Origin of the sequence: Lactobacillus gallinarum DSM 10532 = JCM 2011 (genome assembly GCF_001434975.1) — a bacterium.
In the GTDB taxonomy this organism is placed as follows: Bacteria; Bacillota; Bacilli; order Lactobacillales; family Lactobacillaceae; genus Lactobacillus; species Lactobacillus gallinarum.
The window spans coordinates 65,910-110,553 of record NZ_AZEL01000056.1 but is presented as its reverse complement, the minus strand read 5'-3'; the positions used below and the strand labels follow the sequence as shown (position 1 = coordinate 110,553).

General features: G+C 38.0%; 40 protein-coding genes, 3 pseudogenes and 1 riboswitch (1 of these 44 running past the window's edge). Of the genes and pseudogenes, 13 read left to right on the top strand and 30 right to left on the bottom strand.

Annotated elements, in window-relative coordinates; all coding sequences use genetic code 11:
- On the bottom strand, window positions 1–1,514 hold a 1,514-nt coding region (locus FC37_RS08195; protein ID WP_056945599.1), incomplete at its 3' end, for an alpha-amylase family glycosyl hydrolase.
- A gap of 353 nt (window positions 1,515–1,867) precedes the next feature.
- Between FC37_RS08195 and FC37_RS10870 the strand changes: the two are divergent.
- Window positions 1,868–2,378, top strand: a pseudogene (locus FC37_RS10870) (IS5 family transposase); the annotation flags it as partial.
- Window positions 2,379–2,462: 84 nt separating this feature from the next.
- Here FC37_RS10870 and FC37_RS08185 read toward each other — a convergent pair.
- From FC37_RS08185 to dnaA, 20 genes and pseudogenes are all read right to left on the bottom strand, one after another.
- Window positions 2,463–2,648, bottom strand: coding sequence for a hypothetical protein (locus FC37_RS08185; protein ID WP_010620892.1), 186 nt, complete (start codon window positions 2,646–2,648; stop codon window positions 2,463–2,465).
- Window positions 2,649–2,694: 46 nt separating this feature from the next.
- Window positions 2,695–2,976, bottom strand: coding sequence for a type II toxin-antitoxin system RelB/DinJ family antitoxin (locus tag FC37_RS08180; protein WP_025006355.1), 282 nt, complete (start codon window positions 2,974–2,976; stop codon window positions 2,695–2,697).
- Between the two features lie 227 nt (window positions 2,977–3,203).
- Window positions 3,204–3,746 (bottom strand): annotated as a pseudogene (locus tag FC37_RS08175) (replication initiator protein A); the annotation flags it as partial.
- A pseudogene (locus FC37_RS10595) lies at window positions 3,741–3,970 on the bottom strand (GlsB/YeaQ/YmgE family stress response membrane protein); the annotation flags it as partial. The pseudogenes FC37_RS08175 and FC37_RS10595, both read right to left, overlap by 6 nt.
- A 48-nt stretch (window positions 3,971–4,018) precedes the next feature.
- Window positions 4,019–4,210, bottom strand: coding sequence for a CsbD family protein (locus tag FC37_RS08170; protein ID WP_025006353.1), 192 nt, complete (start codon window positions 4,208–4,210; stop codon window positions 4,019–4,021).
- A gap of 145 nt (window positions 4,211–4,355) precedes the next feature.
- The gene (locus tag FC37_RS08165) at window positions 4,356–5,234 is read right to left on the bottom strand and encodes an ROK family protein (protein WP_025006352.1); all 879 of its coding nucleotides are present in this window, start codon (window positions 5,232–5,234) and stop codon (window positions 4,356–4,358) included.
- Between the two features lie 118 nt (window positions 5,235–5,352).
- Window positions 5,353–6,282 (bottom strand): DegV family protein, encoded by a 930-nt coding sequence (locus tag FC37_RS08160; RefSeq protein ID WP_025006351.1) that lies wholly within the window; start codon window positions 6,280–6,282, stop codon window positions 5,353–5,355.
- Window positions 6,283–6,386: 104 nt separating this feature from the next.
- Window positions 6,387–7,334, bottom strand: a complete 948-nt coding sequence (locus tag FC37_RS08155; RefSeq protein WP_025006350.1) for a phosphate/phosphite/phosphonate ABC transporter substrate-binding protein — start codon at window positions 7,332–7,334, stop codon at window positions 6,387–6,389.
- Between the two features lie 225 nt (window positions 7,335–7,559).
- On the bottom strand, window positions 7,560–8,954 hold the full coding sequence (gene dnaB / locus FC37_RS08150; protein ID WP_025006349.1) for a replicative DNA helicase: 1,395 nt from the start codon (window positions 8,952–8,954) through the stop codon (window positions 7,560–7,562).
- A gap of 31 nt (window positions 8,955–8,985) precedes the next feature.
- Window positions 8,986–9,441 carry a 50S ribosomal protein L9 gene (gene rplI, locus FC37_RS08145; protein ID WP_025006348.1) on the bottom strand — a complete coding sequence of 152 codons (456 nt, stop codon included), beginning with the start codon at window positions 9,439–9,441 and terminating at the stop codon, window positions 8,986–8,988.
- An 11-nt stretch (window positions 9,442–9,452) separates the two neighbouring features.
- Window positions 9,453–11,474, bottom strand: a complete 2,022-nt coding sequence (locus FC37_RS08140) for a DHH family phosphoesterase (RefSeq protein WP_025006347.1) — start codon at window positions 11,472–11,474, stop codon at window positions 9,453–9,455.
- A gap of 135 nt (window positions 11,475–11,609) precedes the next feature.
- The gene (rpsR, locus tag FC37_RS08135; RefSeq protein WP_003549366.1) at window positions 11,610–11,846 is read right to left on the bottom strand and encodes a 30S ribosomal protein S18; all 237 of its coding nucleotides are present in this window, start codon (window positions 11,844–11,846) and stop codon (window positions 11,610–11,612) included.
- A gap of 27 nt (window positions 11,847–11,873) precedes the next feature.
- Entirely contained in the window at window positions 11,874–12,395 is a 522-nt protein-coding gene (ssb, locus tag FC37_RS08130) for a single-stranded DNA-binding protein (RefSeq protein WP_025006346.1), read from the bottom strand.
- Between the two features lie 45 nt (window positions 12,396–12,440).
- The gene (gene rpsF / locus FC37_RS08125) at window positions 12,441–12,737 is read right to left on the bottom strand and encodes a 30S ribosomal protein S6 (protein WP_025006345.1); all 297 of its coding nucleotides are present in this window, start codon (window positions 12,735–12,737) and stop codon (window positions 12,441–12,443) included.
- Between the two features lie 218 nt (window positions 12,738–12,955).
- Window positions 12,956–15,439: a DNA gyrase subunit A gene (gene gyrA / locus FC37_RS08120; RefSeq protein ID WP_056945598.1), complete on the bottom strand. Its 2,484-nt coding sequence runs from the start codon at window positions 15,437–15,439 to the stop codon at window positions 12,956–12,958.
- A 10-nt stretch (window positions 15,440–15,449) separates the two neighbouring features.
- The gene (gene gyrB / locus FC37_RS08115; RefSeq protein ID WP_056945597.1) at window positions 15,450–17,414 is read right to left on the bottom strand and encodes a DNA topoisomerase (ATP-hydrolyzing) subunit B; all 1,965 of its coding nucleotides are present in this window, start codon (window positions 17,412–17,414) and stop codon (window positions 15,450–15,452) included.
- Window positions 17,415–18,542 (bottom strand): DNA replication/repair protein RecF, encoded by a 1,128-nt coding sequence (gene recF, locus FC37_RS08110; RefSeq protein WP_025006344.1) that lies wholly within the window; start codon window positions 18,540–18,542, stop codon window positions 17,415–17,417.
- Window positions 18,542–18,766 carry a S4 domain-containing protein YaaA gene (yaaA, locus tag FC37_RS08105; RefSeq protein WP_025006343.1) on the bottom strand — a complete coding sequence of 75 codons (225 nt, stop codon included), beginning with the start codon at window positions 18,764–18,766 and terminating at the stop codon, window positions 18,542–18,544. Before yaaA ends, recF begins: the two co-directional genes overlap by 1 nt.
- A 222-nt stretch (window positions 18,767–18,988) precedes the next feature.
- The gene (dnaN, locus tag FC37_RS08100; RefSeq protein WP_025006342.1) at window positions 18,989–20,119 is read right to left on the bottom strand and encodes a DNA polymerase III subunit beta; all 1,131 of its coding nucleotides are present in this window, start codon (window positions 20,117–20,119) and stop codon (window positions 18,989–18,991) included.
- Window positions 20,120–20,275: 156 nt separating this feature from the next.
- On the bottom strand, window positions 20,276–21,643 hold the full coding sequence (gene dnaA, locus FC37_RS08095; RefSeq protein WP_056945596.1) for a chromosomal replication initiator protein DnaA: 1,368 nt from the start codon (window positions 21,641–21,643) through the stop codon (window positions 20,276–20,278).
- A 474-nt stretch (window positions 21,644–22,117) separates the two neighbouring features.
- On the opposite strand from dnaA, the gene rpmH reads away from it, so the two are divergent.
- The 10 genes from rpmH (at window position 22,118) to FC37_RS10505 (ending at window position 33,797) form a co-directional block, all read left to right on the top strand.
- Window positions 22,118–22,258, top strand: coding sequence for a 50S ribosomal protein L34 (gene rpmH, locus FC37_RS08090; RefSeq protein ID WP_003549412.1), 141 nt, complete (start codon window positions 22,118–22,120; stop codon window positions 22,256–22,258).
- Between the two features lie 52 nt (window positions 22,259–22,310).
- Window positions 22,311–22,679 (top strand): ribonuclease P protein component, encoded by a 369-nt coding sequence (rnpA, locus tag FC37_RS08085; RefSeq protein ID WP_025006194.1) that lies wholly within the window; start codon window positions 22,311–22,313, stop codon window positions 22,677–22,679.
- Between the two features lies 1 nt (window position 22,680).
- The gene (locus FC37_RS08080) at window positions 22,681–23,556 is read left to right on the top strand and encodes a YidC/Oxa1 family membrane protein insertase (RefSeq protein ID WP_025006195.1); all 876 of its coding nucleotides are present in this window, start codon (window positions 22,681–22,683) and stop codon (window positions 23,554–23,556) included.
- Window positions 23,557–23,669: 113 nt separating this feature from the next.
- Window positions 23,670–25,055, top strand: coding sequence for a tRNA uridine-5-carboxymethylaminomethyl(34) synthesis GTPase MnmE (gene mnmE / locus FC37_RS08075; protein ID WP_025006196.1), 1,386 nt, complete (start codon window positions 23,670–23,672; stop codon window positions 25,053–25,055).
- A gap of 9 nt (window positions 25,056–25,064) precedes the next feature.
- The gene (mnmG, locus tag FC37_RS08070; RefSeq protein WP_025006197.1) at window positions 25,065–26,963 is read left to right on the top strand and encodes a tRNA uridine-5-carboxymethylaminomethyl(34) synthesis enzyme MnmG; all 1,899 of its coding nucleotides are present in this window, start codon (window positions 25,065–25,067) and stop codon (window positions 26,961–26,963) included.
- Window positions 26,964–27,335: 372 nt separating this feature from the next.
- Complete coding sequence (gene spxB, locus FC37_RS08065) at window positions 27,336–29,144, top strand: pyruvate oxidase (RefSeq protein ID WP_025006198.1); 1,809 nt, start codon at window positions 27,336–27,338, stop codon at window positions 29,142–29,144.
- A 173-nt stretch (window positions 29,145–29,317) separates the two neighbouring features.
- Complete coding sequence (gndA, locus tag FC37_RS08060; protein WP_025006199.1) at window positions 29,318–30,721, top strand: NADP-dependent phosphogluconate dehydrogenase; 1,404 nt, start codon at window positions 29,318–29,320, stop codon at window positions 30,719–30,721.
- A gap of 100 nt (window positions 30,722–30,821) precedes the next feature.
- Complete coding sequence (locus tag FC37_RS08055; protein ID WP_025006200.1) at window positions 30,822–32,381, top strand: ClC family H(+)/Cl(-) exchange transporter; 1,560 nt, start codon at window positions 30,822–30,824, stop codon at window positions 32,379–32,381.
- A 95-nt stretch (window positions 32,382–32,476) separates the two neighbouring features.
- Window positions 32,477–33,580, top strand: coding sequence for a hypothetical protein (locus FC37_RS08050; protein WP_056945595.1), 1,104 nt, complete (start codon window positions 32,477–32,479; stop codon window positions 33,578–33,580).
- 64 nt (window positions 33,581–33,644) lie between these two features.
- A complete protein-coding gene (locus tag FC37_RS10505; RefSeq protein ID WP_013642612.1) occupies window positions 33,645–33,797 on the top strand; it encodes an SPJ_0845 family protein in 153 nt (50 codons plus the stop codon).
- Between the two features lie 40 nt (window positions 33,798–33,837).
- On the opposite strand, the gene FC37_RS08045 is transcribed toward FC37_RS10505, so the two are convergent.
- The 6 genes from FC37_RS08045 to FC37_RS08020 all read right to left on the bottom strand — a co-directional run bounded on the left by FC37_RS08045 (window position 33,838) and on the right by FC37_RS08020 (window position 38,721).
- Window positions 33,838–35,196: an MFS transporter gene (locus FC37_RS08045; RefSeq protein ID WP_025006201.1), complete on the bottom strand. Its 1,359-nt coding sequence runs from the start codon at window positions 35,194–35,196 to the stop codon at window positions 33,838–33,840.
- 127 nt (window positions 35,197–35,323) lie between these two features.
- Window positions 35,324–37,246 carry a copper-translocating P-type ATPase gene (locus FC37_RS08040; RefSeq protein WP_025006202.1) on the bottom strand — a complete coding sequence of 641 codons (1,923 nt, stop codon included), beginning with the start codon at window positions 37,244–37,246 and terminating at the stop codon, window positions 35,324–35,326.
- Window positions 37,246–37,533, bottom strand: coding sequence for a cupredoxin domain-containing protein (locus tag FC37_RS08035; RefSeq protein WP_025006203.1), 288 nt, complete (start codon window positions 37,531–37,533; stop codon window positions 37,246–37,248). The genes FC37_RS08040 and FC37_RS08035 overlap by 1 nt, the downstream gene beginning before the upstream one ends.
- Window positions 37,533–37,910: a cupredoxin domain-containing protein gene (locus tag FC37_RS08030; RefSeq protein ID WP_056945594.1), complete on the bottom strand. Its 378-nt coding sequence runs from the start codon at window positions 37,908–37,910 to the stop codon at window positions 37,533–37,535. The genes FC37_RS08035 and FC37_RS08030 overlap by 1 nt, the downstream gene beginning before the upstream one ends.
- 15 nt (window positions 37,911–37,925) lie before the next feature.
- On the bottom strand, window positions 37,926–38,366 hold the full coding sequence (locus tag FC37_RS08025) for a CopY/TcrY family copper transport repressor (RefSeq protein ID WP_025006204.1): 441 nt from the start codon (window positions 38,364–38,366) through the stop codon (window positions 37,926–37,928).
- Between the two features lie 100 nt (window positions 38,367–38,466).
- Window positions 38,467–38,721, bottom strand: a complete 255-nt coding sequence (locus FC37_RS08020) for a hypothetical protein (RefSeq protein ID WP_025006205.1) — start codon at window positions 38,719–38,721, stop codon at window positions 38,467–38,469.
- A gap of 457 nt (window positions 38,722–39,178) precedes the next feature.
- Here FC37_RS08020 and FC37_RS08015 point away from each other — a divergent pair, with 457 nt between their 5' ends.
- The gene (locus FC37_RS08015) at window positions 39,179–39,469 is read left to right on the top strand and encodes a PBECR4 domain-containing protein (RefSeq protein WP_338107507.1); all 291 of its coding nucleotides are present in this window, start codon (window positions 39,179–39,181) and stop codon (window positions 39,467–39,469) included.
- 113 nt (window positions 39,470–39,582) lie between these two features.
- On the opposite strand, the gene FC37_RS08010 is transcribed toward FC37_RS08015, so the two are convergent.
- Together FC37_RS08010 and FC37_RS08005 are read right to left on the bottom strand one after the other, a co-directional pair.
- Window positions 39,583–40,887: an NCS2 family permease gene (locus FC37_RS08010; protein WP_420889357.1), complete on the bottom strand. Its 1,305-nt coding sequence runs from the start codon at window positions 40,885–40,887 to the stop codon at window positions 39,583–39,585.
- An 88-nt stretch (window positions 40,888–40,975) separates the two neighbouring features.
- Window positions 40,976–41,073: riboswitch (purine riboswitch) on the bottom strand.
- A 135-nt stretch (window positions 41,074–41,208) separates the two neighbouring features.
- Window positions 41,209–42,519, bottom strand: a complete 1,311-nt coding sequence (locus tag FC37_RS08005; protein ID WP_025006208.1) for an NCS2 family permease — start codon at window positions 42,517–42,519, stop codon at window positions 41,209–41,211.
- Between the two features lie 178 nt (window positions 42,520–42,697).
- On the opposite strand from FC37_RS08005, the gene FC37_RS08000 reads away from it, so the two are divergent.
- Window positions 42,698–43,432, top strand: a complete 735-nt coding sequence (locus FC37_RS08000; RefSeq protein ID WP_025006209.1) for a MerR family transcriptional regulator — start codon at window positions 42,698–42,700, stop codon at window positions 43,430–43,432.
- Between the two features lie 207 nt (window positions 43,433–43,639).
- On the opposite strand, the gene FC37_RS07995 is transcribed toward FC37_RS08000, so the two are convergent.
- Window positions 43,640–44,644: the 3' portion of an NCS2 family permease gene (locus tag FC37_RS07995; RefSeq protein ID WP_025006210.1), read on the bottom strand. It continues 303 nt past the right edge of the window; 1,005 of the gene's 1,308 nt are visible here — the last part of the coding sequence; the start codon falls outside the window, past its right edge — the gene reads right to left on this strand; the stop codon is at window positions 43,640–43,642.

Genomic DNA, 44,644 nt, shown 5'->3' with positions numbered 1-44,644 from the left:
ACATAGGCATAAACTCTACTACCCCAACTTGAAGGCTTTTCAAAATGAACCTTTTTAGTTTCTGTTGTTGTACTGCTGCTGCTTGTTGGATCCCCGTAAAGAACAACAACTTCACGTCCTTGAATTGTACCGGTTAAATAACCATTTTTAACGGTAAATTCATCTGAACCAGCCTTGTTTTCATAAGTCCCATCAGCTAAACTAGTTTTAACATTCAAACTATATGAACTGCCGGAAACGTTTGCAAAAACAACCCCTTTGCTGCCACGTTCATTTTCAAAAATCTTGGTATTGCCATTTGGATTAGAAATATATTCAGATTGACCAGCCATTGCATTATGGAATTTATTAACAGCTACAACTGCTTTATCATAATACAAACTGCTGCCAGCATCACCAATTTCTGAACTGCCAGGGAACCGAGTACCATTACCACCATCAACTGGACGGTCAAAGAACAGCGGAACACTACCAGAACGCGAAGCAACAACAGCCCAGCCTAATTTAATATCACTATTATTCATCCAAGTTGAAACTTGATCATCGTTAGCATAATTATCATGCGATTCGACCCAAGTTACTAATTTAGAAGCTGGAACACTGATGTTGAAATTCTGCAAAGTACTTGCGGTAAAATCACGATTCTTTAACGCATTGCGAATCGTATTGCCGTAATTTGAAGCTGTAACACTCATGTAATTAGCATAATCTGATTCTTTTGAAATCGAGTCCTGCAAAACTTCACCATACTGAAATTCAGACCCATTATCAGTAATATTTGGCCAGAAATTGCTGCCATAGCTGCCATCATATTGACTTGGAAGTTCAATATGCTTAGCTGCATCATAACGAAAGCCTGAAGCTCCGTCAGAAATCAAGCGTTTCAAATAATTCTTCAAATACGTCTGAACTTGAGAATTTTGAGTATTCCAATCATATAAAACTAACAACGCATTTTGAGTAACATCTTCACGATCTCTCCAATTCGAAATTTTTTTGTTACCATGTGTCCAATTTGGAATACTTTTAATTTCATCCGAAATTGCACTATAATCACTTGTTGTATCATTCAGAGTTGCATCGACAATGATCCTGATATTATATTCTTTAGCAGCAGCGCACATTGACTTAAATTCAGCTTCCGTTCCTAAATAATAGTTACCAATACTATATTTAGTTGGCTGATACAGCCAATACCAGTTATTTACTGACTTAGACCCGCTATTTCCAACTTTAACTTCATTAACAGGTGAAGTTTGAACCGCTGTGTAGCCGGCGTCATGAATCTGTTTCAAGTTGTTTTTAATCGTGTTGAACGACCAGCACCATGCATGAAAAATAGCACCGTCGCTAACAGAATCAGCTGTATCATTGCTTGAGTCATCAGTTGATGTCGTATCACTAGCCGCTTGAGCAACTTGTTTAGAATGATTGCCCAATCCAAAAGATATAAAGAAAACACTAGCTACTATAACTAAAAAAGAAACAAGCCAGAAACTTTTCTTTTTTTTCACTTTTTACTGCCCCCTTTATTAAAATATTGAAACTGCAGCTTGGCCAAGTGAACAATTTCAAAAGAAATTATATATTTTTGCTAACTTCTTTGCAACCGTTTTCATAAAAATCGAAAATTTTTTTTGCTTCTGTTTTATAGTCAGTATTAGTTTTAGTAACTGAAACTTGAAAGCTGATAATCACGCCAAAGGCGTGTGGTTATTGGCTTTTTTAGAAGCTGTTTAGTATCTTTGATTTTGACCAAGTAATTTGATAAACTACTGTCAAAAAAGTTGGTGATCATATGCAACATTTTAGTCATCATTACCAAAGCGATATTTCTCGGCAACAATTCGATTTGATCCGCCAGGATCTGGAAGCTTCAAGAAAACGAACTCATCCAAAACACATTGATCCTTATGATATCTTCTGTGCCATGCTCTATGTCCTTAAAAATGGTTGTACTTGGCGTGATTTGCCGGCTGATTTTCCAAAGTGGTCCACTGTTTACTACTATTGGATGAATTGGTCGAAAGCCCCCACCCCTGATAAACCAGCTTTATTAACTCAGGTTTTAAAAAATTGTCGCTGATCGAAGATTAAGGCAAGGGCGATCAGCACGAACTTCGTTCGTCATTTTAGATGCCCAAAGTATCAAGAACACCGCTACCGCTGAAAATAAGGGTTACGATGGTGGTAAGAAGATCTCGGGAATTAAACGGCATTTAGCCGTCGACATCAATGGCTTCCCGCAAGCAATCCATATTACCCGGGCTAACATCACTGATCGTGACGGGGCGATTGCACTCGTTACCCTTAATTTAGAGCAGTTTAAATTGGTTCGAACCATGATGGTTGATAGTGGTTATACCGGCCAAAATTTTGTGACTGCTTTTGCACCTTTTCTGGATAAGTAATATTTTGGTTTATCCAAGGAAAATTCCTCAATATATATTGGGGTTTATCTATCAACGGACAAAGTCCTTTCGCTTAATAACCTCATCTTGCCTTTTATCTAAAAAGTAGGTATATAAAGCGTCATATACTTTGCGCTTTTCTGGGTCTGGCTCATGTAATGACTTATCAAGTAAATCTTTTAAATCAGTTTCTTTGGCAATTTCAAAAAAGTCATTAATTGTGATTGTATCTTTCATGTTCATCACACTTCCAAGTTATTAATTTATTTAATCTGATAAGTCATTAGTCCTCATCTGGATCATTGAGCCAATCAGCGACCTCTTTAGCGTCTTTAAACTCGGTGACTGGTGTCTCTTTGGTAGCCTTTAAAAAGCGTAAATTAGCTCGTTCTTCTTCGCTTAAAGACACATTAAAAGGTAAGGCACCATTAGCAACAATCCGCTTATAAAACATATTGATCGCGGTAGTTGGTTTTAGACCTAACTGGCTTAAAACGGCTTCGGTATTATCTGCCAATTCTTTGTCAATCTGGACTTGTACGCGTTTCTTTTCCTTAACTGCCATGATTTTCTCGCCCCCCCTTTATTGCTACTCACATTATACTAATCTTTGAGTACCATCTCAATTATATAAGTCTTTTAAAAGCTGTGAATTTGAGTTTGCTGCCCCTTTAGCAACAGCAATCAATATAAGGCTTCTAAAACGTCCATAGGAACATTTTAAGACCAGCTTAGTATAATATGCTCTATCTGTTTAAAACAGCTTAAATGGCCTTACATAGCTTTTTAGTTTTAAGCACGCTCATCGTTAGGGTGTTTGGCCGCATATTCTCTAGCCGCTTGTTTATTCCACCAAACGCCAAATAGGTTTTGCATGGTGCCATACAAGTAGTTCTCAACGTTCTTGATGTGCTTCTCATTGCTTCTTAGGGCGTTAAAGTAGCGTCTTAGTGCTTTAGTCATCAAAGGTTTAAGTTCTTCATCATCAAGTGGGATTAGAACGCCAATATCTTTGTGATCCTTCTCAACTCGATACTTAGCATTTAAGATAATGCCAATGAAGCGCCGCATTTGTTGTGGGGTACGGCACAAAAAGCTAAGTAGTTGAACAGCTTCGGGTTCTAAGAAAACTGGTAAGCCACTATCTTCATCAGTTAGGAAGTCATTAGCATGGTTCACCAAATCCTTGTTTTGCTTTTCTAGTTCTGCTGGTGAGAATTGGGCTGTGGAAAAGTCCAACTTTTGAGTATCTATATTGTATCTATTAGTATCTATGTTTTTAAAGTCTTTATATAGATCGTGTCTATTTTTTAGACTTCCGCTCGTAGCAAACGAAATTGCTAATACCAAGATAACTGCCCCTAGTACCGACGGCACTATTGCCATCCCAGCCATTTGCGGTCCCCAGGAGCCAAAGATTGCTTGGCCTAGCGTTGAGCCAACAAGTCCTGCTATGATATTAGCAAGAAAGCCCATTGAACCCCACCCCTACCAGTTATAACACCGGCAAGCAGTCCTATTATAGCTCCGACAATTAAAACCCAAATCCAATAAATCATAGGATCACCATGTTTCTAACTAAATTAATTTTTTCAAGGATAATCCTATTAGCAGTCTTCATCGATTTGATGGTCTGGCTCTATATCATCTTTTACCTTTTTGGCCTTAGCTTTTACTTTACCTTTTGTCTTTTGCGCCTTGCCTTCTACTTCACGCGACTTGTCTCCGGTTAATTTACCTTCAACTTCTTTAGCCTTGCCAATTATTTTGTCTTTTAAGCCACTATCCATATTACTCATAAGCGGCTCCTTTCGTTAATAACGTGATACGTTCTATAGTTAATACTACGCTGATTTACCCCTAATTACGTCAAAAAAGACCCAGCTTACGTCTTTCTTAACGTGCTGAGCCTTTTTATTGCTTATTCAAGTAAATCGTGTGTTTTTATTTGAGTAAATTCTTTGCCAATTCAAAGTCGCCAAGAGTTGCGGAACCGTTGTTTGCAACGGCTGGACGAACGATTAACTTGTCCAAATTTGGTGTTGCGACATAGTTGTTGTTAAATTCATTGAAGAACTTTCTAACCTTAACAAGGTCATCTTCATTTAATACAGAACCACCAACAACCATTACATCTGGACGAGCAGTCATGTAAACATTGAAGAGCATTTGTGCGATGTAGTATGCAGAATAAGTGAAGACCTTGTTATCACGTGAAAGCTTTTCACCAGGAATACCGGTTCTGCCTTCAAGACTTGGACCAGCTGCCATACCTTCAACACAAGCGTCGTTGTGGAATGGACAGTGACCCTTGTAGTCATCACCAGGATAACGACGAACGAGCATGTGACCCATTTCTGGGTGGTTGTTCAAACCAAGAAGCTTACCTGCTTGAACAATACCTGCACCAACACCAGTACCAACAGTTGCGTAGAAGTAACTCTTTGAATCATCGCGGCCACGGGCAACGTACTCACCGTAACAAGATGCGTTAACGTCAGTCGTCATTGCAACTGGAATGCCAAGTTCTTTTTCAAAGAAGCCCTTAACTTTAGTGCCCGACCAGCCTGGCTTAGGAGTGTCCAAAATGTAACCATAAGTGCGTGACTTAGGGTTGATGTCGATTGGACCAAAAGTACCGATACCCAATGCATCAACTGGGTGCTTCTTAAAGAAATCAGCTGTCTTTTGTAAAGTTTCTTTATTAGTTGTAGTAGGAATTCTGTCGCGAGCAACTTCCTTGCCTGTTTCAACGTCTTGAACTGCTACGATAAATTTTGTACCACCGGCTTCGATACTGCCGACATATTTCTTTTCTGCCATTTTCTCATCCTTTTCTTGTATATTTTTATCTCCGAATAGTTTTTGTGCTGATAATATTATAAAGAAAAAAGCCTTTATGTGTAAAGGCTTTCATATATATGTAATTAATTCTATTTACTTACGCTTTATCTACAACTTCTTCAGAATTGATTTCTTCAATTGGCTTACCATTTTTATCAAAGTAGTCATCAAGATCACGACACCAAATCATTGCCATTGTTCCCTGTCCTACATGGACACCAACTACCGGCCCAATAATACTTTCATCGAACTTATATCTAGGGAACTTAGCACGATAATCTTCAATCCATTCTTCTTTCTTATCAGGATCAAGTGAATCAAAAATTGTGCATTGAATATTGTATGGCATGTTCTTAGTTAAATTATCGAAGTCAGTCTGCACATGCTTATAAGCTCGCTTAGTTTGTCTTTCCTTGGCAATCGCAGAAATTTTACCTTCATCTTGCACATCCATTGAAAGAATTGGCTTAATTTTGAACAATGTTCCCACAAAGCTGGCAGCGTTAGAAAGTCGACCTGTTCTCTTCAAGTGGCTCAAATTGTCCACCATAAAGCGTACATCCATCGTTTTCTGCAAGTCAGTTAAATCATGCATGATTAGATCTATGTCCGCTCCAGCCTCGACAAGGCGTCCTGCGAGCATCGCATAATCGGCCTCACCAGCACAGGTGATTTTGCTATCGAATGGATGAATCTTGATTCTAGTTTCGCTATTCGCAATACTTTCAACAGTTGAATAATAACCAGAAATACCACTAGACAAGGTAATTACAATCACATCAGTGTAGCCTTGCTCTACATATTCATCTATTCTTCTTTGCAAGTCACCTGGGGAAGGCTGTGAAGTTATAGGCAATTCTTTTTCATTAGCTAATTTTTGATAAAACTCTTCAAAGCCGATATCAACCATATCACGGTAAGTCTTATCACCCCAGATAATTGGAATTGGCAAAACATCGATATGATACTTTTCTTGTTGCTCTTTAGTTAAGTAAGCTGAGCTATCGGTTAAAACAGCAATTTTCATAATCCTTCTCCTTTGATTGTTACTTATATTTTAACCGATTTCAGATGGCTTTTAGCAAAAAAATAACCTGCTTTTAAAAAAGCAGGTCTTTTTAATAATCAACTTTAGTTATTATTACTACTGCCGCCAGTAGCTTTGTTAACAATCTTTTGGTATTGACGCAAGCCATCGAAGTCTGAGTCTTTGGCACTTACATAGCCATAATGGTTGTAAATACTTTCAATGATTTGCTTACCCTTCTTAGACTTTGCAATATTCTTGAATGCCTTAGAAAGTTTAGCTCTAAACTTCTTAGGCATATCTTTTCTAACTGCGATGATGTCGTTAGGAATCCACTTAGTGAAGTAGATTGGCACAACGTCAGTCATGGCCTTCTTATCGTCTTGAGCTGCGATGTTACGTGCATCTGAGAAGACAAATGCGGCATCGACGTCGCCGTTCAATACTGAAAGAACTTCTTGATCATCACCTTTGATGTTAACAAGCTTACATTCCTTAGTAACGTTTAAGCCCTTCTTGTAAAGTTCTGCAACTGGGTAAACGTAAGCGGATGAAGAACTTGGATCACCGATAGCAATCTTTTTACCCTTAAGGTCCTTCCATGACTTGATTTTAGAACCCTTCTTAACCACGATCATACCGCGGTATTTGTGCATCAAAGTGTGGTTCATCTTACCAGATGGTTCATCATAGCCGTAACGTTCAGCTTGTAAAAGTACGTCTGCAATTCCACGTTTATGAGCAAGAATGTAAGAATATGGTGGCATAAAACCAACGTCAACTTTCTTAGATGACATAGCTTCAACCAAACCACTGTAGTCTGTAGAAACTGTTACGTGAACTGGAATATGCAATTGCTTTTGTAAAAGCGTTCCAAGTGGCTTGGCCTTAGCTTCCATCTTGTTAGCTTGAGTACTTGGTACGAATTCGACATTCAATTCTTTTGGTTCATTTGATGAAGATGAACTACTCTTTTTATTGTTCGAACATGCCGCAAGTGAAACAGTAGCTAAAACTGCTAAAGCTCCAACTAATACTTTTTTAAACTTCATAAACTTGAAATTCCTCCAAAAAATTAATTAATAGGTTTCATCACATAAATAGGTATAACAGAATAAATGCTAGATTTCAATATAAAATGCGAATTATATTATTTATATTTATGAATATTGTTCTGATATTTATTCTATATTTACTGTAATATCAACGTTCATCACTTAATATTCGGATTCTGAATACTCTTAATAAATAAAAAAGCACATGCTTTTAACATGTGCTTAATTGCCATCAGGATCATCATGAGCATAATCAAGGTTTGAGAAGCGGTTATATGGCTTCGAGAACATTAATTTAACAGTCCCACGACTACCTGAACGGTTCTTTTCAATAATTACTTCAACTTCACCGTTATCGTCTTCAGATCCTACTTCGTTGCTGCTACCGCTATTTTCACCATCTTCTGGCTCATCGCGGTAATAGTCATCACGATATAAGAAAGATACAATATCGGCATCCTGTTCAATTGATCCAGATTCACGAATATCGGACAATACAGGGCGTTTATCCTGCCTCTGCTCAACCGACCGTGATAACTGGGAAAGGGCAATAACGGGCACGTGAAGCTCCTTAGCCAGCTTTTTCAATTGACGTGAGATTGCGGAAACTTCTTGTTGCCGTGATTCACTACGTGGACCTTCAATCAGCTGCAGGTAGTCGATTACAATTAGCCCCAGATTACCTTTTTCTTTGGCTAATCTTCTGGCTTTTGCACGGATTTCACTCATTTTAATACCCGGAGTATCATCGATAAAAATATCCGTGTTAGCAAGCGAGCCTGACGCAATTACTAACTTGCGCCATTCTTCTTCATCCAGCTGACCTGTTCTTAAATGCTGAGAATCTATTAGTCCTAAGGATGCTAACATTCTTTGAACTAACTGTTCTCCACTCATTTCTAGAGAAAACATCGCCACGGTTTTATCCGTATGCAGCCCCACAAACTGTGCCACATTCAATGCAAATGACGTCTTACCTACACCAGGCCTTGCAGCGATAATGATCAATTCATCATCATGAAAACCAGTCGTCATCTTATCCAGCTCAGCGAATCCTGTTGGCAATCCTGTAACCATGTTGCCGTCATCAGGGATATTATTAATATCCTTAATAGTGGAATTAACGATTTCTTTGATTGTTCTGAAACCACCACTATTATTTTCTGATGAGACATTCATAATTTCGCTTTCCGCGTCATCAAGAATATCAGTTACATCATCTGAACCATCAATTGCGTTAGAAATAATCTTTTGACTAGCAGAAATCAGTCTGCGCAATAACGCCTTTCGGTGCACAATCTGCGCATAGTAAGTAACGTGCGCAGCGGTGGGCGTTGCCAGTGCTAATTCTGAAACATAACTAATCCCACCAATGTCATCTAGCTGATTTCTCTTATTTAGTTCATCTTGAAGAGTCAGCGGATCAATTGCATCCCCGCGATCTGACAAATCCAGCATCGCTTGATAGATGATCTGATTTGCTCTTTCATAAAAATCTTCCGGTTGAACTACCGCACTCGCATCAGCAATTGCTTCTGGATCAATAAAAATCGCACCCAGAACAGCCTTTTCGGCATCTGAGTCGTGTGGAATTTGTTGAGAAACAATATTATCCATCAATCACAACCACTTTTTATCAAAAATAAAATTAGTCTTGTTCAGTAACGTGTACACGAATAGTAGTTTCAACACCCTTGAACAACTTAGCGTGAACATTAGTGTAACCTAAAGTCTTGATTGGTTCTGGCAAGTTCAACTTGCGCTTATCAACCTTGATACCATATTGCTTTTCAAGGCCTTCTACAATCTTCTTGCTTGAAATTGAACCAAACAAACGTGAATCTGTACCAGCCTTTGACTTGAAGTTAACGATTGTATCGTCTTTTTCAAGCTCTGCCTTAATCTTTTCAGCTTCTGCCTTTTCAGCTTCGTAAGCAGCCTTTTCGTTAGCTTCTACACGCTTTAAGGTATTCATGTTACCCTTGGTAGCTGCCTTAGCCAAGCCACGCTTGATTAAATAGTTTTGTGCATATCCATCTGGAACTTCCTTAACTTGTCCACGCTTGCCACGACCTCTAACGTCTTGTGTAAAAATAACCTTCATTTTGTTCTCCTTTATTCATTTTCCTTTTCGTATTCATCAATTGCTTGAAGCAATTTTGCTCTTGCTTCTTCAATAGTAACACCTTTAATCTGAGTAGCCGCATTAGAAAGATGGCCGCCACCGCCCAGCTTTTCCATAATAATCTGCACATTAATCTTACCCATTGAACGTGCAGAAATACCGATAGTGTCTGGAGTGCGCCGAGTAATGGCAAAACTAGCACCCACATTTTCCAAATCAAGTGCCGTATCAGCTGCTTGAGCCGTGATAATTGGATCGATAATCTTATCATCAGGTCCACACAAAACAGCCATATGCGGCTTTACCATCTTCAATGTAGCAACCAAATGTGTTCTCTCAAGGAAACTATCAATATCTTCCTTGAGCAGTGAACTTACCACAGCTGAATCAGCACCGATTGACCGCAAGTAACTTGCGGCATCAAAGGTTCGAGTCCCCGTTCTAAGCGAGAATTCTTTAGAATCGACTACGATACCGGCAAGCATTGCAGTTGCTTCTAGATCTGTTAAAACTTGCTTGCCTTGCGCTGGCTGTTGATACTCGATCATTTCAGTAACCAACTCACAGGCTGAAGAAGCATATGGTTCAACATAGGTAAGCATTGGATTCTCTGGGAACTCTTCACCACGTCTATGGTGATCAATTACGATAATTCTATTCTTCAAACGATCATACAAGGCTTGAGAATAAGTAATTGAATACTTAGAGTGATCAACCATAACCAACATTGATTTATCAGTTGCTTCAGCTAGAGCCTCCTCAGGACTGATAAAAATATGTTTATCCTGATTCTTCTGTTGCATTCTGATCACTAAGCGCCCTACGTCATAATTTGTTTTATTAGTATCTAAAACAAAATTAGCTTTTACGCCATGAAGGCGAGCCAACTTTACGACACCAATACCACTACCAACTGAGTCCATGTCTGGACGCTGATGTCCAACGACGAAAACACGGTCCGCATCTTTGAATAGTTCACTAATTGCTTGAGAGACCATTCTAGCTCTGACTCTAGTTCGCTTCTCCATTGGGTTGGATTTACCACCATAAAAGCGTGCATCCTTGCCCGGTTGACGAAGCACAACTTGATCCCCGCCTCGACCTAAGGCTAAATCAAGATTAGATTGTGCCTGGTTGGCAATTTCAGAGAGTGAATCGGAGCCGAAGGCAATCCCGACTGACAAGGTAAGCGGAGTGTTGTTACGGCTAGTTTCTTGTCGTACTTTATCTAAGACAGAGAACTTATCCTTTTCCATCTCAGCTAAATCTTGCATATGTACTAGCAGTAAAAAGTGATCTTCATCGATCCGCTTTAAATATGCCTTAAACTTCTTAGCATAATTACTTAACGTGTTTTGTACATATGAACTCATGCTGGTCAGTTCCTGATCATGCATTGTTTCGCTTAACTCATCATAATTATCAATAAAGATCTGTCCAATAGCCAGACGCTCAGCTTCATACTTATCTTCGATTTTTGCATAACGCGTAATATCTAGCAGATAAATTACGCCCAAATCATCTTGGACCACCATTTCAAAACGGTGTCCATCCCAATTAACTATATGGTTTTCTGAGGTTTTAGCTTCAATCGCTTCATTCAACAATTTATTCAGATCTGGATCTACAGCTTCAATTGTGTGACCTACTAAATCCGTATCTTTAAGATACAATTGCAAATAAGGATTCACCCATTGAATCTGATGATCAGAATCATAGAGCAAAATACCGAGTGGCATCTTGATCATGGCTTCTTGCTCACTACGTTTTATTCGGTAAGACAGATTAACGGCAAAATTAGTTGCCTTACCTGCCAAAATGTAGGTTCCATAAATGGCAAAAGCAACAGACATAATAAAAATTAGCACCATTGCTAAACCAAATAATGGACTCATAATCATCGCAATAATACTTCCCACTAAAGAAAGTACTAAAATGATTACTACGGAAGCTGTTAATCGCGAATCTTTAATAAATTCAGGCAATTCAAGCTTACGTAAAAAATCTTTCATGAAGATCCTTCCTATTACAAGGTAAAATATATCAGTATCAATTATACATTATTACGCGTTATGAATGAAAAAATGGCACTAAAAAAGGGCAGGAAATAATCCTGTCCTTTTGGTTTGTATTCGATCTAATTTTAATTAGTCTTCAGCAACAAATGGTAACAAGCCCATGATACGAGCTCTCTTAATAGCATTTGCAACTTTACGTTGGTTCTTAGCACTAGTGCCAGTAACACGACGTGGTAAAATCTTACCTCTTTCTGAGATAAAACGTTTCAACAGATCGACATCCTTGTAGTCAACGTAATCGATGTGGTTAGCTGCAATGTAGTCAACCTTACGACGACGACGGCCGCCTCTTCTTTGTTGAGCCATGTTCTAGAATCCTTTCTTTAAATATTTTTAGAATGGAAGATCATCATCAGAAATATCAATCGGATCGCCAGATCCTGCGAATGGATCTTGAGCGTTGTTTGATTGATTATTAGTATTCTGAGTAGTATTTTGTGATCCACCATTATTTTGGAAGTTGTTAGTGCTTGTAGCACCAGCATTTCCAGTATTTGGTGTATAACCACCATTTTGACCGCGGGCTTCACGATCCTTGCGTGATTCGAGCAATGCGAAGTTATCAACAACAACTTCAGTTACATATACTCTTTGCCCATCTTTATTGTCATAACTTCTGGTTTGAATACGGCCATCAATACCAACTAATGAACCCTTTGAAGTAAAGTTACAGAAGTTTTCCGCAGATTTTCTCCAAATTACACAGCTGATAAAGTCCGCGCCCCTCTCACCTTGGCTATTTGTAAATTGACGGTCAACAGCAAGAGTAAACGTAGCAACCGAGATTCCACTCCCAGTAGTACGCAATTCAGGATCACGTGTTAAACGGCCAACAAGTACAACTCTATTAATCATACTTATGTCCTTCCTTTCCTAAATCACGAAAACAATAAATTAAAATTACTTGTCTAACTTAACGGTCATTGAACGTAAGATAGCGTTGTCAATCTTTGACAAACGGCTAAATTCGTTAACTGCGTCAGCGTTGTCAGCAGTGAAAGTCATAATGTGGTAAGTACCTTCACGATACTTATCAATTTCATATGCGAAACGACGCTTGCCCCAGTCTTTGGATTCTACCATAGTACCACCGTTATCAGCGATAACCTTGTCGTAGTTTTCTACGAGGGCCTTCTTTGATTCTTCATCAACATCAGGCTTGATAATGTAAGTTACTTCGTACTTTGTAGTTGCCATGACTAATGCACCTCCTTTTGGACTATATGGTTCTTGCTAAAATCAAGAACAAGGAGTAATTGAAATATTACTCGCAATTTCTAATTCTAGCATATAAATAAAAAATTACCAAACAGTTTTTCACGTGATCCTAAATAGTTTTTTACTGTTCATTATTTATTACGCAAAAAAGTTTGATAATTTTTTTAAAACTTCAAATTTTTTGATTTTTTAATTAATTACTCATTATCGTCATTGTCATCTTCATCATCAACTTGATCTTGATCAGCTTCAGATGGAACAATGGTCAAACTTGCGACTTGACTATCGTCGTTAACTTTAATCAAGCGAACACCCATAGTACTACGTCCAGTTTGAGAAACATCCTTTGTCTTAAAGCGGATCATAATACCATCAGTAGTGATAACCATGATGTCCTTGCCCTTACTAATAACGATTACGCCAGCAAGTAGGCCATTCTTTTCAGTGATATTAGCAGTCTTGATACCTTTACCACCACGGCCCTTAACTGGATATTCTGCAGCTGGAGTACGTTTACCATAGCCTTTTTCAGAAATGACTAATACCTGGTCGTCTGCACCTAATACACCAGAACCAACTACATAATCATGATCACGTAAGTTAATTCCGCGTACACCCGCAGCAGTTCTACCCATAGCACGAACGTCGCTTTCCTTGAAGGTAACGGCATAACCCGAGTGAGTACCGATCAAAATGTTTTGGTTGCCATCAGTGGTCAAAACGTTGCTCAATTCATCCCCATCACGGAGAGTAAGGGCAATCAAACCACTGTTTCTAATGTTAGAAAATTCGCTAACGTGGGTACGCTTAACTGTTCCCATCTTGGTGATAAAGAACAAGTAGTTATCATCCGCATTTTCAGGAATGTTGATAACTGTTTGAACCTTTTCGCCCTTCTCTAATTGGAGCAAGTTAACTACTGGCAATCCCTTGGCCATACGACCATATTCTGGAATTTCATATGCCTTCTTTGAGTAAACTTTACCCGCATTAGTAAAGAACAAAAGCATGTCATGTGTACTTGAGTAAATTAAGTGTTCGATAAAGTCACCATCTTGAACACCCATACCCTTAATACCTTTACCACCACGGTTTTGGGTCTTAAATTCTTGAATTGGCATTCTCTTGATGTAACCATTGTGAGTTACAGTCAAAAGAATATTTTGTTTTTCAATTAAATCTTCATCTTCAATTGAAACAACTTCGCTAGCACCAATTTCGGTTCTACGCTTATCACCAAAGCGCTTTTGGATATCTAATAATTCATCATAAATAATCTTATCGATCCGTTCAGGCTTAGCCAAAATATCTTTGTAATCGGCAATCTTAGCTTGCAACTCTCTATATTCGGCCTCAACCTTATCTCGTTCCAAGCCTGTTAAACGTACAAGACGCATATCCAAAATTGCTTGAGATTGCTTATCATCAAGACCGAAGCGACTAATTAAAGTTGCCTTAGCGATATCACTTGATTGACTGTTACGGATAATATGAACAATTTCATCAATATTATCTAGAGCAATTCGCAACCCTTCAAGAATATGGGCTCTAGCCTCAGCCTTAGCTAATTCGAACTTGGTTCTACGAGTTACAACATCTTCTTGGTGGTCCAAGTAATATTGCAACATTTGCTTCAAAGTTAAGAAGTGTGGTGCACCATCAACAATGGCAACCATGTTCATGCCGAAGTTAGCCTGCATTTGAGTTTGTTTGAACAAATTATTCAAAACAACACTGGCACTGGCATCCCTACGAATATCAATAGTAATTCGCATACCAGTCTGGTCAGATTCATCACGAACACCAGTAATTCCATCGATGATCTTTTCACGTGCTAAGTCAGCAATCTTCTTAACTAATTCAGCCTTATTAACCATGAAAGGAATTTCGCTAACAATAATTCTTTCACGGCCACTCTTTTCTGTTTCGATATTCGTTTTGGCACGTACAACGATGTTGCCCTTACCAGTTTCATAAGCACGATAAATTCCACCGCGACCCATAATAATTCCACCAGTTGGGAAATCAGGGCCTGGAATAACCTTCATCAAATCCTTAGTAGTGGCATCAGGATTTTTCATCAACATGTGCAAACCACTAATTACTTCGCTCAAGTTATGAGGTGGGATATTAGTTGTCATACCAACAGCAATACCGTTAGCACCGTTAACTAACAAGTTAGGAATTCTAGCTGGCAATACTACTGGTTCATTTTCAGTATCATCATAGTTTCTTTGCCAGTCGATTGTGTTTTTATTGATATCACGAAGCATTTCAACAGCGATTTTGCTCATTCTTGCTTCGGTATAACGCATTGCGGCTGGTTCGTCCCCATCAACAGAACCGAAGTTACCGTGACCATCAACTAACATGTAACGGTATGAAAAGTCTTGTGCCATGTGCGCCATAGCTAAATAAATTGATGAGTCACCGTGTGGGTGGAATTTACCCATAACTTCCCCAACAATTCTGGCACTCTTCTTGTATGGCTTATCAGGCGTAACACCTAATTCGCTCATTCCATAAAGAATACGACGCTGTACAGGCTTCAAACCATCGCGAACATCAGGCAAAGCACGAGCTACAATAACTGACATTGCATAGTCCAGGAATGAACTACGCATCATGCTAGTTAAATCGACGTTTCTAATTCTACGATCTTGAGTTTGATTATCGTCCATCTAACCTCTCCTATGCATCCAAATTTTCAACATATTTAGCATTCTTTTGAATAAAGTCACGTCTTGGAGCAACTTCATTACCCATTAAAAGTTCAAAGACTGCATCCGCATCCTTGGCATATTCAGGACTTACTCGATCCAAACGTCTATTTTCTGGATTCATAGTAGTTTCCCATAATTGTTCTGGGTCCATTTCACCTAACCCCTTGTAACGCTGTACAACTGGCTTAGGACTTGGTTGCAAACTACCTAAGTAATCATGCAATTCTTCATCAGTATCAAGATATTTAATTACCTTACCCTGACGAACTTGATACAGAGGTGGACGAGCGATGTATACATATCCCTTTTCAATCATTGGACGCATGTAATTGTAAAACAGCGTCAAAAGCAAAGTTCTAATGTGAGCACCATCGACATCGGCATCAGTCATGATAATTAACTTATGGTAACGAGCCTTAGACACATCAAAATCTGCACCAAAGCCTGTACCCAAAGCTGTAAATAAAGATCTGATTTCTTGGTTAGCTAAAATACGATCCATTGAAGCTTTTTCAACGTTCAAGATCTTACCTCTGATTGGCAAAATTGCTTGGGTCAAACGAGATCTACCTTGTTTTGCTGAACCACCGGCCGAATTACCCTCAACGATAAATAATTCAGAAATACTTGGATCATTACTGGTATTGTCAGCTAATTTACCTGGCAAGTTTGCAATTTCCAAACCGGACTTTTTACGGGTAACTTCACGCGCACGCTTAGCAGCTGTTCTAGCACGTTCAGCAAGTTGTCCCTTTTCCACAATCTTGCGTCCAACAGATGGATTTTCCATTAAGAAACGGCTAAAAGTCTCAGAGAATGACTTATCTACTGCTGTTCTAGCATCTGAGTTACCCAACTTAGTCTTGGTCTGACCTTCAAACTGAGGACTTGGGTGCTTAACTGAAACAACAGCTGTCATTCCTTCACGGATATCTTCACCAGAAAGATTGTCATCCTTATCCTTTAAGATCTTAGCCTTGTGCGCATAGTCGTTGACTACACGAGTTAAAGCAGTCTTAAAACCAGCCTCGTGCATCCCACCTTCATAGGTGTGGATATTATTAGCGAAAGTCATCAAAGTGGTCTTATAGCCATTTGTATATTGCAAAGCAACTTCCACATCAATACCGTTATAAGTACTTTCAACATAGATTGGTTCATCAAATAATACTTCTTGTCCTTTGTTCAAAAAGGCAACGTATTCTTTAATACCACCTTCGTACTTGTATACGTCGGTTTCAGCACTATCTTTACGTTTATCAGTAAAAGTAAGCTTTAATCCCTTGTTTAAAAATGCAAGTTCACGAATTCTATTCTTTAAGATCTTGTCATCAAAAGTAGTAGTTTCAGTAAAAATATCAGGATCTGGATAGAAATGAACAATAGTACCATGTTGATCAAGTGGCACAGTACCAATTTGTTTCATATCATCCTTAACACGGCCGTGATCAAAATCAATGAAATACTTTTTACCATCACGCATGACAGTTACATCAAGCTTAGTGGACAAAGCATTTACAACAGATGCACCAACACCGTGTAAACCACCTGATACCTTGTATCCGCCACCGCCGAATTTGCCACCGGCGTGAAGTACAGTAAATACAGTCTCTAATGCTGGACGACCTGTCTTTTTCTGAATATCTACTGGGATACCACGACCATCATCTTGAACAGTAACACTACCATCCTCATTAACAGTAATTTCAATCTTGGTAGCAAAACCAGCAAGTCGTTCATCAATACTGTTATCAATAATTTCCCACACTAAGTGGTGCAATCCCTGAGAACTAGTCGAACCGATATACATACCTGGTCGCTTACGAACAGCCTCCAGGCCGCCTAAGACTTGAATTTGACTGGCATTATACTTGTCGGCCTCTTTTTCATATTTTTTGACCTTATCAAGATTTTTCTTTGAATTATCAGCCATTTAATTCTCCTTCTCAAAACTAATTTTGCCTGATTGAATGTGGTACACACGTGGCTTCTTAATTATTTCCCAGGAAATTCCTTCCAGATCTGTTGTAGTGATAAAGGTCTGAGTCTTTCCATGAATATAATTAAGGAGTGCACTTTGACGAGTGTGATCTAGCTCACTCATCACATCATCTAATAACAACAATGGATATTCATCAGTTAATTGATGGATCAACTGAATTTCTGCCAACTTTACACTTAAAGCAATGGAACGTTGCTGTCCCTGGGAAGCATATAAATGGGCATTTTTACCATCGAGCTTAAACTCAATATCGTCTCGGTGCGGTCCAGACGTAGTAGTACCCTTCCGCATTTCAATCGCTTTATTGCGTTCAAAGTTTGCTAGTATTTTTTGATAAATCTCTTCAACAGTATCATCCGCTTCAATAGTAGAAACAGATGGGTGGTACGCTATTGCTAGCTTCTCACCACCCAAACTGATATGTGCATATGCATCGCTAGCATAGTGACTTAAATATCGCAAAAACTTAAAACGACGAAAAATCACTTCTGCAGCAATACCTGCAAGCTGATCTGACAATACATCCAAAAAGACCTGATCTTTTGTTTTTCCTTTGGCAAGTTGCTTTAAATAATTATTTTTTTGAAGCAAAACTTGCCGATACTTACTAGCAAAGTATAAATATTCCGCATTTATTTGACCGAATTCTTGGTCCATAAATCTTCTCCGCAAGGCTGGAGCACCCTTTATCAACTCCAAATCCTCCGGAGAAAATAAAATTGCATTTAATTGGCCAACATACTTCGATAACTTAGCTTGCTCAACACGATTAATCCATACTTTTTTACCCTTTTGGGTGATCAAAACACGCAATGTTAAATCAACCTGGCTTTTTTGCACATGACCAAGCAAATTGGTGTATTCGCCACCAAAACCTATTAATTCTTTATCAGAATTGGTTCTATGGGATCTAGTCAACGCTAAAAAATATATTGCTTCCAAAAGATTGGTTTTTCCCTGCGCATTTTTGCCAATAAAAATATTGACGTTAGGATCAAAATCGATATCAAGCTTTTTTAAATTACGAAAATTTTGAACTACAAAATGATCAAGATACATTACTCTTCCCGCCGAAATTCATATTCTTGCCCATTAACTAGCAAATGATCTCCAACGCGAATTTTTTTACCTCTACGATTCTCAAGTGCTCCATTTAAAGTTACTGGATTATCTTGGAGATAAAATTTAGCTTGTCCGCCTGACGAAACAACGCTCTCTTCTTTAAGGAATTGCCCTAAAGTTATACAGTCGCCAACAATTGTAAAATATTTGATGATGTTCACCTTCAATACTCTTTTTACCTATATAATTATATTAGTTTTCATAACAAATAACAAACTTAAACCGCTATTTAAGGCGTTTTCTGCGGTTTTTTTGCAAATAACCTGATCACACTGTCCCGAATAAAAAATACTAGAGCGTCGATTTTTAGCATTTAACAGAAAAACAAATAAAAACTGCCCACGATGGGGCAGTTTTTTAATACCTAAATTTTGTGTACTTAATTAGTAGGTTCTAACTGGTGTAATTAATTGAACAAATTCAATATCATCTTTATCTGGATTAATGACGAATGGACGCAGTGGCTTAGTAAAACTCATTACTACAGAATCGGTAATAGAAGCTCTAAGTGCATCACGCATGTAATCGGGGTTGAATGAAATTTGTAAGTCATTTCCTTCCAAGTTCCTGAAACTTACATCTTCTTCTACATTACCAATTTCTGCGGATTTACCAGATAACTTTGCAGTTTGGTTCGTAGTATCCAAAGTTAAAGTTACTACGTTATTGCGGCCCGCGTGTGTTAACAAACTTGCACGTTCAAGTGCACTAGATAATTCTGAAATATCAAATTCAACACTAGTAGTTTTTTCAGTTGGAATTAAACGATCAGTGTCAGGATAATTGCCATCAAGCAAACGTGAATAGAATGAAAGATTGCCAATTACAAACAATGCTTGGTTATCACCAGGGCAAATTTTTACTTCTGGATCAGTTTCTCCAATAATTCTAGCTAATTCTTGCAAACTTTTACCAGGGATAATCAGATCGGTTTCTGCTTGAGGTCCGTTTTCTAAAGTAATAGTTCTCTGTGATAAACGGTGAGAATCAGTTGCGACTGCCTTAATGTTGGTTGGATTAAAGAAGAAACGAACACCTGTAAGAACAGCTCTCGTTTGATCGTTAGATGTGGCAAATTGCGTTTCATTAATAATTTCACGGAAAGTTTTGCCAGAAATAGTAAATGCGGCATTATCAGGGATTTCAGGTAAACGTGGATAATTATTTGCATCTAAGCCATTAATTGTAAATTCACTATTTTCAGATACGATTTGAGTTTGGAAACTTTCTTTTACTTCAAATGAAAAGTCTTTACCTGGTAATTTCTTAACAATTTCACTGAAGAATCTAGCAGGCAGAACAATTGAACCTGTAGATTCCACATTTAAGTCTTCGTTTACAGGTATCTTTATTTCAATTGAAATGTCTGTATCGCTACCTGTTAAGGTTAATTCTGTTTCGGTCAAGTCTAACTTAATACCACTAAGAATAGGAATAGTTGCTCTTGAGGAAATAGCCCGCATTACATTGTTCAAGTTTTCTATAAACAGATTACGATTAATTGTAAATTTCATTGTTGTCCTCCTAAGTTACTTATATTAATTATATATTTAATTAGTAGTAGTAGGGTCTGTGAATTTTGTTGAAAACTCAATAGAAGCCTTAAAATAACGGAATTGAAACGGTTAAAAACTATGTGTAAAACTCTTAAAGTTATCCACAGTGGATAATTAATGCTCAAGCATTTGTTTCAAATCAAACACAGCACTTTTTATTTCTGTATCTGTTTTTATTTGCTTATCGATTTTATCATATGCATGCATTACCGTGGTATGATCTTTGCCGCCAAATTCTTGTCCAATTTTTGGTAGACTAGCATCAGTTAACTCACGAGATAAGTACATCGCTATTTGTCTTGGTACTACAATCTGCCGTACACGCTTTTTACCCTTTAATTCGGCAGTTGAAGTTTGGAAATAATTTGCGACTACTTCCTGGATTTTAGATATCTGTAACCCGCGATTTTTTTTGACTAATTTTAGATCAACAAGAGCCTCTCGAGCTAAATTTGTATTTATGTCTGCTTTTTCAATAGTTGCATATGCTTGAACTTTAACAAGTGCACCTTCAAGTTCTCTAATATTAGTGTCTACTTGTGAGGCTATGTAATCGAGAGTGTTGTCATCAATGACTAAGCCCTCTGCTTCTGCCTTCCTGCGTAAAATTGCAATTCGTGTTTCAAGATCTGGAGGTGTAATTTCAACCTGTAACCCCCATGTAAATCGAGAAACTAAACGCTCGGACAAATCGGAAATTTCAGTTGGTAAGCGATCACTGGTCATCACGATTTGCTTTTGATCATTATATAGAGTCTCAAAGGTATGGAAGAATTCTTCTTGAATACCTTCTTTTTTTGCAAAAAATTGAATATCGTCGACTAACAGCAAGTCACAAGTTCTGTATTTTTCGCGGAATTGGTCTTGCGTTTTATTTTTTATGGAATTAATAAAATCATTAACGAAAGTTTCACTCTGTATATAGACTACTTTTGCATTAGGACGTTCGGCTAACATTTGGTGACCGATTGCCTGCATTAAGTGTGTTTTTCCAAGACCAACACCACCAAAAATAAAGAGTGGATTGTAAAAGCTACCAGGACTGTCTGCTACAGCCAATGCGGCGCCGGCAGCTAATTTGTTTCCCTCACCTTGAACGAAATTATCAAAGGTATATTTTTCGTTTAATTTTAAATTTTTGGTGAATTGTCTAGGTGCTCTTTTTTCTTGTTGTAGTTGAATATCATGTTTGGGCTCGGGTGTGACGATCCGTTCAGGACTTTCGCTATTTTCAGTTATCTGAAATACAGGTAATATTTCAATTCCGGCGTAACCATAGGCCGATTGAATCAGTTGTGAAGATAAATTTTTCTCCCAATACCCCTTTGCAACAGGATTTTGAACTAAGATTTTCAATTCATGTGTATTTTTATTGTAAGAAATAGGCTTAGTATTTTTAAACCATGCATTATAAGCAACTTCATTAAAACGAGCCCGCATCTCATCGTTAAAATGTTGCCAGAATTTTTCAATGTCGAACAATGTGCATTCCCCCAATAGTAAAAAGCACATTAAGTGTATCATTTTATATAAAAGTTTTCCACAAGAGTAAAAGTAATTAACATGATTAACAGTCTGTGGATTATTTTAATACTGATATGCACATTTTGACATGATACAAATCAAAAGGTTAATTTATGCACAGTTGACATGTGGATTACTTTTGCTATTGTAGCAGTAATTTAAGCGCATTACCATATGCGTTATCCACATGGTGTGAATTTAATTTTTAACATCCTGTGGGATGTGGAAAACATTGGGAATTATCTTGTGAATTACTTCGTGTGAAAAAATATTTATTTTTTTATCCACATAAAAATGCTGTTTAAGGGATTTATTTTTGAATGAATCATGAATGCTTTTTTAAATAAATACTTGGTTTTTGCGGCTATTCGTGCTATTCTTAATAAGAAATTGTGTATTTAGCACAAAGATTTTATGGAGGTGCAGTTTACAATGACAACTAAGAGAACTTACCAACCTAAGAAGCGTCACCGTTCACGTGTTCATGGCTTTATGAAACGTATGAGCACATCAAATGGCCGTAAGGTTTTAGCAAGACGCCGCGCAAAGGGTAGAAAAGTCTTATCTGCTTAAACCACTGAATCCCAGTGGTTTTTTTAGTCTACATAGAGTGGAATGAAACGTTTTGAGAAAGTCTTATCGAGTAAAATCTGAAAAAGATTTCCAGCAAGTTTTCGAGTCTGGTAATTCAGTAGCTAACCGTGCTTTTGTCATCTATAAGGTAGAAAAAGCAGAAAACAAGCACTTTCGTGTAGGTATTTCTGTTGGCAAGAAGGTTGGGCATACTGCAGTTGCACGTAATCGACTCAAGCGTTATATTCGGGCCGTAATTGATGAAAAAAAGTTGGAGATTGATCCACATGCTGATTTTTTAATCATTACCCGGCCTTATGCTCGTAATTTTGATATGGTCAAAGTACGAAAAAACTTGCTTCATGCATTAGCTTTGGCTCATATTATTGAAGAAATGCCAGATGAAGTTGAGGAAAATTAGATTGAAGGACATTCTGACCAAGAGAAATGTCAAACGTCTATTAGCTGTTATGGCTTTGGTGACACTTACTGTTGTTTTGACAGGATGTGCAACTCAGGGCGCAAATGGCTATTCTGCACCAGTTTCTCATAACAGTGGAAATTGGTGGGACAGATGGATTGTTTATTACATGTCAGCTTTCATTTTGTGGTTAGCTAAGTTAATGAGCAATAGCTATGGTTGGGCAATTATTGTCTTTACTATTATTGTTCGTGTCATTTTGTTACCTTTGAATGCTATTTCAATTAGAAGTACAACAAAGATGCAAAGTATCCAGCCGCAACTTAATGAGTTACGTAAGAAATATCCAGGACGTGACACTGAATCAAGGACACTATTACAACAAGAAACTAATAAACTATATAAGGAAGCAGGAGTAAATCCATATACTGGTTGTTTACCTGTTTTAATTCAATTGCCTGTTATGTATGCATTGTTTGGTGCGATTCAACGTACACCACAATTGCAAACGGGGCGGTTTTTATGGATGGATTTAAGTAAACCAGATCCATATTTCATCATGCCGATTTTGGCAATGGTTTTCACTTTCTTGTCTACATATATTAGTCAATTAGCAACACCTCAGTCAGCTCAAAATGGTATGACTAAGGTAATGACTTACGGAATGTCAATCATGGTAGGTGTAATGGCACTAAGTTTCCAATCAGCAATTACACTTTACTGGGTTATTTCTAACTTGTTCCAGGCAGTTCAAACCTTTATCTTGCAAAATCCTATTAAATTTAAGAAAGAGCAAGAAGCTAAGGCAGAAGCTGAACGCGAACGCAAACGCAAGATAAGAAAAACATATAAGCGTTTAGGACGCAAAAAGAGATAATAAAAGAATATCAATCTAAAAATGATTTTTAGATAAAGTAGTCAAAGTGCTTTATCCATCATGTTTATTCGTGATGGCATAATGCGCTTTTTTTATTAAGAAAAGGTGAAATTATGGCTCATACTTTAACAGAATTCGATACAATTGCAGCAATTTCCACCCCAATTGGCGAAGGGGGAATTTCTATTGTGCGGATGTCCGGTGAAGAAGCAATAAAAATTGCAAATGAAGTTTTTAAAGGTGCAGATTTAACTAAAGTGCCAACCCATACTATTCATTATGGTCATATTATTGATCCTGACACTGGTAAAACTATCGATGAATCAATGGTCACAGTATTGCGTGCGCCCAAGACTTTTACGCGTGAGGATATTGTTGAAATCAATTGTCACGGTGGGATCGTAGTTACAAATCATATTTTGCAACTTTTATTAAGTCATGGCGCTCGTATGGCTGATCCAGGTGAATTTACTAAGCGTGCCTTTGTTAATGGCAGAATTGATTTAACTCAGGCTGAAAGTGTGATGGACATTGTTCGTGCTAAAACAGATAAAGCGCGTCAAGTTGCTGTGGGGCAGCTTGCTGGGGGGCTTTTGCATAAAATTCAAGCTATGAGACAGGAGATTTTGGATACTCTGGCTAATGTAGAGGTAAATATTGATTATCCAGAGTATGATGCCGATACTGTTACTGCCAAGCAAATGTCTGATACTGCTAAATCAGTAATTAAGAAAATAGATCGACTATTGAAGACTGCGCAAGAGGGTAAAATCTTGCGTAATGGTCTTGCGACCGCAATTGTCGGTCGCCCTAATGTGGGTAAGTCATCATTGCTTAATTATTTGACTCAAAGTGATAAGGCAATTGTAACCGATGTAGCTGGAACCACTAGAGATACCCTTGAAGAATATGTGTCTGTAAAAGGAGTACCGCTAGAATTAATTGATACTGCCGGAATTCACCATACAGACGATAAGGTTGAAAAAATCGGGGTAGAAAGATCAAAGAAGGCGCTAGATCGTGCTGATCTAGTACTTTTGTTGATAGATGCTAGTCAAGAATTAACAGCTGAAGATAGAGCTTTAATTGAAGAAACTAAGAACAAAAAGAGAATTATTGTCTTGAATAAGTCTGATTTAGGACAAAAGATAACAGTTGATGAAATGAAGAAGCAAACTGGCAGCGACGTTATTTTAACCTCAATTTTGAAAGAGCAAAATCTTGATAAATTAGAAGAATTAATCAATAAACTATTCTTTGCTGGTATCGAAAATTCTAATGATCAAGTAATGGTTACTAACCAGCGTCAAACATCACTTTTAGTTAAGGCTAAAAAAGAATTGCAGGATGTAGTGCAAGCAGTTGATGATGGCATCCCAGTAGATATCGCGCAAATTGATTTCACTGGAGCTTGGGATACTTTAGGCGAAATCACTGGAGAAAGCGCGCCAGATGAACTGGTAACGCAATTGTTTAGTCAATTCTGTTTAGGAAAGTAGGGGAAGAATATGATTAAAACATATGATTCAAATGAATATGATGTAATTGTTGTTGGAGCAGGTCACGCAGGGTGTGAAGCAGCATTGGCAAGTGCACATATGGGGCAAAAGACCTTGCTTGTGACTATTGGTTTGGATATGGTTGCCTTTATGCCATGTAACCCATCAGTTGGTGGTCCTGCTAAAGGGACCGTGGTTCGTGAAATTGACGCTTTGGGCGGACAAATGGGTAAAAACATTGACGCTACTTATATTCAAATGAGAATGTTGAATACCGGTAAGGGTCCAGCCGTACGTGCTCTTCGTGCCCAAGCTGATAAGTGGCAATATCATGAGCATATGAAGGATACTATTGAAAATACGCCTAATTTAACTTTGCGTCAGGCAATTGTAGATCAATTAGTAGTAGAAGACGGCGTTTGCAAAGGTGTAATTACCAATACAGGTGCAAAATACCATGCTAAAAGCGTTGTGTTGACTACCGGTACTGCAGCACGCGGCAAAATTATTATTGGTGAACTTACTTATTCTTCAGGTCCTAACAACACAACTCCTTCAATCAAGTTGTCAGAAAACCTTGAAAAACTTGGTTTTAAGCTTCGTCGTTTTAAGACCGGTACTCCTCCACGTGTTAACGGTAATACGATTGACTACTCCAAGACTGAAGAAGAGCCTGGTGATAAAACTCCTCGTCATTTCTCATATGAAAGTAAAGACGTCGACTATTTGAAGAATCAAATCTCTTGCTGGATGACTTACACCAACAACGGTACCCATGAAATTATTCGTGATAATCTTGATCGAGCACCAATGTTTAGTGGGATTATCAAGGGAGTGGGCCCTCGTTATTGTCCTTCTATTGAAGATAAGGTGGTTCGTTTTGCCGATAAAGATCGTCATCAAATTTTCCTTGAACCAGAAGGTAGAACTACTAAAGAAGTTTATGTAGGCGACTTTTCAACTTCAATGCCTGAAGAAATTCAGCTTAAAATGGTTCACTCAGTTGCGGGACTTGAACACGCTGAGATGATGCGCCCAGGTTATGCAATTGAATATGATGTGGTTGAACCATGGCAATTAAAGCACACTCTTGAGACTAAGAACATCAAGCACTTATTTACTGCTGGACAGATGAATGGTACGTCAGGCTATGAAGAAGCCGCTGGGCAAGGTTTGATTGCTGGGATTAACGCTGCACTAAGCGCACAAGACAAGCCTGGCTTTACCTTGGGACGAAACGATGCTTATATCGGTGTTTTGATTGATGATTTGGTAACTAAGGGTACTAATGAACCATATCGTTTGCTCACTAGTCGTGCCGAATATCGTTTGATTTTACGTCATGATAATGCAGATTTGCGCTTGACCGAATACGGTCACGAACTTGGTTTGATTTCTGATGAACGCTATAAGAAGTTCGAAGAAAAGAAGCAAGCTATTAGGGATGCAAAAGCTAGATTGCATGAAATTACGGTCCACTTGACTGATAATGTTCAGCAATATCTGAAGAGTATCGGCCAGGAACCAATGAAAGCCGGCGTAAAGGCAGACGTCTTCTTACGCCGTCCACATGTTAAGATCGATGATATCGAACGACTCACTGGCGAAAAGATCGATGGTGACCGTTATGTCAAAGAGCAAGTAGAGATTGGGATCAAGTACGCTGGTTACATTAAGAAAGAAGAAACCAGAATTGCTCGTTTAAAGAGACAGGAAGCTAAGAAGATTCCTGCTGATATCGATTACGAGATGATTGAAGGATTAGCGACTGAGGCTCGTCAGAAATTTGAAAAGATTCGTCCTGAGACTTTAGCTCAGGCCGAACGTATTTCGGGGGTAAACCCAGCTGATTTAGCTATCTTGAGTGTTTATATTCAAAATGGTCGCTATTCCAAAGTAAACAAATAAAATGAATAAGTAAAAAGCATAGTTGACAAATACTGCCACTATGCTTTTTTCATGCCCTTTTGAAATAACTCGCAACCTAAAAAATAGACGATTGAATAAAAAGAAAAAATTTTTCTTTAAATTTTGACTATAAGTAATAATAAATGTATATAAAATAAATGATTTTTAGTATAATAATGTTTATGAAATCACAATAGAAAACGCTACCAACGAGTGATATATAAGTCTAAATTTATCTATCTTTGTGAAATGATTATTTTTAAAAAGCGTTTTCATTTGCATAATAACAACGCTTTTAACGTTTTAAAAATGTGAAAAAATGTGTTTTAATACATTATGAAAGAAACGAAAAGTTAAGGAGATGTACTTATAATGACAAAAATTAATGGTTCTGATGCAATGCTTAAAGTTATTTATGATTGGGGAATTGACCACATCTATGGTTTCCCAGGTGGTTCATTCGACTCAAGTATGAATGCCATCTATGACTTCAGAGATAAGATGAAATTTATCGAAGTACGTCACGAAGAAGCTGGCGCACTTGCTGCATCATCAGAATATAAGGTAACAGGCAAGTTGGGTGTATGTTTCGGTTCAGCTGGTCCTGGTGCTGCTCACTTATTTAACGGTTTATACGATGCTAAGTTTGATAAGACACCAATGGTAGCTATTGTAGCTAACGTTCCAACTAGCAGACAAGATATCGACTTCTTCCAAGCTTTTGATGAAGATAAATGGTTCTTAGACGCTAGCGTTTGGTGCGCTTCAGCTAAGACTCCAGAGCTTATTCCAGTATTGACTGACGAAGCTATCCGTCAAGCCTACGCAAGAAAAGGTCCTGCAGTTTTAATCATTCCTAAGGACTACGGTTGGCAAAAGATTGAGGATAACTTCCGTGTAAACAAGGATGCTCATCCAGAGCCAAACTACCCAGCACCAACTAAGACTTCAGTTGATGAAGCTGTTAAGCTTTTGAAGGAAGCTAAGAACCCAACCATGTACATTGGTTTAGGCGCTAAAGATGCCGGTGATGAAGTTAAGGAATTTGCCGAAAAATTCAAGACTCCAATTATGTCATCATACTTAGGCAAAGGTATCGTAGAAGACAAGTTTCCAGCATACATGGGTACCATCGGTCGTATTGGACCAAAGGCCGCACAAGAAGTTCAAGGTGCAACTGACTTAGTTGTTTGGGTTGGCAATAACTCACCATTCTCAGTATTATGGTTCCCTAAGGATGCCAAGGTAATTCAAATTGATGTTGATCCAGCTAAGTTTGGCAAGCGTCACTCAACTGATGTATCAATGTTAGCTGATGCTAAGAAGGCATTGAGAGCAATTATTGACGCTGGTGAAACTAGAAGCGAATCACCACTTTACAAGGCTGCTATTGCAGACCGTGAGAATTGGGATGCTTGGCAAGATAGCTTTAAGAATTCAGATGAAATGCCTGTACGTCCAGAACCAATCTGGGATGTAATCAACAAGAAGGCTGATGACAATGCTATCTTTGCAATCGATGTTGGTAACGTTAACGTTGACTCATGCCGTCTTTTGAACTTGCATGATGATCAAAAGTGGACTACTTCAGGCTTGCACGCAACAATGGGCTACGGTGCTCCAGCTGCCTTAATGGCTGCAACTGTTTACCCAGACCGTGAAGTATGGCAATTAGCTGGTGATGGTGGCTTTGCTATGATGAACCAAGAATTACTCACTATGGCACGCTACAACATGCATGTTTTGAACATTATCTTCACTAATGAAACTTTAGGTTACATTCAAGCTGAACAAGAGGATGAATCTAACCAACCATTATCAGGTGTTATTATCCCTGACAACGACTGGGCTAAGGTTGCTGAAGGTATGAACGTGAAGGGCGTTACTGTACGCACTAAGAAAGAATTCGAAGAAGCAGTTGACGAATTCAAGAAGATGGATGGCCCAATGTTGATTGATGTTAAGTACACCCACGAAATGCCTTACTCAACTGAATTGAACTCACTTGACGATCCTGCATTCGTCAAGAAGTATCAAGCCGAAGACTTGAAGCCATTCAGCTACTTTGCTGAAAAGTATGGCTTGGAAGCTGACGCTGCAACAGGTGCATCTCAACATGAAGAACCAGAACCAGAAGAAGATACTGCTCCTGATACAGTTTCCGGTGCGTCACAACACTAATTTCTAATTAGTTATAATTCAATTGACCAAAAAAGCGAGATGAAAATCTCGCTTTTTTTGTAGCAATATTTCCCAGGGAATGACTAAAGAGCGGTCTTTTAATTTCGCTTTTTTGTCTTTAAAAAGTATAATAAAACATGATGAATTTTGATTAAATGGAGGATGTTAAAGATATGCAACAATTCGGCGTTATCGGTTTATCCGTTATGGGTAAAAACCTCGCTTTAAACGTTAGAAATCACGGCTTCTCAGTTTCTGGCTTTTCAATTGATAAACCAGAAGTTGATGCTTTTGCAAAATATGAAGATGATAAGTTGAAGCCATGTTATACATGGGAAGAATTTGTTAATTCACTCGAAAAGCCACGCAAGATTTTGATCCAAATTATGGCTGGTGATCCAGTGGATCAAACCTTGCAAAAATTGCTCCCATTGCTGGATAAGGGCGATATTTTAATCGATGGCGGTAACTCAAACTACCACGATACTAACCGTCGCTACCATGAAATGGAAAAGCATGGTATTCACTTTATCGGTATGGGTGTGTCCGGCGGTGAAGAGGGTGCCCTTAACGGTCCAGCTCTTATGCCCGGTGGTGATGAAGCAGCTTATGAAAAGGTTGCTCCAATTCTTGAAGCAATTGCTGCTAAGAACAAGGAAGGCAAGCCTTGTGTAAGCTACATGGGTCCTGAAGGTGCTGGTCACTATGTAAAGATGGTTCACAATGGTATCGAATATGGTATCATGCAAGAATTCTCAGAAGTTTACAACTTACTTCGTGATGTTGCTCATAAGAGTGATGATGAGATGTCCGCAATTTTTGACAAGTGGAACCATGGTAAGGTTGAAGCATACCTTAGTGAAATCACTTCTAAAGTATTAGCTCAAAAGGATGATTTAACTTCAGATCACGTTATCGACCATATCTTAAATGTTGCTTCATACAAGGGTACCGGTAACTGGATGCTTGAAGACGGTGTTGCACTTGGCGCTCCAGTAACTGTCGTAGCTGAAGCTGTTATGGCTCGTTTCATGAGTAAGCAAGCTCATTTAGCAGTGAAGAGCGGTATTAAGCAAGCTAAGTTTGAGTACAAGGGTGCAATTCCTGACGATTTAGTGGATGAATTCGAAAAGACTTTGCAATTAGCTCAAGCTGTCGCATACGCACAAGGCTTCCAACAATTAACCATGGCTGCCGAAGCTTATGATTGGGACCTGCGCTACAAGTCAATTGCTCAAGATTGGGAAGCAGGCTGCATTATTCGTTCTGCAATGCTTAAAGATATCGAAAATGCGTATTCTAAAGGCAACAAGCTCATGAACTTGTTCCAAGATGACTACTTCAGAAAGTTAATGGAAGAAAACCTTCCAGCTTTGAGAAAGTCAGTTGAATTCGCTACTAAGGCTGGCGTACCAACTCCAACTTTAAGTGCAGCTCTTAACTACTTAGAATCAATCTTTAACCCAGATTTACCAGCTAACCTTATTCAAGGTCAACGTGACTACTTTGGTGCACATACTTACCAAAGAAATGATCGTGAAGGTACATTCCATACTGAATGGTATGAAGAAAAATAATAAATCTGTTTCACATGAAACCAAAAACCAGCTAAATCTTAGCTGGTTTTTTATTGTACAATAGAGTTTGTCGTGATTGTTCAATTAAAGAGAGGGTTATATGAAAGACGAGGGAAATAAAACCAATATAAAACTACTTTTACAAGCGTTAGTAGTTGGTATCTTTACTGGTATAGTAGTTGGGCTATTTAGATTTGGAATTGAAAAAACGTCAGGTTTTTGGCTGCATTTATTTCAATTAGCTCACAGCAATCCATTATGGTTTATTGTGATTATTATAGGCTTTATCGCCGTAGCCGTAATTGCAGGGTATTTTGTAAAACAATATCCTCATGTTGGAGGATCAGGTATTCCTGAAGTAAAATTACAGCTTCAAGGAAAGTTATCTCTGCAATGGTTCCCAATCTTATGGCGTAAGCTAATAGGGGGTATTCTGGTAATTGGTACAGGTTTGTTCTTGGGACCAGAAGGCCCTTCATTACAACTCGGCTCAACCATCGGCCAGGGTGTAGGCCAAGGCTTTAAGCAAAATAAGCTTAATTCACGAATTTTGTTAGCAACCGGTGCCGCTAGTGGTCTATCTGCTGCATTTGGTGCACCTCTTAGTGGAGCATTGTTTGTATTAGAAGAAGTTTTCCATAATTTCTCTCCACTTGTTTGGATGAATGCATTAGCTGGAGCAATTGCTTCCAACTTTGTGGTTTCCAATTTATTCGGTATCCATCCAGCGCTTGGAATTTTATATAATCATTCATTCCCAATTGTGCTCTATTGGCACTTGATTATTTTAGGGATCTTATTAGGTGTTCTAGGCCATTTATACAAAGTCGGACTGTTTAGTTTGAAAAAAGTTTATGCAAAAATCACGTTTTTGCCTCACTGGCTTCATGGCTTAATCCCTTTGGCAATCTTAATTCCAATAGCCTACTTCTGGCCATTAATTACAGGTCCTGGTAACCGCTTGATTTTGGCAATGCCCCATATAATTACACAAAGTGGATGGGGATTAGTTGGCCTGTTGGCGTTCTATTATGTCATGAGAATTGTCTTTTCAATCGTGGCCTATGACTCTGGTTTACCAAGTGGTATCTTTTTGCCAATTTTGACCATGGGTGCTTTAATTGGTGCTACTTATGGTTTGTTCATGGTTCAACTTGGACTATTGCCTCAGCGTTTAGTAGTTAACTTAGTAATCTTTTCAATGGCTGGCTATTTCGCCGCAATTATTCGCGCACCATTTACCGCAATTATTTTGATTACTGAAATGGTTGGCTCATTGCTACATTTAATGCCACTTGCTGTTGTAGCATTTATTGCGCTGCTAGTTGATGAACTTCTTGGCGGAAAACCAATTTACGGCCTCTTAGCGGCCGCTATGGACAAGCATAGTGATCGTAAGGTTAATTATACTGGCCAAGCTGATCGAATGGTTCTACCGGTTTATGAGAGCTCTAGATTAGTTGACAAAAAGGTATCCGAGATTAAGTGGCCTGAAGATACGCGTGTAAGTACTATTCGCCGTGATGGGGATGAAATTATTCCTAATGGACAAACGGTTATTCGCGGTGGCGATATGTTAATTCTGGAATTTGACTCAAGTCAACGTGGTGCAGTTTATAGTAAGATGAAACAGCTGCAAGGCGTTGAACTTGATGGGTAAATGAGATTAAGCGGCATCAATAGATGCCGCTGTTTTTCTTGCAGAAAAATGTTTCTTAGTGGATACTTGAACTTATACAGAAAAGAGGGATAGACGTGAACAAATTAGTGCAAGTTACATTGAATGCTGATCAAGAAAAATATAATTTGGATGGGGATGAGAGCATTACTTTTATTGATGCAAATTCCTACTATATTGGTCAAATTGTGGCACGTGAACATGGTTGGATCGTTTTAGAATCAGTTGATCAAACTGGCAATCAAGGCGGAATTGTTTTTATCAAGGAAGATCAAATAGCCAAAATAGAGGACGACACACCAGTGTTGCATTATTATGCGACAACTGAAATTAAGGATCCATTTGACATGGGGCACTTAAATAGTTCAGTAAAGAACTGGGATTTCACTGATATTTATGACTTACTGATCAATGTTGCTGATGCGCAGCCTTTTGTAACTTTTGAGGTTGATACCGGCGTAACTTACACTGGTTTGATTACACAGCTTGATAAAAAAGAAGTCCGTATTTTAGAAAAGAACGACACTTCTATTGAACATTTTGCTACGGTTATTCCTCTTCAAGATATTGTTTGTGTTGACGTAAACAGCATAGATAATAATTTATTTATTCATTATTTGAAGCAAAAGCAAAATTATGAGTTTAATGAATTAAAATTAGTAGAAATTTATTTTGATTATACTTTCGATGATCAATTTGGTAATTTTGTGATTGGTAAAGTGCTTAAGTATGATGAAGATAATATTTTGCTTGAGAGCTTAAATGAATTGGGACAAGTAGAATCTATTGCCGTGATAGCTCGGAGTCATGTTGCGCACGTTACGGAAGAATCAGAAAGACTGAACTATTTTAATTATTTAGTAAATTGGCAACAGAAAAATCATAGCTTTGATCCTGACTATTTGGAACGATCACTTAATCTTAATGGCCCGATAAAGTCAATCACCGAGGTAATTGAGAATTGGCCTGATGGTCATGTGATAAAAATCAGTGATTCTATTTATCATTATCCAGATCGATTGGGCTTAATTGCTGATCGTGGCGATGAAGGCTTTGATTTAAAAATCTTAACTGAATATGATTTAGGCGAGATTAGTGACCATAATTATGATGATCTAATTAGTGTTGATTTGGCTGGCTCAGAAATGATAAAAATGCAGCGTTTCATTGATCATAAGTAATTAAATAAGTTGCTAGTAGCTTATTAATTTTTATATAATGAGGAAAACGAAAGGAAGATGAGTTATGGGATTAACTTTTGACAACCCTAATAATTTACAAAAGATGCTTGATCGTTTTGCGACCGTTCCAGATCCAAAAAAGACGCCAAAACACAAGGATCCAGAAGAATTGCTTGATAAGGATTCTAAAGATAAAAAGAAGAAAGATAAGAAGTAAAAAAGACAGATGCGAAGATGCATCTGTCTTTTTATGATAATTAATTATTATTTTGTTCAGCTTTAATAAATTTCGGTGATGTTTCTGGTGCCCAGATAAGACAAACGATAAATGCGAAGAGCAATACAATTGCACAAACTAACATAGCTAATTTTGCACCACCAATATTGGTTAGAACCGGTAATAAAAATGTACCAGCGGCTGCACCAAAACGGCTAATTGTAATGCACGTACCAACTCCTGTCCCACGTACTTTAATGCCAAATAATTCAGTGGGATATGGGTAATCAAGCACTAATCCTGATGAAAGGATAATCGCAAAAATAGTGAAAATGGATAATTTAATCATTGAATCTAACCCAGGTACTAAAGCCATAATACCAATTAAAACAGCTGAAGTTAAAAAATTGCCAACTAAAAATGTACGGCGACTAATTTTATTAAAAATAAAGATACCGAATAGAACGCCGACAAACATACCGCCATTGTAAATGATTCCGGAGATGCTGCCACCTGTAATATTTATGCTGCTAAGCAAAATTGGTAAGAAAATACTAATACCAAAGAATGAAAATGCTTGACAAGCATAAAAGATACCACCAACTAAAGTGCGGCGTAAATATTTCTTAGAGAATAAAATTCCCCAGGCAATATCTTTAGGCGCTTTCTTTTTCATAAATCGTTTAGGCAAGCGCCATTTGTGTCCCATGTGTTTACTAATGATTTTGTTTGCTTTCTTAACTTTACCTTTACTTGCGAGCCAAGTAGGAGAAGCGGGAAGCGGAAAGAAACTTCGGAATAAAGCGGTAATAATTGCTGGAACGGCACCGGTAGCTATAATCAGTTGCCAAGTATAAGCGCCCAAGCCAGTAATGAGAGTACCAACTATATAGGATAAGATGAAACCGATTGTCCAATAGATCAATAAATGACTTTGGCGCTTACTATCCTCACCTTTAGGTAACCATTCTGTTAATAAAGCATTACCAACAGTATAATCAACAGCAATCATTAATCCGATTCCGATTCTAATGATGAAGGTCAATAATAAATTAGCTGTCAATAAGTGAATTAGGGTTAATCCTGCCAGAATATACATATTGATCATTAATAACTGACGGCGACCAATTTTATCAGAAAGTCGTCCTATTAAAAGACTACCAGCTAATCCAATCAATGAACCAGCTCCGATTAAACCGGTCCATAAATCGCTAATGTCAATATATTTAGCGGCATTTGAAAGTGCTGTACCACTGATGCCCAAGGCATAGCCACAGGCTATTTGACCTAAGATAACAGCAATCATTACTCTTAAATGAACCGGCATCAACGGAGCACGTTTATAATTCTTTTTAGTTTTGATAATTTTTTCGCGTGTAGTTTGGGTATTATTTTCCATAAGAGCAAGCACAGCTTGCTTATTCATCAACTCCTTTATTAATATAATAATATAATGTTAACAAAAGATTAAAAAACCTGCAAAAAGACAAAATAAAAACCAGATGTTAAATCTGGTTTTTCGTTCATTAAGCACCTGCAATTTTTGTTTTATTCAATAGCAATGAACTAGTTACAACTGAAACTGAACTGAAGGCCATAGCAAGTCCTGCTAGTTCTGGGCTAAGAGTTAAACCTAATCCCATAAACAGGCCGGCAGCAATAGGAATACCAATAGTGTTGTAAATCAGGGCCCAGAACAGATTTAATTTAATTCTATTGAAAGTCTTCTTAGAAATCTCTAGTGCCTTCACAACGCCCATTAAATCGTTTTGGACGAGGACGATACCACCTGATTCAATTGCGATATCTGTCCCTGATCCCATAGCAATACCAACATTAGCCGTAGACAAAGCAGGAGCATCATTGATCCCATCACCAACAAATGCTACTACTCTACCAGCATCCTGCAGCTTCTTGATTTCATTAGCTTTTTCAGTTGGTAGAACACCAGCAATTACTTGGTCAATGCCGACTTCTTTACCAATGGCTTCCGCAACATTTTGATTATCACCGGTAAGCATGACGGTTCTTAAACCACGCTTCTTAAGTTCTGCAATGGCCTTTTTTGAACTAGGCTTAGGTACATCTTGAATAGCAACTAAGCCAATAATATCTTGACCTAGACCAACGTAAACGACAGTTTTAGCTTCTTTTTGTAACTGGATAGCCTTTTTCTTCATTTCCTGGGAAATAATGATATCTTCAAGCAGTTTATCGCTACCTACAAAAGCTTCTTGCTTACCATAGTTAGCCTTAACGCCCTTACCCTCAATTGCAGCAAAATTCTTTACGGCTGCTAGGGCAATATTATCTAATTTAGCTTTTTTAACAATAGCTGTAGCAAGAGGGTGTTCTGAGTTTTCTTCAAGGCTAGCAGCGATCGTTAATACTTGTTTTTCATCACCAATGATATCGGTAACTTGAGGCTTACCAACAGTGATCGTACCGGTTTTATCAAAAACAACAGTATCAATATCGCTAACTTCTTCAAGGACTTCACCGTTCTTAATTAAAACGCCCATCTTAGCGCTACGTGTAGTACCAACCATTAAAGCTGTTGGAGTTGCTAAACCCAATGCACACGGACATGCTATCACTACTACAGAAACGGCAAAGAGCATGGCATTAACGATTGTAGCGCCTAAGAATACGTACCAGATAACGAAGGTAATAATCGCGATGATTAAAACAGCCGGTACAAAGATGTTAGAAATCTTATCTGTTAAGTTCTGGATAGGTGCATGGCTAGTTTGCGCTTTTTTCACCAAATCGACAATTTGAGCAAGCATAGTATCGCTGCCGACCTTAGTTGCCTTAAAGGTAAAAGTTCCATTGGTATTAATAGTTGAACCAACAACTTCGTCACCCTTTTTCTTAGTAACAGGCATGCTTTCACCGGTAACCATTGATTCGTTAATAGTAGTTGAACCGTCAACAATCACGCCATCTACCGGAACTTTTTCACCTGGCTTAACGCGAATAATGTCGCCTGGCTTCACCTGATCAAGTGGCACCTTAACAAATTCACCGTTACGCTCAACTTCGGCATCCTTTGCTTGCAAATCGATCAATTTGGCTAGGGCATTAGATGCATTGTTGTGCATCTTTTCTTCCATTGCATCCCCAAGTAAAACGAAGACCGTTACAAACGCAGCACTTTCAAAGTAAACTTCACGGCTAGTAAACATGGCAAAAATACTGTAGAAATAGGCAACAGAAGTACCAACTGCAACCAGAGTGTTCATGTTTGCCTGGTGATGCTTAAAAGCAGCCCAAGCACTAGACCAGTAAGGCGCAGCCGAGATTGTCATAATAATAGTGGTCGTGATAAAAGCGATCCAATTATATCCCGGCATCATCCAGTGAAACGGCATGGCAAACATTTGGATGAGCATTGGGATTGAAAGGATAAAGGAAATCCAGAACCGCTTAATGTTAGAAAGCTTCATTATTTGACCACCACTTTACCATGAAACATGTCCATGCCACATGCGTAGTTGTAAGTGCCAGGTTTATCAGTTGGAATATCGATCGTTACTTCTTTTTGACCGTCGAGTTTAGTATCGAAATTCAGATCCTTTGAGACAACTTCATTCATACAGCCCATGTTGTCTGATGGGATAAATTTTAATTGAGCTGGCTTACCTTGCTTAAAGGTAACAACTTCTGGCTTGTAGCCATGATTCTTAGCATTAACAACAACTTTTTTAGTTTGATTCTTTGAAAAAATACTCATTATTTAACAACAACCTTTCCATGAAACATATCCATACCACAAGCAAAGTTATAAGTGCCTTTCTTGTCAGTGGGAATATCAATAGTAGTAATTTTTTGCTTAGTTAAATCTTTATCAACACCAAGTTGTTCAAAAACAACGTGAGACAAACATGCTGTTGAATCATTCATATCGAAGTTAACCTTTGCAGGAACTCCTTGTTTTAAAACAACGGTAGAAGGGGAATAGCCGCCTTTAACAACGATATTTGCTTCTTGAACGCCTTGATCAACACTGGCAGTACCAACGGCTTCTTGGTGTTTGCCGAAGAACCACCAGAGGATAAAGCCGATTAAGACAACCGCTACAATCAGCGTGATGATTTGAGCTATAGTCATTTTTAACTTCTCCTTTTAGCACATCTTTTCATTGCCTGGTAGGCAATTGCATGGCACCATGTAAGGCGCATCTTTTTCTTTAGTAGCAATAATTTCTTTTATTTTAGATAAATCACTCTTTGAAATAGGTGAGTTGGCGATTAACTGTAATAGAACTTCGCCTTTGTGCATGTCGCACATGCGGTTTAACAGCTCCTGTGCGGCTTCCGCCATTACCTGCGTCTGATTGACCTTAGCAGTATAAACGAAGCGTCTACCTTCCTTTTTCGTGCTCAGCAGGTTCTTTTTAACCAAACGTCGCAATAAAGTTTTGATTGTCGATTCGGACCAGTTCTTTTTTGCCTGCAATTCTTGAATTATTTTGGTAGAACTGACGGGCTCGAGTGTCCAAATAATACGCATGGCTTCCCACTCACTGTCGGAAATCGTACTTTCTTTTTCTTGAAGTTTAACCATTTTCTCCTCCTTTAGTTTACAAATGTAAATATACACTTTAAATTTACATTTGTAAACTTTGATGCAATAAAAAAAGAAAGATTGTCAAAATCTTTCCAAATTAATGAATAAATAAGCTGATTATTAATAATACAAACGCGATCCAAACGGCATCAATTAAATATACTAAAATCTTAATCCAAATATTCTTATATAACTGTCCAGTTTCAAAAAGAAAATACAATGCCACTCCAGCTAGAATTACTGCAACGGTAGTTGCGGAACTATTATGAATATTTAAATAAAAGAAAATTCCTGCGATTGCCGAGGTGATTAAGGTACCGATAATCCAAAGTGCTTTTTTGCTTAATTTCATAATGTTTTCTCCTCGTGTTATAAATTTATTGTTGTGATTAAAAAATAGCTACTTGTAAAATATATGTTCAAATATCTGAATGAGCGGTCGGCTCATGGTCAATCTGATATTTCATGTAGGACGTAAGGGCCTATTGGTGGCAGACACCGAAACTAAACCGACCATATATGAGTTCGCAAATTTTTTGTGAACTCATTTTTTTTGGAGGAATTATGAAAAATGTAAAGGGATATAAAAGATTAAATTATAAAGAGCATTTAAGACTAAATCGTTATTATGGTGCAATATATAATGCAGCTTACTTTTTTAATAAATATTTTGTTAACCAAAATGTGATCTATTAAACCGATAATCTTTGCCTAAAAGTAAAAGCTAGGAAATCAAATTTCATGCATTTATGTGGCATAAAATATGAAAAGGAGCTGCTGCTTTTTTTACGGATGCACTAAATAAGAACATTGATGAGAACAGTATTTATATAAAAAAAGATGGGACAACTTTTCAAAAGTTGCAAGTTTTACCGCAATTTAAAGAGCTGATTGGTAAAAATGTTAGAGTAACACGTGGCTATAAATATCTACTACTGTCTTTTGATTATGCATTAAGAACTAATAAAGAAATATTAGCTTTAACACTAATAGATCGTATTAATTCTGATGTGATTCCGCAATCGCTTTTAAATTTACATTCAATGAAAAAGTTTAGTAAAGGCGAAAAAGTTATTAAGATTGAGTTTAAATCTCGATAAAACAGTCAATTTTAATAATTTACTCCCATAACTCTGTTTCATGTGAAACTTAATATAGTTATCATACCAAAAAAGACGGATAACCAATAATAGTTAACCGTCTTTTCATTTTTCTATAAATTCGTTACCAAGAAAAATATGATAAATACCACAAACAGGATATACATCATTGGCGTTACTTCCTTGTAGCGCTTAGAAGCAATCATCGTAATAGGGTAAGCAATCAAGCCTAATGCTAAACCATCAGAAATACTGTAAGTAAGTGGCATCCCTACAACTGTCAAGAATGCAGGAACGGCAATTTCAAATTTATCCCAATCGATTTTCTTTAAATTGCTTGCCATTAACACACCAACAATAATCAAGGCAGGTGCTGTAACTGTAGTTGGAATAACCTGAAGAAGCGGACTGAAAATCATACTGATTAAGAAGAAGATACCAACAAAAATAGCGGTTAAACCAGTTCTACCGCCCATAGCGATACCAGCGCTTGATTCTACTGAAGTACCAAGTGGAGCAGTACCACAAATGGCACCTTCAACCATAGCAGTTGAGTCAGCTAAGAAAGCACGACCGATCCGTGGAATCTTGCCATCTTTATCAACCATGCCAGCTTGTTCGGTCATTCCAATTAAAGTACCTGCAGTATCAAAGAAAGTTACTAACAAGAAGGTTAAAACAACCATCCAAAGCTGAGCTGTATTGATGTCTTTAATATGGAAAACTGCTTGACCAAAAGTAGGCGCGATACTTGGTGCACCTGAAATAATACCGTGTGGCAATGAAATTTGACCAATGATCATACCAAAAATGGCAGTCACGATCATTCCGATAAAGATTGAGCCAGGAACATTCAATGCCATCAAGACTACAGTTAGGACTAAACCGAATAAAGTGATCCATACAGCAGGATTACTGAATTTACCTAACGCAACTAAAGTTGAATCGCTGTTAACGATAATTTGGCCATTTTTTAAACCGATAAAGGCGATGAACAAGCCGATACCGGCAGAAATTGCGTATTTCATGTCTTGAGGAATGGCATCAACTACGATTTCACGCAATTTGAAAATCGTAATCAAAATGAATAAAACAGAAGCTACAAGAACGGCAGCTAATGCAGTTTCCCAAGAAATCTTCATCCCTACACAAACGTTGTAGGCAAAGAAAGCACCACTACCCAATGTTGGTGCTAAAGCAATAGGATAATTGGCGATTAAACCCATCAAGAAGCACCCTACTGCAGTCGCAACTGCAGTAACAGTGAAGGCTGCACCCTTAGGAATACCAGCCGCATTTAAGATATTTGGGTTAACAAACAAGATGTAAGAGAGGCTGACAAAGGTGGTTAACGCAGCGATTAACTCACGTTTAACGGTAGTATGAGCATCTTGTAAATGAAAGATTTTGTTTAACAATTCGATTGACTCCTCCGTGTAAAAAAACAATAGAAAACAAAAAGACAACTTCTCCCATCACTATAGTATGGTAAAAGCTGCCTTACAAATTATGACCTCAATTACCTATAGTCCTGAATTTCTGGTTCAGGGTAGAAACTGTCGACCTTATTTCGACGATATATAGATATCACGTTAGTCGTATTCTAGCAGAGTTTTATTTTTTATGCAATGTGTTGGAGGAACAGGATGTGGCTATTTCCCCGGAAATAAAAAGATCAACTTAGATTTTTTGACCTAAATTGATCTTTAACAAAGAGATTTTTATATGAAGTAAAAGGTTTATTTAAAATTCAAAACAAAGAAGTAAATGACAAAGACTATAAATAGAATCCACATCATTGGTGTAATCTTCCTGAACTTCTTAGCAGCGATCATGGAAATTGGATATACAACAATTCCCCAACCAAGACCGTCTGAAATTGAGTAAGTCAAAGGCATCCCTAATGCGATTAAGAAGCATGGAATGGCAATTTCAAGATCAGTCCAGTGAACATGGGCTAAGTTTTCAGCCATCAAAACTCCGACGATGATTAAGGCTGGTGCAGTAACTTGGGTAGTGAAGACGCTCAAGATAGGTGAGAAGATGGTAGAAATAAGGAAGAAAATACCAGCCCATACAGCGGTTAAGCCGGTTTTACCACCAACGGCAATACCTGCACTTGATTCGACGAAAGCACCGACTGGTGAAGTACCAAGAACAGATCCAACTAACATACCGGAAGAGTCGGCAGCTAATGCTTCACCAGCTCGTGGCATTTTATTATTTTTCATCAAGCCTGCTTGTTGCACTAAGCCGATCAAGGTACCAGTAGTGTCGAAGAAAGTTACTAAGAGGAAGGTGAAGACTACTACCCACATTTGGACGGTATTGATTTCACCGATATGGAAGATGGCTTGACCAAACGTTGGTGCGATGCTTGGAATAGATGAAACAATTCCTTTAGGCATTGGGATTTGCCCAATTGCGACACCGAAGATCGCTGCTAAAATCATCCCAATGAAAATGGCACCGGGTACACGGGCAATCATCAAGAAAATAGTAATGATCAATCCGAAGATAGTGATCCAAACTGTAGGGTTATTCAAGGAACCAATAGTTACTAAAGTAGAATCACTATTTTGAATTAAATGTCCGCCTTGTAAACCGATAAAAGCGATGAAGAGACCGATACCAGCAGAGATGGCATATTTAATATCTGCAGGAATTGCATCAATAATCATTTCACGTACTTTAAAAACAGTTAAAATGATGAAAAGAATAGATGCCACTAAAACGGCGGCTAATGCAGTTTGCCATTTCACCTTCATACCAAGGCAAACGGTATAGGTGAAGAATGCGTTTAATCCTAATGTAGGGGCCGAGGCAATCGGGTAATTGGCGACCAATCCCATGACCACACAGGTGAATGCGGCAGAAAGAGCAGTTACAGTGAATAATGCTCCTTTATCCATTCCGCTGGCTCCCAGAACGTTTGGGTTAACGAAAAGGATGTATGACATACTAACAAAAGTAGTCAGGCCGGCTAATAGTTCGGTTTTAAAAGAGGTATTGTTCTCTTTTAGATGAAAAAATTGGCTAATAACGTTCATTTAAACCTCCAAAATTTATATAAGATGAACATTTACTTAAAATTATACCTAAATAGTTAATAATTACAATATGAAATACAGATTTTGTTCGATTTTATCAATGAATACGCTTCATTTTAGAAAAAACTTGACCTTAACCTAGGGTAAAACCGTATATTTAAATTAGGAGGTGACAGCAATGTCGCAGAAATATTCTATTGGTGATGTCGCAAAAATGCTAAACATGACGACGCGTGCAATTCGGTTCTATGATCAAAAAGATTTGGTCAAGCCGGAATCTATTGGTGAAAACGGCTATCGCTATTATGGCGAAGAGCAGATTCAAAAATTAGAGCTGATCAATTACCTACGAGAATTAAACTTTTCGATTAAACAGATCAAGCAATTACTTAATGATCGAAAAGGACCAGATTCACTGCTATTGCTCTTTCAAAAACAAATTGAGGAAAATGATGAGCAGATTGCAGATTTAAAACGAAGGCAAACAAAATTACGTCATTTAGCAAAGACAATTGCTACACGAAAAATAGATGCAGATGGTTTAACAGACATTGCGAAAATTATGAAAAAAGAAACTAGATTAGCTAACTTAAGAAGAAAAATGTGGTTGTTTGGTTTTTCAATTCTATTAATTGAAGTAGTTGGCATCTTCAGTGCATACCAGTTTAAACAAAGTGATGCCTTATCTGCGATGTGGCTGAGCATAGCGATTATGTTGATCTTAGTTTTAGGGGTAACTGCTTTTTTGACAAAATACTACTATGACCAAGTAGAATATGTTTGTCCTAATTGTGGGACCAAATTTATTCCGGCATTGATTACATTTATTTTTTCAGCTCATACACCAAAATTTAGAAGACTAGCTTGTCCAAAATGTCACCAGAAGTCATATTGTTTAGAAATTGCACGATAATATTTCCTAGGAAATGGAGTATTGTATAGATTATAGTCGAGAAAATACTCCATTTTTATGTTTTTATCGATTATGATCGATAAGGCTGATGATTTTTGCATTTATATCGATTATAATCGACATAAATATATGAATCCAAGTAGTAAAAAAGACTAGTAAATCAACGCTTTTCAACGAAGATTACTAGTCTTTCTTTTTATTATTCGGTTAGAAATTCAAAACCCATAAGAAGATCAGGAATACTACAAATAGTACCCACATCATCGGTGTGACTTCCTTACCACGCTTAGCTGCAAGCATGCAGATTGGGTAAGAAATCATCCCCCATGACAAACCATCAGAAATTGAGTAGGTAAGTGGCATACCTAAAATAATAAGGAATGCAGGAACCGCAATTTCTAACTTGTTCCAGTGAATATGAGCAGTATTTTGTGCCATCAAGACACCAACGATAATCAAAGCTGGTGCAGTAACTTGACTAGTGAACACGCCCAAAAGTGGACTGAAGATCATTGAGATCAAGAAGAAGATTGCTACAAAGACGGCAGTCAAACCAGTTCTACCACCAACGGCAATACCGGCACTTGATTCAACGAACGCACCAACTGGTGAAGTACCAAGAATTGAACCAACAGCCATCGCACTTGAGTCAGCAGCTAAAGCTTTACCAACACGTGGCATCTTGTTGTTCTTCATAAAGCCGGCTTGTTGAGCCAAACCGATCAAAGTACCAGCAGTATCGAAGAAAGTAACAAGTAAGAAGGTTAAGACAACAACCCACATTTGAACGGAATTAATATCCTTAACGTGGAAGATAGCTTGACCAAAAGTTGGAGCCAAACTTGGAGCAGTTGAGATCACCTTGTGTGGCAATGCAATTTGACCAGTACAAATACCGAAAATAGCGGCCAAAACCATACCGATGAAGATCGCACCTGGAACGCCCAAAATCATCAAGATAACAGTTACAAGCAAACCAAAGATGGTGATCCAAACAAGTGGATCGTGAAGTGAGCCTAAGCCAACCAAAGTTGATTTATTTGCGACGATTAACTTACCGTTTTGTAAACCTAAGAAGGCAATGAACAAACCGATACCTGATGAGATAGCAAACTTTAAGTCAGCTGGAATTGAATCAATGATCTTCTCACGTAATTTGAACAGAGTGATCAAAATAAAGATGATTGATGCAACGAAAACGCTGGCTAAGGC

Excerpts from the sequence above, each read along its gene's own strand:
- FC37_RS08185 (WP_010620892.1), bottom strand. The coding sequence starts at position 2,648 with ATGAAAGATACAATCACAATTAATGACTTTTTTGAAATTGCCAAAGAA.
- FC37_RS08180 (WP_025006355.1), bottom strand. The coding sequence starts at position 2,976 with ATGGCAGTTAAGGAAAAGAAACGCGTACAAGTCCAGATTGACAAAGAA.
- FC37_RS08170 (WP_025006353.1), bottom strand. The coding sequence starts at position 4,210 with ATGAGTAATATGGATAGTGGCTTAAAAGACAAAATAATTGGCAAGGCT.
- FC37_RS08165 (WP_025006352.1), bottom strand. The coding sequence starts at position 5,234 with ATGGCAGAAAAGAAATATGTCGGCAGTATCGAAGCCGGTGGTACAAAA.
- FC37_RS08160 (WP_025006351.1), bottom strand. The coding sequence starts at position 6,282 with ATGAAAATTGCTGTTTTAACCGATAGCTCAGCTTACTTAACTAAAGAG.
- FC37_RS08155 (WP_025006350.1), bottom strand. The coding sequence starts at position 7,334 with ATGAAGTTTAAAAAAGTATTAGTTGGAGCTTTAGCAGTTTTAGCTACT.
- dnaB (WP_025006349.1), bottom strand. The coding sequence starts at position 8,954 with ATGGATAATATTGTTTCTCAACAAATTCCACACGACTCAGATGCCGAA.
- rplI (WP_025006348.1), bottom strand. The coding sequence starts at position 9,441 with ATGAAGGTTATTTTTACACAAGACGTTAGAGGTCGTGGCAAGCGTGGA.
- FC37_RS08140 (WP_025006347.1), bottom strand. The coding sequence starts at position 11,474 with ATGAAAGATTTTTTACGTAAGCTTGAATTGCCTGAATTTATTAAAGAT.
- rpsR (WP_003549366.1), bottom strand. The coding sequence starts at position 11,846 with ATGGCTCAACAAAGAAGAGGCGGCCGTCGTCGTCGTAAGGTTGACTAC.
- ssb (WP_025006346.1), bottom strand. The coding sequence starts at position 12,395 with ATGATTAATAGAGTTGTACTTGTTGGCCGTTTAACACGTGATCCTGAA.
- rpsF (WP_025006345.1), bottom strand. The coding sequence starts at position 12,737 with ATGGCAACTACAAAGTACGAAGTAACTTACATTATCAAGCCTGATGTT.
- gyrA (WP_056945598.1), bottom strand. The coding sequence starts at position 15,439 with ATGGACGATAATCAAACTCAAGATCGTAGAATTAGAAACGTCGATTTA.
- gyrB (WP_056945597.1), bottom strand. The coding sequence starts at position 17,414 with ATGGCTGATAATTCAAAGAAAAATCTTGATAAGGTCAAAAAATATGAA.
- recF (WP_025006344.1), bottom strand. The coding sequence starts at position 18,542 with ATGTATCTTGATCATTTTGTAGTTCAAAATTTTCGTAATTTAAAAAAG.
- dnaN (WP_025006342.1), bottom strand. The coding sequence starts at position 20,119 with ATGAAATTTACAATTAATCGTAATCTGTTTATAGAAAACTTGAACAAT.
- rpmH (WP_003549412.1), top strand. The coding sequence starts at position 22,118 with ATGACAACTAAGAGAACTTACCAACCTAAGAAGCGTCACCGTTCACGT.
- mnmE (WP_025006196.1), top strand. The coding sequence starts at position 23,670 with ATGGCTCATACTTTAACAGAATTCGATACAATTGCAGCAATTTCCACC.
- mnmG (WP_025006197.1), top strand. The coding sequence starts at position 25,065 with ATGATTAAAACATATGATTCAAATGAATATGATGTAATTGTTGTTGGA.
- spxB (WP_025006198.1), top strand. The coding sequence starts at position 27,336 with ATGACAAAAATTAATGGTTCTGATGCAATGCTTAAAGTTATTTATGAT.
- gndA (WP_025006199.1), top strand. The coding sequence starts at position 29,318 with ATGCAACAATTCGGCGTTATCGGTTTATCCGTTATGGGTAAAAACCTC.
- FC37_RS08055 (WP_025006200.1), top strand. The coding sequence starts at position 30,822 with ATGAAAGACGAGGGAAATAAAACCAATATAAAACTACTTTTACAAGCG.
- FC37_RS10505 (WP_013642612.1), top strand. The coding sequence starts at position 33,645 with ATGGGATTAACTTTTGACAACCCTAATAATTTACAAAAGATGCTTGAT.
- FC37_RS08045 (WP_025006201.1), bottom strand. The coding sequence starts at position 35,196 with ATGGAAAATAATACCCAAACTACACGCGAAAAAATTATCAAAACTAAA.
- FC37_RS08040 (WP_025006202.1), bottom strand. The coding sequence starts at position 37,246 with ATGAAGCTTTCTAACATTAAGCGGTTCTGGATTTCCTTTATCCTTTCA.
- FC37_RS08035 (WP_025006203.1), bottom strand. The coding sequence starts at position 37,533 with ATGAGTATTTTTTCAAAGAATCAAACTAAAAAAGTTGTTGTTAATGCT.
- FC37_RS08030 (WP_056945594.1), bottom strand. The coding sequence starts at position 37,910 with ATGACTATAGCTCAAATCATCACGCTGATTGTAGCGGTTGTCTTAATC.
- FC37_RS08025 (WP_025006204.1), bottom strand. The coding sequence starts at position 38,366 with ATGGTTAAACTTCAAGAAAAAGAAAGTACGATTTCCGACAGTGAGTGG.
- FC37_RS08020 (WP_025006205.1), bottom strand. The coding sequence starts at position 38,721 with ATGAAATTAAGCAAAAAAGCACTTTGGATTATCGGTACCTTAATCACC.
- FC37_RS08005 (WP_025006208.1), bottom strand. The coding sequence starts at position 42,519 with ATGAACGTTATTAGCCAATTTTTTCATCTAAAAGAGAACAATACCTCT.
- FC37_RS08000 (WP_025006209.1), top strand. The coding sequence starts at position 42,698 with ATGTCGCAGAAATATTCTATTGGTGATGTCGCAAAAATGCTAAACATG.